At 56.9% G+C, this 57,671-nt stretch carries 46 protein-coding genes and 1 tRNA gene (2 of these 47 running past the window's edge); 12 read left to right on the plus strand and 35 right to left on the minus strand.

All coding sequences use genetic code 11. The features are described 5' to 3' along the window. From rfbA to trxA, 8 genes are all read right to left on the minus strand, one after another. On the minus strand, positions 1 to 20 hold the 5' portion of the coding sequence (gene rfbA / locus C1Y41_RS16100; protein WP_039381718.1) for a glucose-1-phosphate thymidylyltransferase RfbA. Its footprint begins 862 nt before the window's first position; 20 of the gene's 882 nt are visible here — the first part of the coding sequence; it begins with the start codon at positions 18 to 20; its stop codon lies off the left edge, out of view. Between the two features lie 22 nt (positions 21 to 42). Further along, entirely contained in the window at positions 43 to 1,119 is a 1,077-nt protein-coding gene (rfbB, locus tag C1Y41_RS16105; RefSeq protein WP_104085860.1) for a dTDP-glucose 4,6-dehydratase, read from the minus strand. Then, positions 1,116 to 2,375, minus strand: a complete 1,260-nt coding sequence (gene wecC, locus C1Y41_RS16110) for a UDP-N-acetyl-D-mannosamine dehydrogenase (protein WP_071668218.1) — start codon at positions 2,373 to 2,375, stop codon at positions 1,116 to 1,118. Before wecC ends, rfbB begins: the two co-directional genes overlap by 4 nt. Positions 2,376 to 2,377: 2 nt before the next feature. Further along, positions 2,378 to 3,502: a non-hydrolyzing UDP-N-acetylglucosamine 2-epimerase gene (gene wecB / locus C1Y41_RS16115; protein ID WP_039385676.1), complete on the minus strand. Its 1,125-nt coding sequence runs from the start codon at positions 3,500 to 3,502 to the stop codon at positions 2,378 to 2,380. 10 nt (positions 3,503 to 3,512) lie between these two features. Continuing rightward, positions 3,513 to 4,559 (minus strand): ECA polysaccharide chain length modulation protein, encoded by a 1,047-nt coding sequence (gene wzzE / locus C1Y41_RS16120; protein WP_071668219.1) that lies wholly within the window; start codon positions 4,557 to 4,559, stop codon positions 3,513 to 3,515. A 33-nt stretch (positions 4,560 to 4,592) separates the two neighbouring features. After that, positions 4,593 to 5,669: a UDP-N-acetylglucosamine--undecaprenyl-phosphate N-acetylglucosaminephosphotransferase gene (wecA, locus tag C1Y41_RS16125; protein WP_071668220.1), complete on the minus strand. Its 1,077-nt coding sequence runs from the start codon at positions 5,667 to 5,669 to the stop codon at positions 4,593 to 4,595. 274 nt (positions 5,670 to 5,943) lie between these two features. Next, a complete protein-coding gene (rho, locus tag C1Y41_RS16130) occupies positions 5,944 to 7,203 on the minus strand; it encodes a transcription termination factor Rho (RefSeq protein ID WP_039381703.1) in 1,260 nt (419 codons plus the stop codon). 344 nt (positions 7,204 to 7,547) lie between these two features. After that, complete coding sequence (trxA, locus tag C1Y41_RS16135) at positions 7,548 to 7,880, minus strand: thioredoxin TrxA (protein ID WP_039381699.1); 333 nt, start codon at positions 7,878 to 7,880, stop codon at positions 7,548 to 7,550. Between the two features lie 116 nt (positions 7,881 to 7,996). Here trxA and rhlB point away from each other — a divergent pair, with 116 nt between their 5' ends. Continuing rightward, the gene (rhlB, locus tag C1Y41_RS16140) at positions 7,997 to 9,292 is read left to right on the plus strand and encodes an ATP-dependent RNA helicase RhlB (RefSeq protein WP_094111166.1); all 1,296 of its coding nucleotides are present in this window, start codon (positions 7,997 to 7,999) and stop codon (positions 9,290 to 9,292) included. Between the two features lie 6 nt (positions 9,293 to 9,298). Then, positions 9,299 to 10,783 carry an exopolyphosphatase gene (gene ppx, locus C1Y41_RS16145; RefSeq protein WP_039381693.1) on the plus strand — a complete coding sequence of 495 codons (1,485 nt, stop codon included), beginning with the start codon at positions 9,299 to 9,301 and terminating at the stop codon, positions 10,781 to 10,783. A 17-nt stretch (positions 10,784 to 10,800) separates the two neighbouring features. Here the strand turns inward: ppx and rep are convergent, their stop codons facing one another. Next, positions 10,801 to 12,819, minus strand: a complete 2,019-nt coding sequence (gene rep, locus C1Y41_RS16150; protein ID WP_039385675.1) for a DNA helicase Rep — start codon at positions 12,817 to 12,819, stop codon at positions 10,801 to 10,803. Between the two features lie 151 nt (positions 12,820 to 12,970). Between rep and ppiC the strand changes: the two genes are divergently transcribed. After that, positions 12,971 to 13,252, plus strand: a complete 282-nt coding sequence (gene ppiC, locus C1Y41_RS16155; RefSeq protein ID WP_039381691.1) for a peptidylprolyl isomerase PpiC — start codon at positions 12,971 to 12,973, stop codon at positions 13,250 to 13,252. Here ppiC and C1Y41_RS16160 read toward each other — a convergent pair whose 3' ends face one another. After that, entirely contained in the window at positions 13,253 to 15,313 is a 2,061-nt protein-coding gene (locus tag C1Y41_RS16160; protein WP_104085861.1) for an AsmA family protein, read from the minus strand. A gap of 59 nt (positions 15,314 to 15,372) precedes the next feature. Next, complete coding sequence (gene pdeH / locus C1Y41_RS16165; protein ID WP_104085862.1) at positions 15,373 to 16,143, minus strand: cyclic-guanylate-specific phosphodiesterase; 771 nt, start codon at positions 16,141 to 16,143, stop codon at positions 15,373 to 15,375. Between the two features lie 575 nt (positions 16,144 to 16,718). Here pdeH and C1Y41_RS16170 point away from each other — a divergent pair. Then, positions 16,719 to 17,591: an alpha/beta hydrolase gene (locus C1Y41_RS16170; protein WP_039381681.1), complete on the plus strand. Its 873-nt coding sequence runs from the start codon at positions 16,719 to 16,721 to the stop codon at positions 17,589 to 17,591. Between the two features lie 41 nt (positions 17,592 to 17,632). Here C1Y41_RS16170 and C1Y41_RS16175 read toward each other — a convergent pair whose 3' ends face one another. The 19 genes from C1Y41_RS16175 to C1Y41_RS16265 all read right to left on the minus strand — a co-directional run bounded on the left by C1Y41_RS16175 (position 17,633) and on the right by C1Y41_RS16265 (position 44,554). Then, complete coding sequence (locus tag C1Y41_RS16175) at positions 17,633 to 19,123, minus strand: pitrilysin family protein (protein WP_039381678.1); 1,491 nt, start codon at positions 19,121 to 19,123, stop codon at positions 17,633 to 17,635. A 245-nt stretch (positions 19,124 to 19,368) separates the two neighbouring features. After that, entirely contained in the window at positions 19,369 to 20,649 is a 1,281-nt protein-coding gene (locus C1Y41_RS16180) for a dicarboxylate/amino acid:cation symporter (RefSeq protein WP_104085902.1), read from the minus strand. Positions 20,650 to 20,882: 233 nt separating this feature from the next. Then, complete coding sequence (gene hmsP, locus C1Y41_RS16185; protein WP_175540445.1) at positions 20,883 to 22,892, minus strand: biofilm formation regulator HmsP; 2,010 nt, start codon at positions 22,890 to 22,892, stop codon at positions 20,883 to 20,885. Between the two features lie 205 nt (positions 22,893 to 23,097). Then, positions 23,098 to 24,102: a glycosyl hydrolase family 8 gene (locus C1Y41_RS16190; RefSeq protein WP_039381672.1), complete on the minus strand. Its 1,005-nt coding sequence runs from the start codon at positions 24,100 to 24,102 to the stop codon at positions 23,098 to 23,100. Between the two features lie 9 nt (positions 24,103 to 24,111). Next, positions 24,112 to 24,558 carry a cellulose biosynthesis protein BcsD gene (gene bcsD, locus C1Y41_RS16195; protein WP_039381668.1) on the minus strand — a complete coding sequence of 149 codons (447 nt, stop codon included), beginning with the start codon at positions 24,556 to 24,558 and terminating at the stop codon, positions 24,112 to 24,114. Continuing rightward, on the minus strand, positions 24,558 to 28,358 hold the full coding sequence (locus tag C1Y41_RS16200; protein ID WP_104085863.1) for a cellulose biosynthesis protein BcsC: 3,801 nt from the start codon (positions 28,356 to 28,358) through the stop codon (positions 24,558 to 24,560). Before C1Y41_RS16200 ends, bcsD begins: the two co-directional genes overlap by 1 nt. A gap of 9 nt (positions 28,359 to 28,367) precedes the next feature. Further along, entirely contained in the window at positions 28,368 to 30,818 is a 2,451-nt protein-coding gene (gene bcsB, locus C1Y41_RS16205) for a cellulose biosynthesis cyclic di-GMP-binding regulatory protein BcsB (RefSeq protein WP_104085864.1), read from the minus strand. Further along, on the minus strand, positions 30,815 to 32,920 hold the full coding sequence (bcsA, locus tag C1Y41_RS16210) for a UDP-forming cellulose synthase catalytic subunit (protein ID WP_104085865.1): 2,106 nt from the start codon (positions 32,918 to 32,920) through the stop codon (positions 30,815 to 30,817). Before bcsA ends, bcsB begins: the two co-directional genes overlap by 4 nt. A 54-nt stretch (positions 32,921 to 32,974) precedes the next feature. Further along, positions 32,975 to 33,775 (minus strand): cellulose biosynthesis protein BcsQ, encoded by an 801-nt coding sequence (bcsQ, locus tag C1Y41_RS16215; protein WP_071668229.1) that lies wholly within the window; start codon positions 33,773 to 33,775, stop codon positions 32,975 to 32,977. Beyond that, positions 33,766 to 34,380, minus strand: coding sequence for a cellulose biosynthesis protein BcsO (gene bcsO, locus C1Y41_RS16220; protein WP_104085866.1), 615 nt, complete (start codon positions 34,378 to 34,380; stop codon positions 33,766 to 33,768). The genes bcsQ and bcsO overlap by 10 nt, the downstream gene beginning before the upstream one ends. A gap of 474 nt (positions 34,381 to 34,854) precedes the next feature. Further along, positions 34,855 to 35,865, minus strand: a complete 1,011-nt coding sequence (gene dppF, locus C1Y41_RS16225; protein WP_039381655.1) for a dipeptide ABC transporter ATP-binding subunit DppF — start codon at positions 35,863 to 35,865, stop codon at positions 34,855 to 34,857. Continuing rightward, positions 35,855 to 36,841, minus strand: a complete 987-nt coding sequence (gene dppD / locus C1Y41_RS16230; RefSeq protein WP_039381653.1) for a dipeptide ABC transporter ATP-binding protein — start codon at positions 36,839 to 36,841, stop codon at positions 35,855 to 35,857. Before dppD ends, dppF begins: the two co-directional genes overlap by 11 nt. Positions 36,842 to 36,853: 12 nt before the next feature. Beyond that, entirely contained in the window at positions 36,854 to 37,756 is a 903-nt protein-coding gene (dppC, locus tag C1Y41_RS16235; protein WP_039381650.1) for a dipeptide ABC transporter permease DppC, read from the minus strand. Between the two features lie 9 nt (positions 37,757 to 37,765). After that, entirely contained in the window at positions 37,766 to 38,785 is a 1,020-nt protein-coding gene (dppB, locus tag C1Y41_RS16240) for a dipeptide ABC transporter permease DppB (RefSeq protein ID WP_039381648.1), read from the minus strand. A gap of 200 nt (positions 38,786 to 38,985) precedes the next feature. Next, the gene (gene dppA / locus C1Y41_RS16245; protein WP_039381644.1) at positions 38,986 to 40,596 is read right to left on the minus strand and encodes a dipeptide ABC transporter periplasmic-binding protein DppA; all 1,611 of its coding nucleotides are present in this window, start codon (positions 40,594 to 40,596) and stop codon (positions 38,986 to 38,988) included. A gap of 841 nt (positions 40,597 to 41,437) precedes the next feature. Beyond that, positions 41,438 to 41,514: transfer RNA gene (locus C1Y41_RS16250), tRNA-Pro, on the minus strand. A gap of 121 nt (positions 41,515 to 41,635) precedes the next feature. After that, positions 41,636 to 43,327, minus strand: coding sequence for a kdo(2)-lipid A phosphoethanolamine 7''-transferase (gene eptB, locus C1Y41_RS16255; protein WP_104085867.1), 1,692 nt, complete (start codon positions 43,325 to 43,327; stop codon positions 41,636 to 41,638). Between the two features lie 260 nt (positions 43,328 to 43,587). After that, complete coding sequence (locus tag C1Y41_RS16260) at positions 43,588 to 44,016, minus strand: organic hydroperoxide resistance protein (RefSeq protein ID WP_039381640.1); 429 nt, start codon at positions 44,014 to 44,016, stop codon at positions 43,588 to 43,590. A 73-nt stretch (positions 44,017 to 44,089) separates the two neighbouring features. Continuing rightward, positions 44,090 to 44,554, minus strand: a complete 465-nt coding sequence (locus tag C1Y41_RS16265; RefSeq protein ID WP_104085868.1) for a MarR family winged helix-turn-helix transcriptional regulator — start codon at positions 44,552 to 44,554, stop codon at positions 44,090 to 44,092. A gap of 60 nt (positions 44,555 to 44,614) precedes the next feature. Here C1Y41_RS16265 and C1Y41_RS16270 point away from each other — a divergent pair, with 60 nt between their 5' ends. After that, positions 44,615 to 45,208 (plus strand): HD domain-containing protein, encoded by a 594-nt coding sequence (locus C1Y41_RS16270; RefSeq protein WP_104085869.1) that lies wholly within the window; start codon positions 44,615 to 44,617, stop codon positions 45,206 to 45,208. A 41-nt stretch (positions 45,209 to 45,249) separates the two neighbouring features. Here C1Y41_RS16270 and C1Y41_RS16275 read toward each other — a convergent pair whose 3' ends face one another. Then, positions 45,250 to 45,546 carry an HTH-type transcriptional regulator gene (locus tag C1Y41_RS16275; protein ID WP_104085870.1) on the minus strand — a complete coding sequence of 99 codons (297 nt, stop codon included), beginning with the start codon at positions 45,544 to 45,546 and terminating at the stop codon, positions 45,250 to 45,252. Positions 45,547 to 46,245: 699 nt separating this feature from the next. Here C1Y41_RS16275 and C1Y41_RS16280 point away from each other — a divergent pair. The 5 genes from C1Y41_RS16280 to C1Y41_RS16300 all read left to right on the plus strand — a co-directional run bounded on the left by C1Y41_RS16280 (position 46,246) and on the right by C1Y41_RS16300 (position 51,631). Further along, the gene (locus C1Y41_RS16280) at positions 46,246 to 46,962 is read left to right on the plus strand and encodes a DUF3053 domain-containing protein (RefSeq protein ID WP_071668231.1); all 717 of its coding nucleotides are present in this window, start codon (positions 46,246 to 46,248) and stop codon (positions 46,960 to 46,962) included. A gap of 431 nt (positions 46,963 to 47,393) precedes the next feature. Then, positions 47,394 to 49,328 (plus strand): PTS mannitol transporter subunit IICBA, encoded by a 1,935-nt coding sequence (locus tag C1Y41_RS16285; RefSeq protein ID WP_039381628.1) that lies wholly within the window; start codon positions 47,394 to 47,396, stop codon positions 49,326 to 49,328. A gap of 93 nt (positions 49,329 to 49,421) precedes the next feature. Continuing rightward, on the plus strand, positions 49,422 to 50,570 hold the full coding sequence (gene mtlD, locus C1Y41_RS16290) for a mannitol-1-phosphate 5-dehydrogenase (protein WP_039381626.1): 1,149 nt from the start codon (positions 49,422 to 49,424) through the stop codon (positions 50,568 to 50,570). A 63-nt stretch (positions 50,571 to 50,633) separates the two neighbouring features. Continuing rightward, positions 50,634 to 51,179, plus strand: coding sequence for a mannitol operon repressor MtlR (mtlR, locus tag C1Y41_RS16295; protein WP_175540444.1), 546 nt, complete (start codon positions 50,634 to 50,636; stop codon positions 51,177 to 51,179). An 89-nt stretch (positions 51,180 to 51,268) separates the two neighbouring features. Then, positions 51,269 to 51,631 (plus strand): YibL family ribosome-associated protein, encoded by a 363-nt coding sequence (locus C1Y41_RS16300; RefSeq protein WP_065647847.1) that lies wholly within the window; start codon positions 51,269 to 51,271, stop codon positions 51,629 to 51,631. A gap of 6 nt (positions 51,632 to 51,637) precedes the next feature. Here C1Y41_RS16300 and C1Y41_RS16305 read toward each other — a convergent pair whose 3' ends face one another. From C1Y41_RS16305 to fdhD, 3 genes are all read right to left on the minus strand, one after another. Beyond that, complete coding sequence (locus tag C1Y41_RS16305; protein WP_071668232.1) at positions 51,638 to 52,600, minus strand: VirK/YbjX family protein; 963 nt, start codon at positions 52,598 to 52,600, stop codon at positions 51,638 to 51,640. 184 nt (positions 52,601 to 52,784) lie between these two features. Then, a complete protein-coding gene (gene sodA / locus C1Y41_RS16310) occupies positions 52,785 to 53,402 on the minus strand; it encodes a superoxide dismutase [Mn] (protein WP_039381619.1) in 618 nt (205 codons plus the stop codon). Between the two features lie 149 nt (positions 53,403 to 53,551). Next, a complete protein-coding gene (gene fdhD / locus C1Y41_RS16315) occupies positions 53,552 to 54,343 on the minus strand; it encodes a formate dehydrogenase accessory sulfurtransferase FdhD (RefSeq protein ID WP_039381616.1) in 792 nt (263 codons plus the stop codon). A 332-nt stretch (positions 54,344 to 54,675) separates the two neighbouring features. On the opposite strand from fdhD, the gene fdhE reads away from it, so the two are divergent. After that, positions 54,676 to 55,602, plus strand: coding sequence for a formate dehydrogenase accessory protein FdhE (gene fdhE / locus C1Y41_RS16320; protein ID WP_104085871.1), 927 nt, complete (start codon positions 54,676 to 54,678; stop codon positions 55,600 to 55,602). A gap of 48 nt (positions 55,603 to 55,650) precedes the next feature. Next, entirely contained in the window at positions 55,651 to 56,262 is a 612-nt protein-coding gene (locus C1Y41_RS16325) for a glutathione S-transferase (RefSeq protein WP_071668235.1), read from the plus strand. 57 nt (positions 56,263 to 56,319) lie between these two features. On the opposite strand, the gene glyS is transcribed toward C1Y41_RS16325, so the two are convergent. Continuing rightward, a protein-coding gene (glyS, locus tag C1Y41_RS16330) for a glycine--tRNA ligase subunit beta (protein ID WP_104085872.1) crosses the window boundary here: on the minus strand, positions 56,320 to 57,671 show its 3' portion. Its footprint extends 718 nt past the window's final position; only the last 1,352 of its 2,070 coding nucleotides appear in the window; its start codon lies off the right edge, out of view; it ends in the stop codon at positions 56,320 to 56,322.

Below are 57,671 nucleotides of genomic sequence, written 5' to 3' on the forward strand. Positions count from 1 at the left end.
GCCAGAATAATACCTTTCATCATTGCTCCTTCTGGCTCTGCTTCAGCGCGATGCGGTTAAGCCGAGGCGTTCAGCGCGATAGCTGCCGTTGAGAATAGCCTGCCACCACTGCGGGTTGGCCAGATACCACTCCACCGTTTTACGTATGCCGCTCTCAAAGGTTTCCTGTGGCGTCCAGCCCAGCTCGCGGGCAATTTTGCTGGCATCGATGGCGTAACGCAGATCGTGTCCGGGACGGTCGCTAACAAAGGCGATCAGCTCGCGGTAGCTGTTAATCGCCGCAGGACGCTGCCCGGCGGCAAGCTCATCGAGCAGATCGCACAGAGCGTGCACTACCTCAAGATTACGTCGCTCATTATGCCCGCCAATATTGTAGGTCTCTCCTGCTTTGCCGTGACTGACAACGGTATAGAGCGCGCGCGCATGATCTTCCACATAGAGCCAGTCGCGGATCTGGCTGCCGTTGCCGTAGACCGGCAGCGCCTTGCCCGCCAGCGCATTGATGATAGTCAGCGGGATCAGCTTCTCCGGAAAATGGCACGGGCCATAATTATTGGAGCAGTTGGTGACGATCACCGGCAGTCCATACGTTCGCATCCAGGCACGCATCAGATGATCGCTGCTGGCTTTTGATGCGGAGTAGGGGCTGCTCGGCGCATAAGGCGTGGTTTCGGTGAAAAAATCATCCGTACCGTGCAGATCGCCAAAGACTTCGTCTGTGGAAATATGGTGCAGCAGGAAGCCAGCTTTGCGCGTGCTCTCCATCGCCTGCCAGTAGTGGCGTACCGCTTCCAGCAGATGATAAGTGCCGACAATATTGGTTTCGATAAAGGCAAATGGCCCATCAATCGAGCGGTCGACGTGGCTTTCTGCTGCCAGATGCATTACGCAGTCGGGCTGATACTGCGCCAGCACCCGATCAAGCTCCGGCCGGTTACAGATATCAACCTGTTCAAAGGCAAAACGCGGATGCTGCTGCACGCCCGCCAGCGACGCCAGATTGCCGGCGTAGCTTAGCTTATCCACCACCACGACCTGATGCTCCGTGCTTTCAATCAGAAAGCGCACCAGCGCTGAGCCTATAAATCCCGCGCCGCCGGTGATCAGAAAGCGTTTCATCGCCATACCCCTTTGGTATCGACAATCCACGGCTGGGCAATCTGCGCAGCGTCAATGGCCCGGAACTGTGCATGATCAACCAGCATCACCAGAATGTCAGCCTGCTGTAGCGCCTGCTCCACGGATACCAGCGAGGCGTCCTGCCCCAGCCGGTCAGGAATCGACGTAACGTGCGGCTCGACAACCCAGGTCTCTCCGCTGTGCCACGCCGCAATGCGCTGCGCGACCGCCATCGCCGGGCTCTCACGCAGATCGTCGATATCGGGCTTAAACGCCAGCCCGAAACAGGCAATAGCGATCTCGCTGGCGCGCTTATCGCTCTGCGTCGCGCACTCCGCCAGCGCCTGTTTTACCTGCTCCAGTACCCAGCCAGGTTTGGCATCATTCACTTCACGCGCGGTGCGAATCAGCCGCGCCTGCTGCGGGTTCTGCGCCACAATAAACCACGGGTCGACGGCAATACAGTGTCCGCCCACGCCCGGTCCGGGCTGCAGAATATTGACGCGCGGATGCCGGTTCGCCAGCGCAATCAGCTCCCAGACGTTGATCTTCTGATCGGCGCAGATCAGCGACAGCTCATTAGCAAAAGCGATATTGACATCGCGGAAGCTGTTTTCCGTCAGCTTGCACATCTCCGCCGTACGCGCGTTGGTTTCAACGCAGGCTCCGCGCAGGAAAATACGGTACAGCTCGCTGGCACGCGCCGAACAGGCGGGCGTCATGCCGCCAATCACGCGATCGTTCTCCAGCAGTTCGGTCATCACCTTGCCAGGCAGCACCCGCTCCGGACAGTAGGCGATAAAGATATCGCTCTCGCCCTCATGCTGAGGAAAACGCAGATCGGGACGCGCCTCGGCCAGCCATTCCGCCATCTGCTCTGTGGCGCCGACCGGCGAAGTCGACTCCAGAATCACCAGATCGCCTGTTTTCAGTACCGGTGCCAGCGACAGCGCGGCCGCGCGGACAAAGCTCAGGTCTGGCTGATGATCGTTCATAAAGGGCGTGGGGACAGCGATCAGAAACGCATCTGCCGGTTCTGCCGTCGTGGTGGCGCGCAGCAGCCCCTGCTGCACCGCCTGCCGGACCACCTCGCCGAGATCGGGCTCCACGATGTGGATTTCCCCCCGGTTAATGGTTTCAACGGCGCGCAGATTGACATCCACGCCCACGACCTGCTTTCCCCTTGAAGCGAAAACGGCTGCCGTTGGCAGCCCGATGTAACCCAGTCCGATCACGGAAATGGTATTAAAAGACATAATTAAACTCTGTTGTTGTTCAGCGCCTGCAGAATGCGTGCGCAGGCGTGGCCGTCGCCATAAGGGTTGTGTGCCCGGCTCATACTCTGCCACGCCTCTTCGTCCTGCAGCAGCAGGGTGACTTCAGCGACAATGGTATCGACATCGGTGCCAACCAGTTTTACCGTCCCTGCCGCGACCGCTTCCGGCCGCTCCGTGGTATCGCGCATCACCAGCACCGGTTTCCCCAGCGACGGCGCCTCTTCCTGAATTCCGCCGGAATCGGTGAGGATCAGCCAGGCACGGTTCATCAACCAGACAAACGGCAGATACTCCTGCGGTTCGATCAGAATAATATTGTCGATACCGCTAAGTATCCGGTTAACCGGCTCGCTGACGTTGGGATTGAGATGCACCGGATAGACGATCTGTGCCTGCGGATGAAGGCGCGCAATCTGCGCCAGCGCACTGCAGATACGCTCAAAGCCCTTACCAAAACTTTCGCGCCGGTGACCGGTAACCAGGATCAGCTTTTTGTCCGATTCCAGAAACGGATAGTGCGCCGCCAGGCGGGCATTGAGATCGGCGTTGGTCAGCACGCGATCGCGCACCCACAGCAGCGCGTCGATTACCGTATTGCCGGTGACAAAGATACGCGCATCAGGCAGGTTTTCCCGCAGCAGGTTCTGCCGCGATGTGGTGGTCGGCGTGAAGTGATAGCTTGCCAGATGGCCTGTGAGCGTGCGGTTAGCCTCCTCCGGCCAGGGCGACATCAGATTACCGGTGCGTAAACCAGCCTCGACGTGTCCCACCGGGATCTGCTGATAAAAAGCCGCCAGGCTGGCCGCCAGCGTGGTGGTGGTATCACCGTGCACCAGCACCACATCAGGTTTAAAATCGGCTAAAACGGTTTTCATGCCCTGCAGAATACGGCAGGTAATCTCGGTCAGCCCCTGCTCCGGGCGCATGATATTTAAATCGTAATCGGGCTGCAGCTGAAACAGATGCAGCACCTGATCGAGCATTTCACGGTGCTGTGCGGTGACGCACAGGCGGGATTCAAACGCAGCATCCTGCGCCAGTGCCTGCACCAGCGGCGCCATTTTGATGGCTTCAGGACGGGTGCCAAATACAGTCAGTACTTTCACGCTGATTCTCTTATTGGCGAATAGCTGATAACGCGCGCGGCCGACGCACCAGCGCCACACCCGCTCCGACCAGCGCCCCGATCGCTCCCCACATCACCATCATAAACAGACGGCGCGGGCTGTCGCGTGAAACGGGCTCTTCCGGCGTACGCAGGTAGCGGTAAGTCTGGAACTGTTTATCAAGGCGTGGGCCAGCCTGTAACGTGCTCAGCATCGCCCTGTTTTGATCATAGCTCAAATCGTAGGCGGGGCCGCTGGCCTGCAGCATATCGAGCTGCGCCTGTAGCCGCTGCTGGCCCAGTAAAAAGCGATCGCTCTCTGGCAGGCTCTCACCTGCAGCAGGCGCACGGTTATCGGTAATACCCTGCTGACTGGCGAGCTTCAGCGCCTGCTCAATGCGCTGACGCTGGCGATCGTACACCGCCTGCGCCACCGCCTGCTGCCGGTCAACCTGCGACTGCAGCTGCACGTTACGCGCCTGCCATGCGCCTTTCAGCTCTTCATTCAGATGGCGTGCCGCACGCTCGCTGGCGTAAGCAATATACTGACGCAGAAGATTGTTAGCATCACCGGCGGTTTCTGCCACCAGCCGCACCGTATCAAGCGTGTTGTGCGCACTATCTGCCGGCATAAACTGGATGTTGGTGATCATATCGTCCAGCAAGGCCGCATCATTATGCGCATTACCACTTTTACGGCTTTTAAAATAGTCGGTCTGCTGCCAGAAATCGCGCCGCGTATCCCATGAAGCGAGCTGCATGGTGAACTCCTGATAGACCTCATCCATTACGGTAGGGGCCGGATTATTCAGGCTCAGCGTATTGCTGTGGATATCGAGGTTGTTCAGAAACTGCTGCTGTACATAGTAGTCGCCCAGCATGTTAACCGTAGGCCTGTCGGTGACTGCCGTGGTGCTCCACGCCTGCTTCATCAGCATTGAAGCGAGCCAGGCCAGCAGGGCAAACAGAACAGCGCAGCCCGCTATCCAGCGTTTACCGCGCCACAGCGTGCAGCCCAGGCCGCGAATATCCAGTTCGTTCTCCACAACAGAGTTCATAACAGCGGTGTCCTTATCTGATGCTTATCCAGGTCATGTTTTATTGATATGCGCTTGATTCCATCTGCGCTTGAGACGGCGAATCATTCGTGCCATACGCCACGCGTGTTTAATGCAGTAGCCATAGAGCAGAAATGCTACCAGGAAGAGCACCAGCATGACCCACTCAGGTATGAACGCCAGATATTCGCCGAGCACGCCGATGCCTGCCAGCAGCGCCGCCGCCAGCGTGATCAGTAAAAAAGCCTGACGTGACGAGAAACCGGCACGCATGATGAGATGGTGAATATGTTGCCTGTCGGCTGAGAATGGACTCATGCCCTTGCGCAGCCGGCGATACATGATAGCCACCATATCCATCAGCGGGATGGCGATCAGCCACAGCGCTGTTACCGGCGTAATAGGATGGCTCAGGCCCTGTGTCGTTTCCAGCAGGATCCAGATAATGGTGAAACCGATCATGGTGCTGCCGGCATCACCCATAAACACTTTATAGCGTTTGCCCAGAAAACCGAGGTTCAGCAAAATATAGGGAATAGTGGCGGCGATCATGGCAAAACACCACATTGCCAGGCTGGTCATGCCGTCAAAATAGAGAATGATCCCCATTGCACCGAACGTTACGCAGGAGAGTCCGCCCAGCAGACCATCGATACCGTCGACCATGTTAAACGCATTAATTGCCGCCCAGACGGCGAACAGCGTTAATACGTAGCCAAAGGGACCGACGACAATCTCCACCGGACCCACAATAAAACCGAGACTCAGCAAATAGAGCTTGGCGCCATACATCATGACAACGGCGATAATCGCCTGCATACAGGCGCGAAACTTTACGCTGATATCAAAGCGATCGTCGAGTGCGCCGACCAGCACCAGCACGCCGGCACAGAAGAGATAGAGCAGGCCGTTCGGCATATAGGACTGCGTAATAAGGAAAGCGAAGCAAACGCCAGCGTAAACGGAAATACCGCCAACGAGAGGGATAACGCCCTGATGCTTTTTCCTTGCATTAGGCTTATCAACTAATCCGATTTTTTTTGCGACCTTACGGGCCATAAAAAGGAATGCCAGAGAGAAGAGAAAAGTTAAACCCAGCTCTGCACCCATAGTGAGTAAATTCACATTAACGCTCTCAGCTAAAATCGTGGACAACAATAAGCAAAATCCCGGTTATTGCTGTATATCCCTGTCTGACCAGGCCGCAGCGCGCGCGGTTGCTGAAAAAATCGCCGCCTTTCTGCTTGCGTCATTCTAAAACTTTTCTGACTCGCCTAATCCTAATGCGCACAAATAAAAAACGCCACGATAAGCCGTGGCGTTTAACAGAAATAATGCCGATTTATTACCTGCGTAACAATATCATTGTTTCGCTTTTAACCGCTTATGAACGCTTCATCATGTCGAAGAATTCATCGTTGGTTTTGGTCATCGCCAGCTTGTTGATGAGGAACTCCATCGCGTCAATCTCGCCCATCGGGTGAATAATTTTGCGCAGGATCCACATCTTCTGCAGCTCTTCCTGAGAGGTGAGCAGCTCTTCTTTACGGGTACCGGAACGGTTGTAGTCAATTGCCGGGAAGACGCGTTTTTCCGCAATCTTACGCGACAGGTGCAGTTCCATGTTACCTGTACCTTTAAACTCTTCGTAAATGACTTCATCCATTTTCGAACCGGTATCAACCAGCGCTGTGGCGATGATAGTCAGGCTACCGCCCTCTTCCACGTTACGTGCTGCACCGAAGAAACGCTTCGGACGATGCAGGGCGTTGGCATCAACACCACCGGTCAGGACTTTACCTGAGGCAGGAACCACGGTGTTATACGCACGCGCCAGACGGGTGATTGAGTCGAGCAGGATGATGACATCTTTTTTATGCTCAACCAGGCGCTTGGCCTTTTCGATGACCATTTCAGCAACCTGCACGTGGCGGGATGCAGGCTCATCGAAGGTAGAGGCGATAACTTCACCTTTAACCAGACGCTGCATCTCGGTCACTTCTTCCGGGCGCTCGTCAATCAGCAGCACCATCAGGACGCAATCCGGATGATTATACGCAATGCTCTGCGCAATGTTCTGCAGCAGCATGGTTTTACCCGCTTTTGGCGGTGCCACAATCAGGCCACGCTGGCCGCGGCCAATTGGCGACGCCAGATCCAGCACGCGAGCGGTTAAGTCTTCAGTTGAGCCATTACCCCGCTCCATACGCAGACGACTGTTAGCATGCAGCGGCGTGAGGTTTTCGAACAGAATCTTACTGCGGGCGTTTTCCGGCTTGTCGTAGTTAACTTCGTTAACTTTCAGCAGGGCAAAATAGCGCTCGCCCTCTTTTGGCGGACGGATTTTACCGGAAATGGTGTCGCCGGTACGCAGGTTAAAACGACGAATCTGGCTGGGGGAAACATAGATATCGTCAGGACCGGCGAGGTAGGAGCTGTCTCCGGAACGGAGGAATCCAAATCCGTCCTGCAATATCTCCAGCACGCCATCACCAAAGATGTCTTCGCCGCTCTTCGCATGTTGTTTGAGGATGGCGAAAATAATGTCCTGTTTGCGCATGCGCGCCAGGTTTTCCAGCCCCATATTTTCGCCGAGAGTAATCAGCTCAGAAACCGGCGTATTCTTTAATTCGGTAAGATTCATAGTGATGGGTTCTTAAACTCGGGGTAATTCTCGAAATGATTGTCGTGAATGGTATGGCAAAAATTCCATGCCTGTTAATGGCTCTTTTTCAACACTGCTCGGCGGGTATCGTCTGATAGAGCGATAGGAAGCGAGAGACGGTCGAAAGATGATGCCGGGTATGCTAGCCGTCAGATTGCCAAACCACAAAAACGTTCAACTCGAGCGGGGTCTGACAAGAGAAATCTTTAGATGCAAACTACAAAGGTAAGTGCGTAATGCAGTATCGTCAAATTAGCACGCCTGACCAGCGGCGTCCAGCAGTGGCGAAAAAATTCACCACTGCGGAACAGAGCGCGTTGCGCTTACGCCAGATTGGCGTTCAGGAACTCTTTCAGCTGGCCTTTAGACAGCGCACCCACTTTAGTTGCCGCCACTTCGCCGTTTTTAAACAGCAGCAGGGTCGGAATACCACGGATGCCATATTTTGGCGCGGTACCTGGGTTCTCATCAATGTTCAGCTTGGCGATGGTAAGCTTACCGTCGTACTCTTCAGCAACTTCATCGAGGATCGGGGCGATCATTTTGCAAGGACCACACCATTCAGCCCAGAAGTCAACCAGGGTAACACCCTCGGCTTTCAGCACGTCAGTATCGAAACTGTCATCGGTGAGGTGAACGATTTTATCGCTGCTCATGTTTAACTCCAAAGATTATGCCTGGCGAATTGGCGTAAAATATACCAACGTTGGTTAACTTTATTTCATCGGATACGCTTTCGTAAAGCGATAGTAAGCTGATATTCTACCACACTATGAGCAAAACACACTTAACCGAACAGAAGTTTTCCGACTTCGCCCTGCACCCTCAGGTCGTGGAAGCCCTTGATACTAAAGGCTTTCAGCATTGCACGCCTATTCAGGCGCTCGCACTGCCTTTTGCGCTTTCAGGGCGTGATGTTGCGGGTCAGGCGCAAACCGGTACCGGCAAAACGATGGCGTTTCTGACGTCAACGTTTCATTATCTTCTTTCTCACCCTGCAGCTGAAGGGCGCCAGGTTAATCAGCCACGTGCGCTGATCATGGCCCCTACGCGCGAGCTGGCCGTACAGATTCACGCCGATGCGGAGCCGCTGGCTAAAGCGACCGGCCTGAAAATGGGTCTGGCTTACGGCGGCGACGGCTATGACAAGCAGCTTAAAGTGCTCGCTGACGGTGTCGACATCCTGGTGGGCACTACCGGACGTCTGATTGATTACGCAAAACAGAACCATGTGAATCTGGGCGCTATTCAGGTTGTGGTGCTGGACGAAGCCGATCGCATGTTCGATCTCGGCTTTATTAAAGATATTCGCTGGCTATTCCGCCGCATGCCGCCTGCCACGCAGCGTCTGAGCATGCTGTTTTCCGCAACGCTCTCTTACCGCGTCCGGGAACTGGCGTTTGAGCATATGAACAACGCGGAATATGTCGAAGTGGAACCGGAACAGAAAACCGGCCACCGCATCAAAGAAGAGCTCTTCTATCCATCCAATGAAGAGAAGATGCGTCTGCTGCAGACGCTGATCGAAGAAGAGTGGCCCGATCGCGCCATCATCTTTGCTAACACCAAGTATCGCTGTGAAGATATCTGGGGCCATCTGGCCGCCGACGGTCATCGCGTCGGTCTGCTGACCGGTGATGTCCCGCAGAAAAAGCGCCTGCGCATTCTCGATGATTTCACCAAAGGCGACGTGGATATTCTGGTAGCAACGGATGTTGCGGCGCGCGGTCTGCATATTCCGGCCGTAACGCACGTCTTTAACTACGATCTGCCGGACGATCGCGAAGATTACGTTCACCGTATTGGTCGTACCGGCCGTGCCGGCGCCAGCGGACACTCTATCAGCCTCGCGTGTGAAGAGTATGCGCTGAATCTGCCCGCGATTGAGGAGTATATCGGTCACGGCATTCCGGTCAGCAAATACAACAGCGATGCGCTGCTCAGCGATCTGCCACCGGCAAAACGTCTGCAGCGCAACCGCACCGGCAACGGTCAGCGTCGCGGCGGCAATAACAGTAATCGCCGGAGCAGCGCGCCCCGTAACCATAACCGTAAACGCCCAGGTTAATCCCACATGCTAAGCGCATCATCACTCTATGCAGCGATCGACCTCGGGTCTAACAGCTTTCATATGCTGGTGGTGCGTGAAGTTTCCGGCACTATTCAGACCGTGGCGCGCATCAAGCGCAAAGTCCGGCTGGCAGCAGGACTTAATGCTGACAGCGAACTCTCTGCTGAGGCGATGCAGCGCGGCTGGCAGTGCCTGAAGCTGTTTTCGGAACAGCTGCAGGATATCCCGCCAGAGCAGATCCGCGTGGTGGCGACCGCCACGCTGCGCATCGCACGCAACGCGCCAGACTTTCTGACCACCGCTGAAGCGATCCTGGGCTGTCCGGTCAATGTTATCAGCGGTGAGGAAGAAGCGCGCCTGATCTATCAGGGCGTGGCCCATACGACCGGCGGCTCCGACCAGCGTCTGGTGGTCGATATTGGCGGCGGCAGCACCGAACTGGTTACCGGTGAAGGTTCGCACGCAACCACGCTGTTCAGCCTTTCAATGGGCTGCGTCACCTGGCTGGAGCGTTTTTTCAGCAATCGCCATCTGACGCAGGACAATTTTGACCGGGCAGAACAGGCGGCGCGCGACATGCTGCAACCCGTGGTAGCGGCGCTGCGTGAGAAAGGATGGCAGGTCTGCGTCGGTGCATCCGGTACGGTTCAGGCTCTGCAGGAGATCATGGTGGCGCAGGGGATGGATGAGCGTATCACCCTGAGTAAACTGCAGCAGCTGAAGCAGCGCGCTATTCAGTGCGGCAAGCTGGAAGAGCTGGAAATTGAAGGGCTGACGCTGGAGCGTGCGCTGGTCTTTCCCAGCGGTTTGTCGATTCTCATCGCCATTTTCAACGAACTGAATATTGATAGCATGACGCTGGCAGGCGGCGCGCTGCGCGAAGGTCTGGTGTATGGCATGCTCCATCTGCCGGTCAATCGCGATATCCGCAGCCGTACGCTGCATAATGTGCAGCGCCGTTTTTCTATCGATGTGGAACAGGCTGACCGGGTGCAGCAGCTGGCTGAACGTTTTTTTCGTCAGGTCAGCCAGAGCTGGAAGCTTGACCAGCGCTGTCGCGATCTGCTGTTAAGCGCCTGTGCCGTACACGAAATTGGCCTGAGCGTCGATTTTCGTCAGGCTCCCCGGCACGCCGCCTATCTGATCCGCCATCTCGATCTGCCTGGCTTTACGCCCGCGCAGAAAAAAGTGCTCGCCTGTTTGCTGCAGAACCAGAGCGGCAGTATCGATCTGGCTCTGCTGGCCCAGCAAAATGCCGTGCCGCCGCGTACGGCAGAACGTCTGAGCCGCCTGCTGCGCCTGGCGATTATCTTCTCCACGCGTCGCCGTGACGATACGCTTCCGGCGGTACGCTTACTGGCAGAAGAGGATACGCTGCACCTTACGCTGCCGGCGGGCTGGCTGGAGGCGCATCCGCTGCGCGCCGAGCTGCTGGAGCAGGAGAGCCACTTTCAGTCCTACGTTCACTGGCTCCTGACCTTCTCCTGATGACGTGACGGCTGCCACTACTTTTTTGCATTCGCCAGCATTGCCCGCAACCCGGCCACCCGGGTTTGCCCGGTTTTAACGCGCTCTTCTGCGCTTACCACTTTTTTCTCACGCTCCCACTCGACGTCATCCTGCGGCAGTTCCAGCAAAAAACGGCTGGGTTCAGGACGAATCAGCTCACCATACTGGCGACGCTCCCGGCAGAGCGTAAAGGTCAGCTCTTTCTGTGCGCGCGTAATGCCCACATAGGCGAGACGCCGCTCCTCTTCGATGTTGTTCTCATCAATGCTGCTCTGATGCGGCAACAGACCCTCTTCCATGCCGACCAGGTAGACATAGGGAAATTCCAGCCCTTTTGATGCGTGCAGCGTCATCAGCTGAACCTGGTCGAGATCTTCATCACTCTCTCCCCGCTCCATCATATCGCGCAGGGTAAAGCGCGTGACAACCTGTGCCAGCGTCATGGGCTCATTCAGCTCATCACCTTCAAGCATTTCCGTCATCCACTGGAACAGCGTATTGACGTTTTTCATCCGCATCTCTGCGGCTTTCGGACTGCCGGAGGTCTCAAACAGCCAGCTCTGATAGTCGATACCGCGGATCAGATCGCGCACCGCGCTGATCGGCTCCCGTTCAGTCAGCTGCACAATCTCATTCAGCCAGTGGGTAAAACGCTGCAGATGCTCCAGACCGCGCCCGCTTAGCGTCTGAGCCAGCCCCATGTCAAAACTGGCATTAAACAGGCTCTTATTACGCAGCGTGGCCCACTCACCCAGCTTCTGCAGCGTGGCCGGGCCGATTTCGCGACGCGGCGTATTTACGATGCGCAGAAACGCGCTGTCGTCATCCTGATTAGTCAGCACGCGCAGATAGGCCAGCAGATCCTTGATCTCCGGGCGTGAAAAGAACGAAGTGCCGCCGGAAATACGGTAGGGAATGCGGTTCTGCATCAGCAGCTTTTCAAACACGCGCGACTGATGATTGCCGCGATAGAGAATGGCGTAATCTTTATACTGGGTGCGGTTGATAAAGTGATGTGCGATCAGCTCGCCGGTTACGCGCTCCGCTTCGTGGTCTTCATTATTCGCGCTCAGCACCTTCAGCGATTCGCCTGACCCCAGTTCAGAAAAGAGACGCTTTTCAAACACGTGCGGGTTATTGGCGATCAATATATTAGCCGCTTTGAGAATACGCTGCGTGGAGCGATAGTTCTGCTCCAGCTTCACGACCTCCAGCGCCGGAAAGTCCTCTTTCAGCAGCACCAGGTTTTGCGGACGCGCCCCGCGCCAGGAGTAGATAGACTGGTCGTCATCGCCCACCACGGTAAATCGCGCGCGCGCGCCGACCAGCAGTTTTACCAGCTCATACTGGCTGGTGTTGGTATCCTGATACTCATCCACCAGCAGATAGCGAATACGCTGCTGCCAGCGTTCGCGTACCGCCTCATTACGCTGCAGCAGCAGCGTGGGCAGCAGGATGAGATCGTCAAAATCGAGCACGTTGCACGATTTGAGATGCCGATCATAGAGCTGATAGCAGTGCGCAAATATCTGGTCACGCTGGGATTTTGCTATTGCTGCCGCACCCTGCGGATCGATCAGATCGTTTTTCCAGTTAGAGATCGTGGCAATCAGCTGCTGCAGCTGTGTTTTATCCTCTTCCAGCCACTGGCTGGTCAGCTCTTTCAGCAGCGCCAGCTGATCCTGGTCGTCAAACAGCGAAAAGCTCGATTTCATCCCCAGCGCGGCATATTCACGCTTGATAATCTCCAGCCCCAGCGTATGAAAGGTTGAAATCATCAGGCCGCGCGCCTCTTTGCGTCCCAGCGTTTGCGCCACGCGCTCTTTCATTTCGCGCGACGCCTTATTGGTAAACGTCACCGCAGCAATGTGGCGCGCCTGATAGCCGCATTCGCGGATCAGGTGAGCGATTTTATTGGTAATGACGCGGGTTTTACCGGACCCCGCCCCCGCCAGCACCAGGCAGGGGCCGGTGACAAATTCGACAGCACGTTGTTGGCCGGGGTTTAAACGCATAAAAAACATCACTCGATTGAATCAGACAGGAAGAATTACATCGCGTCGCAGGGTGCGTACCTGAACGCAAAGGTCGCCATCAATGGCGCCCCTGCAACTGACGCGCACTACGCTATAATGCGCCGCACATTATACATAACAGGAGAGCACCATGGCGAAAACCGCAGCAGCTTTACATATCCTTGTGAAAGAGGAAGCACAGGCGAAAGCCCTGCTGGCGCAGCTGGAGAAAGGAGGCAACTTTCAGCAGCTGGCAAAAAAACATTCAACCTGCCCGTCCGGACGCAACGGCGGTGATTTGGGCGAGTTTCGTCAGGGACAGATGGTGCCGGCTTTTGATAAAGCGGTTTTTACCTGCCCGCTGCTGAAGCCTTACGGACCGGTAAAAACCGCGTTTGGTTACCACATCATTAAGGTGCTATGGCGCAGTTAATCACTTCTGGCTCTTCATCTGCTGCAGCACATTGCTGCACTGATTATCGTCGGTGTCGCTGGGTGAAATCAGCGCCAGCAGCGCGGCAGCCGGTGCCACAACCGCCCCCAGCGCTACGGCCGCCGCACCGCGTGCAATAAGCGGCCCGGTTTTAACCCCGGCATCCGGATTTTTAAAGGTTCCGCGCACGTAGAGCGGAGAACGCAGCGTAATAATGCGAATGCCTTTGCTCTCCGGATTTACCGACAGATCGAGTCGCTCGCTGGCAAAGTTAACGTTGCCGGTGACGTTGATTACCGCATTTTCGGTATCAAACACGAACAGGCGCGGCGTTGCAACGCCCTGGCGCAGCGTAAGATCGGTGGCGGCACAGTTGATGCGCACTTCATCATCACCAAACAGTTTACCCACCACGTAGTTTCCGACGTTAAGCCCGGCAATTTCCATCAGGCTGCGGCTGATAAGGCCATTGTTCATCAGCAGGCGCAGCTGACCGTTGCTGCTGCCCAGCAGTGCGGCAACCGAATTGCCAGTACCGCTTAGCGTTGCGTCTCCGTTGAGCTGGCCCAGGCTGCGCTGCATGGCGGTTACATCAGGGAACAGCTGGCGCAGCTGCAGTTTGCGCGCGTGCAGATCGGCGCGGCCGCGCATCGGTGAACGGCTGCCCTCAAGCCGGATAGTGGTATTGATATTGCCGCCGGCCATGCCGAAGCGCAGCGGATCAAGCAGCAGATCGCCTTTTTCCAGCGTCAGATGCGTATAGAGGTCGCTGAGCGGCAGCTTGCTGCTGTGCTCAATGCGCTTGCCGCTAAACTTCACGTCGGCATCCATCGCATCCCAGCTTTTGGTTTCAAACTTATCGTAAGGCAGCACGCGATCGGCAGGCTGCGTGGCGGCTTCACCACGCTGCGCCTTCGCCCGCGCCGTTTTCTCACTCCCTTTACCGGAATCAACGCCAATCAGCGGGCCGAGATCGGCCATGCGCAGTTGACGGGAAGTGAGTTCGCCGCTCAGCTTCGGCCGGGGTTTGCCCTGACGATAGGTGAGCGATCCATGGATATCACTGTCACCGATATGGCCATTAAACTTTTCATAGCGGAACAGCGCGCCTTTGGCGTCATTAAAGCGGGCAGTCAGATGACCGTCAGTTTCATAAGGGGGGGTATCAGGCAGCAGCACGCCGGTTAAGCCATAGAGATTGGCCAGCGTATCGCCGGAAAATCGCAGGCGCACATCCAGCCCGCCCAGGTTCAGCGGATCCTGCAGCGTGCCTTCCAGCCTTACCCGCGTGGTGCCGTTACGCAGATCGGCCTGCAGCGGAAATGGCGTGGTTTTGCTGCGCAGTGAGAGCATGCCGCCAATTCTGCCGTCGCCGGAAAGCGGCTGCTGGTTATAGGTGCCTTTCGCCTGCCAGCCAAAAACAAAATCGCCGGCGCCTTTCTGCTTATCATCGCCGCCGGTAACCTGAGCATAAGGCACGGGTTTACCGAGTGAGTTGATATTCACCGTTACATCCGCTTTGTTGATCGCATCGCGGTAGCGCAGCTGCCCCTGATCAAACAGAATATTATCCATGCGGAATGACCAGGCTGAGGGAGCGGCGTCAGCCTCGCTGTTTTCGCTGCTGGCGAGCGTAAATGTCCAGTTATTCTTCTTGCTGGCGAGCTGTATCAGACGCGCGTCGGGCTGCTGCAGCTTGATCCAGGGCAGGTAGATCTCTTTGTGCAGCAGCGCCAGGGGGGCCAGCGTCGCATCAACGCGCTGCAGGTGTACCATCGTCACGTCAGGAATGTCGGGCGGATTGCCCAGCATGATATCTTCAGCGTGTACCTGCGGCCAGGGGATCCAGCTGCGCCAGCCCGGCTCAGCGCGGTTACGCGCCCAGTGTACGCCAAGGTCGCCGCGTATCGCGAAAGGACGGTTCAGCTCTGCTGACACTTTCTGATTAATGGTTGGTTTCAGGCGGTTCCAGTCAAAGGTGGCAATCACCACAACCAGTACCACGATCAGTAACAGCAGAATGCCCGCCACCCAGCTGGCAGCTTTTCCCGTGCGAGTCATGCTTTTTCCTCCTTGTTCTCACGTCTCATTAAAGATAGTCGAGACGCGGCGCAACAACATCAGAGAAGCATCAACGGCAGCGATCTCAGCTCACTAAAAGGAAGCGGACGGGAAAAAAAGTATCCCTGAGCTGCAATAGCGGGTGAGGATTGTACCTGGCGCCACTCCTCTTCGGTTTCCACGCCCTCAACTATTACGCCATTGCAGTAGCGATTAATAAGCGTCAGCAGCGTTGAGAAAAGGACTCGCCCCTCTTCTGACGCGCGCAGCAGCATAAAGAGTTCACGCGATAATTTGATGTAGTCATAGCGCAGTTCGGTCAGCGCGGAAAAATTTGCCATGCCGGAGCCAAAATCATCCAGCCATAGCGGCCCCAGCTCCGGCATCTGCGCCACCATCTCCTCCTGCGGCAGCGCATGATGCTCAGTGAGTTCAAAGCGCACCCACGGCAGCTGGCCAATCAGCCGTCGGAGGGCCGGATGCTGCTGTATCGCCAGCAGCGTCGGCCCGTCAATATTGACCGATGCCACCAGCTGATGGCGGATAAAAAAGCGGGACCACGTCAACAGCAGAGTAAGTTGTTCATGCACCACATCCAGCCGCTGCTCTGTCGATAGCGCAGCAAAGTAGCTTTCCGGTGAAAGACGCTTTTCCGGCATAGCCGCGTGCGTAACGGCGGTCAGCAGCTCAATCGCCAGCAGGCGGCCAGATATCTGATAAATAGGCTGAAAAGTATAAGTACGCTGGCACTGCTGCCGGAAAAATGCGATATCCGGTTGCGCATGTTTGAGAGAAACAGGCAGCCGGTGTCCGGAATTCTTCATCACCATGGTTTTTTCCTGGTCGGTGGTGAGTGCCTGCAGAAAGCAACCCGGCGGCAAGTATCGGCTGGTCCCTGGATAACTTTATCGCTTTGTGCAGCCATATAGGGCGTCGAGTCTAACAGCGCGCCTTTGCCTTAATCGCAGAAACAGAGGATGCTTTGTCTGCTAAATCGTCGCCGGAGGGCGATTTAAAGACTTAAGGCAAACTGACGCGCCAGAAAACCGGCCGCCGGAAGGGTTCGGAAAAAGGCGCAGCCGGAGGGATTTCTCCGCTGAAATTTCCCGTGACTGGTTTGACTTACTACTCTGTTTTATCCTGTTCATTACGCTTAGTACGCCTCTTCCATCTTTCGCACTTTATCTGAAGTGTGCACTTATTATCTTCGCTAAACATAACTGTTTAAATTCAGTCTCTTGAAAGAGAATGCCCGCCTGCCAGGTATAGTCTGATTCTCGCTGGTTATCGTTTTTTCGGCTGGACGACAACGCAAAAGAAGACCATCTTTTAATCAATAACAGCAGGACGCTGTTCCTTCGGCCGCAGAAAAACAACGACTATACGCCCTGCTCAGGACAGATTTATGCACACAGAAATTATCAATATCTGGCCATCCGGTGATGCGCCAGGCGCCAGTGACTCCCGCGCTCAGCCGCAGATTGTTGACCTGGCTAAAGAGTATGAGCCTTACGATCGCGCAGCCACCGGCGTGCGCTGCCCGGAAATGGCTATCTGGTATCCGGAAACCTCCAACGGGATCACCCTGCTGGTGGCACCGGGCGGCGGTTATCAGCGGGTGCTAATCGATCGTGAAGGCAGCGCGCTGGCCACGTTTTTTACCTCAATGGGCTATACGCTGGCCGTAATGACATATCGCCTGCCCTATGACGGGCATCATGAAGGCGCGGATGCACCGCTGGCCGATGCCCAGCGGGCGGTCCGCGTGCTGCGCGAACGGGCGCAGCAGGGCAAAAACGGTAAGTACATTGTGATGATGGGCTTTTCCGCAGGCGGCCACGTTGCGGCCTCGCTGGGAACGCGGTTTAACGAGAAGCTCTATCCGGTCCAGGATCGTATCGATGCGCTCTCACCGCGCCCCGACGCTATGGTGCTGATCTACCCGATTATCAGTATGCGTGACGGCCTGGCACACGAAAGTTCACGCACGCGCCTGCTGGGCGCCTGGCCTGATCAGAAAAGTATCGATGCCTATTCGCTGGAGACGCGCGTGCACGCGCAAACACCGCCAGCCCTGCTGATCCATGCGGCTGACGATGAAGCGGTTTCCGTTAACCACAGCATGCTGTTCTTCAGCGCGCTGCGTGAACATAAAATTCCGGCCGAGATCCATTTTTATCAGAAAGGCGGGCACGGTTTCGGTATCCGCGGCGTAGCCGATCTGCCACTGGCAAGCTGGCCGATGCTGGTCACCGAATGGCTGCGGGCGAAAACCTGACGTTGTTACGCCCTGCGCGGAATTCATCACAGGGGGCGCATTTATGCGCCCCGATCGGTGCTGTTTTCTGCTTTACTGCTTTCGTCCGGGGCCGGTGCGGCGGGCGCATCAGGCACTGCCATCACCTTGTTCCAGCTCTCCTGCAACATCTTCACATTGGTCTCTGCTTCGCCCTGTGGCTGGATCAGTACCATAGTCAGCTCCTGCGTCAGCTGCTGGCGCAGTTCCTGGTTGAGCTGCTCACGCGTTAACTCACTCAGGAAAGACTGGCGCAGTTTCTGATACTGCTCGGGAGCAATATCCACTACCGCATTCTGCTGCGAGCGCAGGCGCTGCCCCATCAGAATGTCAGTATCCGTACGGGCGTAGGTGGTAAACAGCTTATTCAGCTCCAGCAGCTTCTGCGCCATAAGCGCATCAAATTCATCCTGCGGCAGCCCTTTATCGCGAACCACGGCCAGCGCTTTAGCGATCTGATTCATGTTTTGCGGCAGTGACGCGTTGGGACTCTCCATATTGATGGAGCACTGCGCGCGCTGATAAAGCACGCGGCAGTCAAAGCCGACCTGCACATTTTGCGCTTTATTATCTGCCAGCGCGCGCTGCACGTGCCAGAACAGCGCTTCCCGCGCCAGATCGCTCTGCCAGTAACGTTGCAGATACTGCGATTCGCGAATCGGTTGCCACGACGTATCCCATACCAGCGACAGCCGATCCTGTGCCAGAGAGCCATCAACCAGATTGACCGGCTGATGCGGCAGCGGCGACAGCGTGGGCAGTGGTGCCGGCGTATCGCGTTTTCCTTTCAGCGTTGCGAAAGTCTTGCCAATCTGCTCCATGATAGTGCGGCTGTCGACATTGCCAACCACATAGAGCGTCATATTATCTGGCGTGTACCACTGCTCATAAAAACTGTTCAGCTGCGCGGGATCGACCGGCGCGCGCGGTGGCTCACCGGGGTCGTGCGCCAGCATGGTTGAGCCTTTCAGACGGTAGCGCCACCAGACATCCTGCGTGTCAGATGGCCAGGTGGCGATGGGATCGGTCGCGCTTAATGCCGTCGCGACCACCTGCTCATTAATGCTCATCTTACCCGCGGTCGCCGCCAGCCAGTTTAACGCTTCTTTAAGCAGTTCTGGCCGGTTGTTGGGCAGACTGAGGTTGTACTGAGTGTAGTCGTATGACGAGATCGCTGGCGGCAGCGGACGCTGCGGATCCATCGCCTGCTGCCACAGTGCACGCTGCTGATTGGTATCCAGCGCGGTGTTATGCACCATCGCCAGGCGCGGTAACAGATGACTGAAGCCGGTCTGCTGAGCGCTCTCCGCCAGCGAGCCGGTATTAACCACCAGGCGAAGCTCAATGCGATCGCTGGGACGTTGTGGTGTGGTCAGCAGCTGCCAACTGAACCCGTTGTCCAGTTTGCCCTCCTGCCAGGCGGGATCGGGCTGAAGTGTTTCGGCGTGCGCGCCGAAACCGGTTGCTGCAAGCAGCAAGCCGCCAACCAAAAGCCGAATTCTGGTGCCCTGCATGTGAACCCCTAATCAAACAGATAAACGCTTGTTAGCACGGACTGACTGGCCACCGGGAAAGCGGCCCGCGCGGCGTATTGCCGCCGCGTTTATTTAATGACAGTTCCTTTGACCACAGGATGGCCAGGAAGTCGCGCAACAAGGAAAAAAATCGGGAAAAAAATCAACGGGGTTTATTATGCAAATGCCCGCTGTCAGGGCAAGTGACAGCGGGCATTTAATCGGAAATTAACGCAAATTGCGGATTATGCGCCGGTATGAGAGACGTAATTGACCTTTTTCGCTGAAGAAAGCGTCTCTTTCATCTGGTTTTCATCCAGCTGACCCACCCACTTAGCCACCACCACCGTGGCTACGCCGTTACCGACCAGATTAGTCAGCGCACGCGCTTCGGACATAAAGCGGTCGATGCCCAGAATCAATGCCAGGCCCGCGACCGGCAGATGCCCTACCGCAGAGAGCGTCGCGGCGAGAACAATAAAGCCGCTTCCGGTAACGCCCGCCGCGCCTTTCGAGGAGAGCAGCAGGACCACCAGCAGGGTGATCTGATGGAAGATATCCATATGAGCGTTGGTCGCCTGCGCAATAAACACGGCGGCCATGGTCAGATAGATTGAGGTGCCATCCAGATTAAACGAGTAGCCCGTTGGAATAACCAGCCCCACCACCGATTTTTTGCAGCCGAGGCGCTCCATCTTATCCAGCATGCGCGGCAGCGCTGATTCAGACGATGACGTACCCAGCACAATCAGCAGCTCTTCTTTTATATAACCGATAAATTTGAAGATGTTAAAGCCAGCCCAGCGCGCAATTGCGCCCAGCACGATCACGACAAACAGGATACAGGTAATATAGAAACAGATGATCAGCTGGCCAAGCTGCACCAGCGAGCCGACACCATACTTACCGATGGTGAAGGCCATGGCACCAAACGCCCCGATAGGTGCCAGGCGCATAATCATGTTGATCACGCCAAAGATCACTTTTGAGAAGCTTTCGATAACGTTGAACATCACGGTACCGGCGCTGCCGAGGCGATGCAGTGCGAAACCAAACAGAATAGCGAACAGCAGCACCTGCAGAATGTTGCCGCTGGCAAAGGCACCAATGACGCTGCCCGGGATGATATCAAGCAGGAACGCGATCACACCCTGCTGTTCTGCCTGCTGTGCATAAACGGCTACCGCTTTCGCATCCAGGGTGGCGGGATCCACGTTCATTCCTGCGCCAGGCTGAACCACGTTCACCACCACCAGTCCGATGATCAGCGCGATAGTACTGACGATTTCAAAATAGAGCAGCGCTACGGCGCCGGTGCGTCCGACGGCTTTCATGCTCTCCATGCCGGCGATACCGGTCACCACCGTACAGAAGATTACGGGGGCGATGATCATCTTGATCAGCTTTACAAAACCATCACCAAGCGGCTTCATCTGCGCGCCTAATTCGGGATAGTAATGGCCTAACAGAACGCCGATGCCGATGGCAACCAGCACCTGAAAGTAGAGGCTTTTAAACAGTTTCATAACAGGTGTCCAGGTAGAGACGGCATTCACCGCCTGTGTCAGGGAGAAACGCATGCGGCAAGCCGCCTGAGAGCGTAAAACCTTACCGATAAACTGAAAATAACACCCTGTTAACAGGATGAGTATCCCCTGACATTCCTTACAAAAGTTACAAAACTCTAACTATGAACTGAAACGCTTCAGCTGGCGCTGTGGCGCGGTTTCTGCAGAACAATCAATTGATAAGGTCACTATCACGTGCGTGAACAGCGCTGCAGCCAGCCCTGTTCAAAGGTGGTAAGCGGCAGGGCTTCGGCATACAGATAGCCCTGACCAATAGTAATGCCACGCGCCAGCAGCCAGTCGCGCTGCTCCGCCGTTTCCACCCCTTCAGCCACAACGTCAGCATCCACAATCTTTGCCACGGCGGCCACAATGCGCACCATAGTGTCATCGTCCGGCAGCGCGGCAACAAAGCTGCGGTCCATCTTCAGCTTATTAACCGGTAACGCTTTAAACTGATGCAGATAATTGAGATTGCAGTAGCCCATACCAAAATCGTCCAGCGCAACGGCAACTCCGGTCTGCTGCAGCGCGAGCAGCAGCGCCATCGCCTGTTCGGCATCACCTATTCCGGCGGTTTCGGTGACTTCCAGCACTAAAGAACCCGGCCGGATGCGATGCCGTTCCAGCAGGCTCTGCAGATGCGTCACCATGCCGCTGTCGCGCAGCTGGACGGCCGAAATATTTACGCTCAGCGGCAGCGTAATCCCCCGTCGCTGCCAGCCGGCCAGAATGCGGCACGCCTCTTCAAATACCCAGCGACCGATGGCGGAAATCACGCCGATCTCTTCCGCGCTGGCGATGAACTCTTCCGGCAGCCCGAAGCTGCCATCCGCCATCCGCATACGCAGCAGCGCTTCAGCCCCCGTCAGCTCACCGGTTGCCATGTTAAGCTGGGGCTGCAGATAAAGCGCAAACTCACCCTCCTGCAGCCCCTGCAGAATGTCATGCTCCTGCGTCAGCCGCTTCTGCGCCCGTTCGGTCAGTACCGGATCAAAAAACAGGATCTGATTTTTCCCCTGATGCCGCGCTGACATCATGGCTGACGTCGCCCGATCCAGCTGCTCGCGGGCAGAGCAGAGGCTCTCGTCAGAGAGCGACAGCCCGATACTGGCATTCGGTCGCAGCTGCAGCTGATACAGATTGACCGGCTGATTGATACGCAGCATCAGGTTGCGCGCCAGGCGCATCGCGCGGAATGGATTGTGCGCCCGCTTCAGCAGCAGCGCAAAATCGCTGGGCCCCGTCTGCGCCAGCAGCGTGTGATCATCAATCGTGCTGCGGATTTTCTCGACCAGCGTCAGCATCAGCGCATCACGCTGCTCATCGCTCAGCACGCCGTTGGCTTCCTGCAGCGTTTCGATACGGATAACCATGACGCTCCAGGGCTGCTGCCGGTGACGCTGCTGCAGATGCTGGTCGAGCAGCGCCAGGAACAGCGTGCGGTTAGGCAGATCCGTCACGGCAAAATGGGTGGTCAGCCGGCTCATCTCATCGTGAACGGACTCCAGCACCTGCTGATTGCGGTTATAGCTGCGGATCAGCATGCCTATCTCATCATCGCGGTGATTGCCGGGCAGCGTAAGCTTATGTGTCAGGATGGCTTGCGGCGGCAGTTCCTGCAGCTCGCGTGAAATATCGCGCAGCGGGTGCACAACCAGACGGTTAATACACCAGCTAATAGCGACTGAGAGGATCAGCGCCATCAGCAGCCAGGTGGTGATCATGGTTGAGAGCGTACTGAGCAGAAACTGGTAAACGCGCGAGGAGTCCGCCTGAAGCACCAGATAGGCGATGGGCTTTGGCATGCCGCCCCGCTCTATCGCATACAGCGGCAGCGTGATCTGCACCGGCAGTTCAAACAGCCGGGCGACCAGACGCGGAACCGGCTTTTCCGGTGCAAAATCGGCGTGCAGCGCCTGAAACGCATTGGGCAGCACCACATCGGCCCGCGACAGGATACCGGCGGGTTTCAGTGTATTAAGAATATGCTCCGCCTGAGGGATGTCCGCTTTCAGCACCGCCTCTGAGAGCGGCTGGCGTACCGTGTGCGCCACATTCTCCATCTGCTGGGCGTAATCAACCCTGCGCTGCTGCACAAAATGAAAAAGCTGGATAACGATAAAAATCGTGATCGTCACCAGCACAACCGCAGACACGGCTGCCATTTGCTTGATGGTTAACGAGCGACTGACGCGCAACAAAATTTCTCCCGGCCGCAATGCCGCCATAATCCGCAGTGATAGTAGCCTGAATGCGCAGCAAGTATATCCCAGGTCTCAGACGTTGTACGCCGCGATAAGGGTGAAAATCATCGGTCGGAAGGAAGAGAGGCGCGTTTTCAGCGTTTTACCCGTTGCCGGGAGCGTAGAAAGCGAGCGCGCACCGCGCGCTCGCAGGAGAGCATTAACCTTTTTCCTGCCAGGCAAGCCACACTAATAGCTGCAGGCTGGCAGAGAAGTAATTCTGTTCCGGCTGAATGCGGTCGCTGAGATGACCGGTCTGGTTCAGCGTCAAATCGCGTACCGCTGTCAGGCCGCCTTCCATATTATAAGGCGCCGGGCTGTTAGCCAGTACGTCGAACCAGGCCGGCGTAGTCTGACGCGGATAGCCCTGCCAGACGTGCTGAAAAGGCACCAGCCGCAGGCTCTGCGGATCGTACCACCAGATATTCAGCGGCACGCGAATCGCATCATAACTGAACCGATTAGAGTACCCCACCGCCGGTGCGACAGAGCCATCCGCGTTCAGCGCGACCCAGTCCAGTGGCAGCGCGGTTTTACCAAACTGCATCTCACCCAGCAGCGTCATGCCATCGTCAATGAGCGTATTCCAGACGCGCAGATGGCTCTGCTGAGCAAACGCCTGCCAGGCAGCAAACAGAAAATAGGAGGGGTTCAGCACGACGTAGCTCGACTTATTAAAGCCGTTTGCGCCAGGCAGCATAACTTTGTGTCCGGCGTAATCGATCACGTTCAGCTTAATAATTGCCCGCTGAATGCGATCGGAATCCTGCTGATAATCTCCTCCCCACTTTTGGGCCGCGCGCTGCAGCGCCCAGGCAATGAGCACATTACCGTCGCTGGCGTCGTTTTTGTCTGCCACCGGATCGGCCGCATCAGGCACATAGCGCCAGTAGAACAGGTCATTTTGCGGATTATGCAGATGCGCACGCGTCCACTGCCACAGCAGATCAAAGGTAGCGCGATCGTTATTCGCTACCGCCAGCAGCATGCCATAGCCCTGACCCTCTGTATGGCTGACGCCTTTGTTGCCGGTATCGATAATCCGGCCGTCGCTGTTCAGAAAGCGGCTTTTATAACTGCTCCAGCCGTCTGCCATCGCCTGCGCGCTAAAAAATATCATCATTAAACAGAGCATCCACCGACGCCCGTGCCGCATTACATTCATTACCGCTTCCTATTGATATCGATACAGCAGCGTTGAGCCATTGTCGTTTTCCAGCGTCAGCGGTACTGCGGCGCTGCCGCCCTGACCGCGCAGCCACTGCGCATACAGCCCGCCCAGCACGGCCCCCATTGCCAGCCGCCAGCGTTCAGCCGGCAGCGTGTCGTGACCGGCCGGCAGCGCATGATGCTCAATCTGAATCGCATTTTCTGCCGGATGAATCTGCACAAAGCCCCAGTTGAAGCGGGCCAGCTGCAGATTCATCTCCCGTTCCAGATCCTGCACGGTACGTGAAGCCGGCAGCGGATAGCGCATCGCCAGCGTCTCCCCGGTGCTGGCCAGAAAAGCCGTGGCTTCATCACCGCCGTTCTCCAGCACGCTCTCTGTCATCACGCAGACCAGGTCAAACCAGCCAGGCTGATGCGACCAGGTCACGCGTGCGGTGGGTTGCTCGCTCATCAGTTATCTCCAAACATATAGCGGAAGTAGAGGTTGGCAGTGCTTTCGTTGTAGTCGCCAAAGGTGTCATACCCCAGCTGCCCGCCAATCGTGACATCTTTATTAATTTTATAATCCGCACCGGCGTGCAGGTTGTAACCTATGCCGTTTTTACTTTCACCGCTGTAGTAAGCACTTCTGACAAAGCCGCGATCGGCCAGACTCTGCAGCTGCGACTGCAGCGCAGCATCGTCCGGGAAGTAGGCGCTCTTATCCTGGCTGTAAGACTGATACCCTACCGATCCCCCGACGTTGACTTTCAGATCGTCAAACTGACGGCTGAAATCCACCGGGAATGAAACGGATGCATAGTTCTGTGGGCTGAAATAGCCGCCCTGGCCATAACTGAAATAGCTGAGGTTTTTGGAGAAATCCATCCAGGAGAGGTTCATTCCCACCTTCAGCTCGCGATCGTCGTAGTGGAAAGGCCGTACATAAACGCCAGCGGTTGCCTGAACGCTCTGGTTACTCGCCACATTTTCGCCAATGTAGCTATAAGCGCCGCCGCCGGCATAAAGTCCGGCATCGCCGTTGTCATAGCTCAGCAGGGCATTCGCGCCATTTTTCGTTACGCGTCCCCAGCGTTTGCCGCTGGTTTTATCTTCTGCTCCCACATACGAAAGCAGGCTGTCGGTCATGGCACGGCGTTCACCGGTCAGGATCAGCGTCAGGAAATCAGTCAGCTTCGGTGACCACTGGATCCCGCCCACCAGCGTGCTGAGATCCTGGCCCAGCGGCGTGCTGCCGAGATCGATTTTATAGCTGTCGCCCTTCAGCGCCATGTTCAGCTCAACGCCGGAAGCGGACTGCGAATCGGTGGCTGAAGCGGGAACGTCCGTGATTTTCGCATCCCCGGCTGCCACGACATTGCCCTGCACCAGCGCATTGCTGCCAAAGCGGCGCCATGCATCTCCGCCAGCGCTGCCCGCGGTCAGTGAAACCGGCGTAACGGTAAAATCAAACCGCGACTCGCCAAACGGCACCGTGGAAAAGGTCAGCGGCGCTTTCGCTTCGGTCAGCTTACTCAAGCCTGACTCGCCATCGCGTCCGCGCACCTGCATCTGTCCCTGTACCCAGGTCCCGGTTTTCTCCTGCAGCGCGTCCATCATCGTGTCAATCTGATGCAGCGTCTGGTTCTGCTGCAGCACAGGCGTATTGGCTGCCAGCGCAGTGTCTGCTGTGCGGCTTACTGTTGGTGCGTTCTGCCACGGCATGACCGCGCCATAGCTGGAAGAGGAACGGCCAACCGGCGAGGTGCTGCGGTTAATAAAGGGATTGTCTGCCAGCGCCAGTCCGCCAACCACAGGTACGCTGCCGCTTTGCGCGCCCTGCAGACCAATCATTTTACCGCGTGCGGTACGCAGATAACGCATCGCTTCGCCGTGCTCGCCGTTGGCTTCCGCTACGCGCGCCAGCAGCAGCAGCCGCTCCGGCGTCTCTTCATTGCGCAGTCCGCGCGTCAGCGTATTCGCCCTGCTGATATCATTCTCTGCCAGCGCCACGTTAATGGCCCCGGTGCGCGCATCCTGTTGCGGCGTATCCTGCGTGATCAGATAGTCATAGACCACGCCCGCCTCTTTGTTCATTTTGCCGGACTGATAGAGACGCGCCATGGCAAACATCAGATCGCGGTTTTGCGGATCCTGCTGCAGCGCACCCACCAGTTTGTCATAGGCCGCCGCATACTGTTTCTGCTCACGCAGGCGATCTACTTCATTGATCAGATAGCCGTTGCGCACATCAGCCAGCTGCGCTGGCGTACTGCGCGCCTGCAGTTCAGGCGAGCTGAGAAAACGCTGCGCTTCACCGCTCAACCCGGCCTGGTTGAGCACCGTGACCTGCGTGGCATAGTCCCCGGCGTTACCCTGCACGCCGCGCTGCATGTTGCTGCGTACCACCGCCACGGCGCTGGTGAGATCGCCCGCTTTCGCCAGTTTCTCCGCCAGATTGCCGGCGTCAACCGGATTAGCCGGCGGGGCAGCAGCCAGCGCGCGCAGCGTATTCGCCGCCGCCGCATCCGAGCCCTGTGCCAGATACTGATCGGCCGTTGCCATTTGCAGATTAAAGTTAACGCGCTGCGCCAGTTCACGCATTGCGCCGGTTTTACTGCGATCGGGAATACGTGCCAGCAGCTGGCTCGCCTGCTGCCACGCGCCGCTTTCGCTGGCGTTGAGCGCACCGGCATAGAGTTCGCTGCTGGTCGCGCCATTGCGCATCACCGGCTGCATCACATTGGCTGCCATCAGCGTATTACCCTGCGCGCGGTAGAGCCGCGCCAGATCCAGACGCAGCCAGCCATCGGTGGGATAGCGCTGTACGCCGCTGGTCAGCGTGGCGATCGCGGCGGCGCTGTTGCCTGCGGCCTGCTCGCGTTTCGCCTGTGCCCGGATGGGATCGCTGTTATTACCGCGTGGCGCCACGCTCTGCCGCACGCTGTCGGGCAGTGAGGCGAGCAGGCTGTTAGCTTCAGCGCTGCGGTTCTGCTGGCGCAGCACATAGAACAGTCCCTCTTTGGCGCTGCGGTTATCCGCATCGCTTTGCAGGATCGCACGGTAGGTCTGCTCCGCCTGCTGCAACTGATTGGTGCGGCGCTGCACATCGGCACGGAACAGTTTTGCCGCCACGCCTTTTTCGCCTTCAGCCTGGGTCAGCGGCTCGCTCAGCGCCAGCGCCTGCGCACTGTCGCCGCTTTTCAGCGCCTGCTGAGCGGCGGCAAGCTGCGCGTAAAAGCGGGCATCCGCCGCCTGCTTCTGCCGCGCATCGCTCTGATCGCCACCCAGCTGTGCCGCCCGGTTCAGGTAGTCTGCGGCTTCAGCGTAGCGCCCGGCGCGCTGCGCAACATAGCCCATGCCCGCCAGCGCATCCGCATCCTGCGGGTTCGCCTGCAGCACTTTTTCAAAGCTGGACTGCGCACCGCTGACATCGCCGCTGTTCAGGGCCGTAAAGCCGGCGCCCTTTTCCGCGCCGCCCACGTTTTTACGGTAGTAATCCACTACCGCGTTATCCTGAGGATGACGCTGTTGCCAGGTCTGATAGAGCGCAGCGTCCTGAGCCTGCGGTGCCAGCCAGAGCAGCGCCTGACGCAGCGAGCGGTCAGCCTCTTTATTGCCGTCAGCCATACCGGCCAGCAGCTCAATCCCCTGGCGACGGGTCGGCTCCTGATAGGTCATCGCCTTGCCCAGCGCCAGCTGCGCACCGGTATCCTGCGGATGATCGGCGGCAAACTGCCGCAGCGCTTCAACCGCCTGCGGCAGCAGCGTGCGATCGCCGGCCATGGTCAGATAATATTCAGCGGCGACGCTCGGCGGTGGCTCGTTACCGCTGAAGGTGTTGCGCCACGTCTGCAGCGCAGCGGCGATGTTGCCGCTGCGTGCCTGCTGACGCGCCAGCGATAGCTGCGCCTGCGGAATACTCTGCAGCTGACGGGCGTTATCCAGTTCGGCCAGATGCGCATCGTTGGGCGAAACGGCACTCAGCCGCGCACGCCACTGCGCTGCCTCGGCGGTACTTCCGGTCTGCTGGGAGTAGAGCGCCAGCAGATAGAGCGCCTGGGTATTATTCGGCTCCGCCTGCAGGATTTTCTGCAGCGACGCCTTTGCCAGATCGTCATGCGCTTTCTGATGCCAGTAGGCAGCCTGGTCAAACAGCGCCTGCAGCGCAGGATTGTTGCTCTCTGCCGCCAGCAGCGGCTGAGAGAGCGTCAGCGCCCCGCCCAGCAGCAGGGCGTGGCGGATGCCGGCACTCAGTATATTTTTATGCATTTTTTATCCTTACTTCCTGCCGGACTGACTGTCTGCTTTGGGGTTAAGACGCCGCCATGCGTGACGCTTCAGCATGAGCCAGGCGCTGCTGCCGATCAGCACGGCAACCAGCAGCGCGGCCAGCGCCATCAGCACCGAGTGCTGGTTGGCGTACCAGACCACCATCATGTACCACGGCATTTCACCGCTCGGAAACTGCGGACCAACCCGGAAGCTGCGGATCCCATTTTCATCGGTAATGATGGCGGTATCGCCGCGAATACCGGCGTTGATACGCGCTGAATTGAGATCGTCATGCAGGCGCAGCAGCTGCTGATCGCTGGTTGCCACCGTCATGACCACCAGCCGGTCGGCGCTCCACGGCGAGCGATAGCTGACAAATCCGCGCCACGCCTCATTTGAGGAAAAGTAGCGATCGGCATCCAGCTCCTGGCGATACCAGTCGCCGGTCAGCCAGCCGTGCAGTTTTTCCATCAGGCCAGGCTCGTTAACGCTCAGCGTATTGCCGCTGGTCTGCCACGGCGTGCCGTGCAGCATCTGCTGCGTAAAGGCGCTGTGCTGCATGGTACTGACCGCCAGCACATCACTCTGCTGCAGCCGGCTCAGATTGGTGCCGCCTTCAGGCAGGCCAAACAGTACCTGATTTTGTACCAGCGCCACCCCGGTTGCGTTACCCGCGCGCGCCGCCATATCGAGCAGCGTGGCGATCTCCGCATCACCCGGTTTTTCCGGCAGCAGCAGCGTGGTCTGCGAAAAATCCGCCAGGCGCGTGAACGGGAACGCGGCCCCGACAAAGTAAGAGAGATTCGGCAGCATGGTGAAGTGACGGGTGTGGCTCAGATCGATCCACGAATCCTCTTCGATGCGGCTTTTGATATTGTTGTTAAGCAGTACGCCGCACGGCGCATCCGCTTTGGGCTTGATATTAAAGTAGAGCGCCAGCTGGTTATCACCGTAAATCAGATAGGGCTCCAGCTTCAGGGTGTATTGCTCCTGGCGCGCGTCACCCCCCAGCCGGTGCCAGGCGCTCTCCAGCAGGCCAACTTTGTTAACCGTCAGATTACGCAGGAAAGTCCCGTTGAGGGCGACATTCAGGAACGAATTGTTTTCGTCGATCCAGCTTTCAGTGGGAAAACGGTAGTTCAGGTTTACCGGGATCGTATCGCCATCCCACAAAAACAGATCGGGTGCCGCGCGGAAGTTAACGCGCAGCGCATCGTGCCAGATACCGGTCGTGGTCAGGCTCTGATCTTTGCGCAGCAGTTCACTCAGGCGTACCGGGCGTGAGGTGTTGATCCAGCGCGGGGCATCGTAAGGCTTACGCTGGGCCAGCGGCTGCGGCTGCACAGCAAGCTGGCTGGCATCGGTAGTCAGCGGTTTGGTTGTCAGACGATTCGCCGCCTGACGCAGCTGTGCGTCATCGCTGCCCACAATCAGCAGCAGTTTATAGACCGGATTATCCGGGTTATCGATCACCTGCAGCAGCGGGCCATTGCTGGCCGGCAGCGTCACGATGCCGATTTTGTCGCCCGGATGCCCGACCAGAATACCGTTGCGCTCTGGCAGCGCGCCGCGACTCACCGGAAAGCGAATGCCGCGGTAGTCAGACTGAATACCCATCCACGACGCCACCAGCGCGGCAGCGCTCACCGCATCCGGCGTCACGCTGCTGGCAAAACCAAAGGTGACGCTGGCCGGCGTCATACGCTGCGCATCAATAAACGGGCGCGGGAAGTTACGCAGGCTGGTGCCGATATTCAGCTGCTGGCCCTCCAGGCTCAGCGTGGTTTGCGGCAGAATCGTTACCTGATACTGCTGCGCACTCTCTTTCTCGCACAGCAGCTTATCCGCATCGTTGATTTTAAAGCTGAGATTGTTATCTGACACCACCATGGCAGCCGGGATATCCAGCTGATAGTCGCTGACGTCGCTGTCGCTGGAGCCGAGCGGCAGCGTGCCGAGCGGCTGTCCGTTCAGCATCAGCTGCAGCGACGTATTGCGCGCGGCCAGCGCTGATGAGACGCGCAGCGACAGGTTGAGCCGTGCGTTGGTAACCACCTCATCACCGGGCAGGGTAAAGACAATGCCCGACTGCAGCTGCCCGCCGGTCAGGGTGATACCCTGCTTCTGCCCCATCTGCGACACCGAAATGGTGCTGCTTACCGGCTGGTTGAGGACAGTGCTTCCGGTATCAGCCGCAGGCAACAGAATTGCCGGCGCCTCAGCCTCAGCCGGCGTGGCGGCACTGCTTTCCGGCGCGTCACTACCGCTTTCCGGTGCATAAGGGGCGGCCCCGGCGGCCTGCTGCAGCTGCTGATCGGCCGTGAGCCCTTCCGGCGGCGGCACAGCTGACAGCGCACTGCTGTCCTGCGTGACCGCAGGCTCCTCAGCCTGAACCGGGGTAAGCAGCAGTGCCGTCGCCAGCGAACTGGCGAGCAGCGTTTGCGTTAATCTTTTCATACTGCGCTGTCCTCTTTGGCCACAGGCTGGTCATCACGCTTGCGCTTCTCGCGGCGATCTTTCCAGGTCAGCCAGAACAGCTCAAAAACGGTACGAATAATAGTGCCGATCGACACCAGCGGATTATCCTGCTTGTACTCCGGCTGGATCCACGCATCCGCTCGCGCCAGCACGACGCGCACCAGCTCGCGGCGACGCGCCAGCGGCATCGCGCCAAAGCGCAGACGGATTGTCTCTGCATCGCCGGAAATTTTACTGACCGGGATAGTGATAGTGCCGGACTTCAGCAGCAGATCGATCTCTTCAATCTCATCCATTTCATGCCGGTTGTCAGGCGCATCCAGCTGCGCGCCGCCCATCGAGAGATCGCTGGTGCGGGTACGCGACGAAATCCCGCTGGCGTAGTGGATCACAGCCGGGATCTGCACCTCAATACGAATGGTTTTACGCACCTGCTTGGTTTCGCGCGCCACGGCGATGGCCGCCATCAGAATAATCAGACTGAAAATAGCCCAGCCAACGTTGAGCGCGATAACCCAGGGATCGACCCCGAAATAGTCATGCGCCGTCGCGCGGACCACGCCGGCGACAATACCGATGGAGAGCAGCGTCGCGACAATGACGTGCGGCCGTACGATATGGAAATCAAAGAAGCCCTGATCGAGCAGACCGCCTTTATCCGTTACGTTGAACTTGCCATGTTTCGGCGACAGTAGCGTCAGCAGGGTCGGGATGACCAGATGGAAGCACATCACCGTTTCGTAAATCTCTCCCCAGAAGGTATAGCGGAAGCGGCCATTCATACGGGAGTTAACGTAGAGCGACATCACCAGATGCGGCAGCACATAGGCGAAGATCAGCGACGCCGAAGAGTGGATGATATTCAGGTTAAACAGCAGATAAGCCAGCGGCGCGGTAAGAAACGCCACGCGCGGCAGGCCAAACTGAAAGTGCAGCATGGCGTTGAGGTAGCAGAGGCGCTGCTGCCACTTCAGACCACGGCCAAACAGCGGATTATCCACGCGGAAAATCTGCGTCATGCCGCGCGCCCAGCGGGTACGCTGAATAACGTGCAGGCCGAGGCGCTCGGTTGCCAGACCGGCCGCCAGCGGGATCGCCAGAAACGCTGAGCCCCAGCCGCGACGCTGCATTTTCAGCGCGGTGTGCGCGTCTTCCGTCACGGTCTCAACGGCAAAGCCGCCAATCTCTTCCAGCGCGCTGCGCCGGATAACGGCACAGGAGCCACAGAAAAAGGTCGCATTCCAGTTGTCATTGCCCTGCTGTACCGGACCATAAAACAGCGATCCCTCGTTAGGAATAGAGCGGGCGGCACGCAGGTTGCGCTCGAACGGATCGGGAGAGTAGAAATAGTGCGGCGTCTGCAGCAGGGCCAGCTTCGGATCTTTCAGGAAGGGGCCGACCGTTGCCTGCAGGAACGCGCGCGTGGCGACGTGATCGCAGTCGAATACGCAGATCAGCTCGCCTTTGGTAATGGTCATCGCGTGATTAAGATTGCCCGCTTTGGCGTGCCGGTTGTCATCACGCGTGATATAGCCCACGCCCACGTCAGCGGCGAATACCGCAAACTCGCTGCGCTTGCCGTCATCCAGCAGATAGACTTTGATTTTATCGCGCGGGTAATCGATACACTGCGCCGCCAGCACGGTATCGCGCACCACGTCCAGACTTTCGTTATAGGTCGGTACGTATACATCCACCGTGGGCCACAGACGGGTATCATCCGGCAGCGGTTCAATCGTACGCTTTAAAGGCCAGGTGGTCTGCAGGAACCCGAGAATTAAGATCAGCCAGACGTAAAGTTCAGCCAGATATAAGCCAATGCCGAGAATAGCTTCGATCTCGGAATTAAACTCCAGCGTTTCGGTAGTGCGCCACCAGATATATCGGGTCGACATCAGCGCGGAAAGAATAACCATTACCACGGTTATTTTACGGCTTTTGCTGAAGCCCAGTAAAAACATCATCCCGATGCTGATTAAACCAAAAATATATTGTTTCTGGCTGTCCATAGGCGTGATGATGATTACCGCCGCCACCGGCGCGAGCACCAGCAGCAGCAGGTAAAACCCGAGTTTACTCATGAGTCACCCTGAAAAAGCGTTATAAATTATCTGAGCCGGGCCTGAGCCCGGCTATTAATACTGGCTGCGGATCGGCGCCTGAACTTCACCGTTGCCGACCTGAATACTGAGCAAATTAGCCACGCGCTTTGCCACCAGTTCAATATCGAACGCGGCCGCCGAAGCGGGGCTGAAGTCGTACACTGACTGCTGTGATGCATTCGCTTCCGCCACGCTTTCATCGCGGTGGACAACGCCGAGCAGGCTATCGCCCAGACGCTGCTGCATAAATGATGTGACTTCACGGCTGATATTGCGGCGATTGTCGCTTTGGTTCAGCACAAAATAGTGGCCATGTTTATTATTCAGCGGCTGACCAATCATGCGGTTATTTTCAATTTGCGGCAGCAGAGAGACGGATGCCGTATCCGCAAGCATGACTACTAAATGCATATCGGCAAGTTGCTGCATCGCTTTAAGCGCCGGCCCCGGACCGGGAGGAAAATCGGCCACAATTACCAGGCCGGGATAATTCAGCACGGTATCGAGACCGCGCCGCAAAAAATGGGTGTCGCTGGCAAGCTTGTGCTCAAAGCGTTCACGCTGCTCCTCTGTGACGTCGCCGTAGGGCAGCACAAAAATATTGCCGCCGGTGGTCAGAATCGACTGGCTCCAGTCAGCCTGCTCTTCAGAGCGCGCAACAAAGCCGCGGCCATCCTGCAGCGGGACGCCAAAATGCAGACGCAGCGCATTCTGCACATCAAAATCGATTGCCAGCACCTTGCTGCCGGCGCGCGCCAGACTCCATGCAAGGTTGGCCGCCATGGTGGTCTTCCCTACTCCCCCTTTTGGCGAGCACACACAAACTAACGGCATAACGCAATCTTCTCCAGTAGCGGTTTGAGGAGTGTTTCTTTAGACAATGCAGCGGGTTCAGCCGGACGCGAGCGAAACAGCGTGCTGAAGCGGGCAGAGGCGGGCGGAGCAACAGGCGCTGCTGCGGCCGGCACCGCGCTGGCAGGCGGCTGCGGGGCCGCGGGGCGGGTCACGACCGGCTCAGAAAGCGGAGGCGGAAACAGTGAGCCGGCGCGCTGCCGCTCCACAAGCGCCGCCGCGGGCATCGCTGCCGGCGCGCGCTTCGGCGGCGGCGGCGGAAACAGCGCACTGCTGCCCGGCGCGGCCTCGCGGACCGGCGCGGTGGCCGCCAGGCTGCTGAGCAGCGAGGCGCCCTCCTCTGCCGGAGCACGCGGAGCGGCAGGTATAGCTGGCGCGACAAATGCCTCAGGGCCGGCCGGCTGTGGCTGCGGCAGATCGATACGCTGCCCCTGGCCCAGCTCCGGCGCATCATCTGTGCTCAGCTGGCGCAGAATGGCCCACTGATGATGATCGGCGCTCTGCGCCTGACCCGACATATCTTTGAAATCGATATCAAGCGTCTGCGTTTTTTCTTTGAAACGCTGCAGATCGTCATAATTCTTCATGATCAGTGCCTGTGAAAGCAGAGGGAATTTTTTGGCGAATATAGCACACACATTAAAAGACGGTGAGAAAATTCTGATTATTAAAACCGCATATCTGATAAAGCTGCTTTATCTGTGTTTATAAAAAACCGGATGCTTTACCGGCGGGAGATGCGCGGCGAAAAGAGAGTAATGCATTGCCGTTAACCGAAACGAAAATGCCGCCGAAAAGAAATTAAATATCTGTAAAATAAGGATATTGATGATTTTAGCGTTGCGTAAGCCCAGCGGTTAAGCCGGCAACGCCTGCGCGGTGATTTAAGAATTTGTCTTAGCGCGCTGCGCGGGGAGCCCTGTCGCTGACGGTCAGATAACGTAATGTGATAGATTTCCGGTCCTGTGCCCGGTTAACCTGATAAAGGTTAGCATTGCTGAACTGTTTTCGCTAAAAAAAAGAAAGGCTCCCGCGGGAGCCTTTTTTATCAGTGGCGTTAATCAGGGTGTTTCCAGCGGCTGGTTTTCATCCTGATCGACGGCAAAGCAGGCAACCTGCTGATCGCCATAGCGTTTGAGTTTTGGCTGCAGCTGCACGCAGGTGCCAAAACGGCGCCGGCAGCGCGCGTTGAACGCACAGCCCGGCGGCGGATTGAGCGGGCTGGGCAGCTCACCGGTCAGTTTGATACGCTCGCGCCGCTCATCCGGATTAAGACGCGGCGTGGCGGAAAGCAGCGCCTGCGTATAAGGATGGCGCGGATTGCTGAAGATCGCCTCTTTACTGCCTTTCTCCACGCAGCGCCCGAGGTACATCACCATAACTTCATCGGCGATGTGCTCGACCACTGAGAGGTCGTGCGAAATAAAGACGTAGGAGAGGCCCAGGTCCTGCTGCAGATCCATCATCAGGTTCAGCACCTGCGCGCGTACCGAAACATCGAGCGCTGAAACCGGCTCATCCGCGATCAGGACATCCGGATCCAGCATCAGTCCGCGCGCAATGGCAATACGCTGACGCTGACCGCCGGAGAACATGTGCGGGTAGCGATCGTAATGTTCGGTCTTGAGACCCACTTTCGCCATCATCTCCAGCGTTTTTTCGCGCCGCTCCGCTTTGCTCAGCGCGGTGTTGATAATCAGCGGCTCCTCAAGGATCTGGCTGATTTTTTTACGCGGGTTGAGCGAGCCATAGGGGTTCTGAAAGATGATCTGAATTTTCTGCCGGCGCAGTTTTTGCGCCTGCGGATCGTGCTTCAGCAAATCCTGTCCGTGCCAGTAAAGCTCGCCTTCGGTCGGGGTTTCGATCATGGTCAGCAGACGGCCAAGCGTGGATTTTCCGCAGCCCGACTCACCGACTACCGCCAGCGTTTTACCCCGTTCGAGGTTGAAGGAGACGCCATCCAGCGCCTTCACCAGGCGCTCCTGACCAAACAGGCCTTTCTTCACCGGGTAGTGTTTTTTCAGGTCAATCGCCTGCAGCAGATAATCCTGCTTCGTGTTATCAGGACTCATAGGTCGGTCTCCCGGCATCATCCAGTGGGAAGTGGCATTTAGACTGGCGGCCCGGAATGTCGCGCAGCGCAGGTTCTTCGGTACGGCAGCGATCGGTCACATAGGGGCAGCGCGGATTCAGCAGGCAGCCAGAGGGCCGGTCATATTTGCCCGGCACCACGCCCGGCAGCGATGCCAGCCGCGCCTTGTCTGCCGCAAACTCCGGCAGCGCCCGCAGCAGCGCCTGCGTATAGGGATGACGCGGCGCCCTGAAGATATCCACGGCTTTGCCGCTCTCCACCACCTGGCCGGCATACATCACAATAATGTGCTGCGCCGCTTCGGCAACCAGCGCCAGATCGTGGGTGATGAGGATCAGTGCCATGTTCTCCTGCTTCTGCAGCGCCAGCAGCAGTTCGATGATCTGCGCCTGAATGGTGACATCCAGCGCCGTGGTTGGCTCATCGGCAATCAGCAGCTTAGGCTTGCAGGCAATCGCCATGGCGATCATCACGCGCTGGCTCATGCCGCCCGACAGCTGGTGCGGATAGACATCAAGCCGCGAAGCCGGATCGGGAATACCCACCTGCTCCAGCAGATCGATAGCGCGCTGGCGGCGGGTGCGTTTACTGCCGCCCTGGTGCACCTTGAGCGCTTCCATAATCTGGAAACCCACGGTATAGCAGGGATTGAGGCTGGTCATCGGATCCTGAAAAATCATCGCCACTTCTGCGCCAACCAGCTGCCGGCGCTCTTTTTCAGAAATCTTCTGCAAATCGCGCTGGTTAAACTCCAGCTTCTCAGCCATGACGCGGCCAGGAAAATCGATCAGACCCATAATCGCCAGCGAACTGACTGATTTACCGGAGCCCGACTCACCGACAATCCCTACGACCTGGCCCTGCTCGACCTGATAACTGATGCGGTCAACCGCACGGAACGGTGTTTTTTCGTCGCCGAAATGCACCGATAACTTCTCTACATTTAATAACGCCATCTCGGTGCCTCTTTACTGCTTGAGTTTCGGGTCGAGTGCATCACGCAAACCATCGCCCATGAGGTTGAATGCCAGAACCGTCAGCAGGATGACCACTCCGGGGAAGGTCACTACCCACCAGGCACTTTGCGCATACTGCAGAACGTCAGAGAGCATGGTGCCCCACTCCGGCGTCGGCGGCTGCGCCCCCATTCCGAGAAAGCCCAGCGCCGCCATGTCGAGGATGGCGTTGGAGAAACCGAGCGATGCCTGCACAATCAGCGGAGCCAGGCAGTTTGGCAGAATATTGATGAACATCTGACGCAGCGTTCCCGCACCTGCCACGCCGGAAGCGGTGACATAATCGCGGTTAACCTCCACCAGTACCGCCGCGCGCGTCAGGCGAATGTAGTGCGGCAGCGCCACAAACGTCAGCGCCAGCGAAGCGTTGACGATGGAGGGGCCAAAGATGGCTACCAGCACCAGCGCCAGCAGCAGGCTGGGCAGCGCCAGCATGATATCGACCAGACGCATAATAGTGGCATCCACCACGCCACCGAGGTAGCCCGCCATCAGGCCAAAAATCACGCCAAAAATCAGTGACAGTACCACGACCAGGCAGCCTACCAGCAGCGACAGGCGCGCCCCGAACATCAGGCGTGACAAAATATCGCGGCCCACATCATCGGTGCCGAGGATATAACTCCAGCTGCCGCCCTCCTGCCATACCGGCGGATGCAGCAGCGCATCGCGGAACTGCTCTGCCGGACCGTGCGGTGCCAGAAAATCGGCAAAAATTGCAATCAGCAGCATCAGCGTGATGTAGACCAGGCCGATGACTGCGCCCTTATTACGTTTAAAATAGTGCCAGAATTCCTGAAACGGGGTCATCGGCTTTGGTGCGGCAGTTACGCGCGCGGGTTCAACAGCAGACATAGCTCCCCCTTATTTCTTATGTCGGATGCGCGGGTTAACCACGCCATACAGCAGATCAACCAGCAGGTTGACCAGAATGATCAGGATGGCAACCAGCAGCACGCCGCCCTGCACTACCGGATAGTCGCGGCGCTGCAGCGCTTCAATCAGCCAGCGGCCCAGACCCGGCCATGAGAAGATAGTCTCGGTCAGAATCGCACCGGCCAGCAGCGTACCGACCTGCAGACCGATAACGGTAACCACCGGCAGCATCGCATTACGCAGCGCATGCACGACAATAACCCGCATGCGCGTCAGCCCTTTGGCGCGGGCGGTGCGGATATAATCCTCGCCCAGCACCTCCAGCATGGAGGAGCGCGTCATACGCACAATCACCGCCAGCGGAATGGTGCCCAGCACAATCGCCGGCAGGATCATATGCATGACCGCATCTTTGAAGTCGCCCTCTTCCCCCCACAGGAGCGTATCGATCAGCATAAAGCCGGTCAGGGGATGGCTGTCGTCAAGGAAGATGGTATCGCTGACCCGGCCAGAGACCGGCGTCAGGTTGAGCTGCACCGATACCAGCATAATCAGCATGATCCCCCACCAGAAGATCGGCATGGAGTAGCCGGTCAGGGAGATCCCCACGGCGGTATGATCGAAAACCGATCCGCGCTTTACGGCGGCCAGTACGCCCACCGGAATACCCACGGCGATAGCAAACAGCATGGCACAGATGCCCAGCTCCAGCGTCGCCTGGAAGCGCGGGACAAACTCATCCCACACCGGAATGCGGCTCTTCAGAGAGATACCGAGATCGCCGTGCAGCACCCCGTTGATATAGGTGATGTACTGCTTCCACATCGGCTGGTCGAGGCCAAACTGCGCCATCAGCTGTGCGTGACGCTCCGGGGAGATACCGCGTTCGCCCGCCATGATCAGCACCGGGTCGCCGGGGATCAGATGAACAAACGCAAAGGTCAGTAGGGTAATACCGATAAACGTCGGGATGACAAGGCCCAGACGTCGGAGTATGAATTGCAGCATAAGCCGGATTCTCAGTCATTCTCCCGCAGCGGAAAGTCGTCGCGGGACTACATTGCTCATAACGCGCGGTCGGCAAAGCCGGACGCGATGCAGGCAGCGCTTCAGTAAAAGTATTTGCCGGAAAAAAGTACGGGACACGGATGGCGAAGAGCGCATCCGAGGGCCAGCAGGCTGGCCCTCACCGTGATAATCCGAAAGGGTTATTCCTGAATATCGACGTTTTCGAAGTGATGCTTACCTAACGGATCAACCACATAGCCGCTCACTTTCTTGCTGACAGGCTCATAGACGGTCGAGTGTGCAATGATCAGTGCCGGAGCCTGATCGTGCATAACAACCTGCGCCTGCTTGTAGAGCGCAATACGTTTATTGTGATCGGCTTCCGCACGGGCCGGCTGGATCAGATCTTCAAACGGCTTGTAGCACCAGCGGGAGTAGTTGGAGCCATCTTTTGCCGCTGCACAGCTGAACAGGGTGGCAAAGAAGTTATCCGGATCGCCATTGTCGCCGGTCCAGCCCATCATCACCGTCTGGTGTTCACCTGCTTTGGCGCGCTTGAGATATTCGCCCCACTCATAGGTAACAATTTTGGCTTTTACGCCAATTTTCGCCCAGTCCGCCTGAACCATCTCCGCCATGCGGCGCGCGTTCGGGTTGTATGGACGCTGCACCGGCATTGCCCAGAGATCGATAGAGAAGCCATCCGCCATGCCTGCTTCTTTCAGCAGCGCTTTGGCTTTTTCCGGATCGTAGGCGTAATCTTTGATCTCGTCGTTATAGCCCCACATGGTTGGCGGGATCAGGTTTTTCGCTGCCTGCCCTGCTCCCTGATAGACCGCATCGATGATCGCCTGCTTGTTGACCGCCATGGTCAGTGCCTGACGCACTTTGGCGTTATCCAGCGGCTTTTTCTCTGTGTTAAATGAGAGATAACCCACGTTCAGGCCAGGCTGCTCCATCAGATTGATTTTGCTGTCTTTCTTCATGCTGGCGATGTCAGCCGGGTTTGGATAAGGCATCACCTGGCACTCGCCCTTCTGCAGCTTGGCGTAGCGCACTGACGCATCTGGCGTAATAGAGAAGACCAGACGATCGATTTTTGGTTTAGTGCCCCAGAAGTCCGGGTTCGCTTTGTAGAGAATGCGTGAATCTTTCTGATACTGCTGCAGTACAAACGGGCCGGTGCCGACCGGATTCAGATCGAGTTTTTCCGGCGTGCCTGCTTTCAGCATGTTATCCGCATACTCTTTAGAAAGAATAGAGGCGAAGTCCATACCGAGGTCAGCGAGGAAAGGCGCTTCAGGACGGGTCAGGGTAAAACGCACGGTGTGATCGTCAACTTTTTCAATTTTGCCGATCAGCTTCGGCATATCCATGCCTTCAAAATATTCGTAACTGCCGCCAGAGACGCCGTGGAATTTATTGTTTTTATCGAGCTGGCGCTCAAATGAAAACACCACGTCATCGGCGTTAAATTCACGCGTTGGTTTGAAATCTTTCGTGCTCTGCCACTTCACGCCCTGGCGCAGGTGGAAAGTGTAGGTTTTGCCATCTTCGCTGACATCCCACTTTTCAGCCAGGCCTGGCTGCAGTTCAGTGGTGCCGGTTTTAAACTCAACCAGACGGTTATAAATCGGGACCGAGCTGGCGTCATAGGTGGTGCCAGAGGTAAAGAGCTGCGGGTTGAAACCTTCCGGCGAGCCTTCTGAACAGTAGACAAGGGTCTTCGCCTGAACACCGGCAGCGACGGTCATCGCAATCAGGCTGAGACCGGCCTTCAGCATCCTGGATTTAGCCCGGGAGTTCATCATGTTTTGCTCCATTGTGATGTGATGTTGTGTGCATCGCCCGTCCTCTGATTTTTTTATGCGGTACGGGCAGGTCTGACAGCGACCAGAATGTGAGCGGTTATTGTTATTGCCCTGGCGGGATACACCAGCCAGATGCGTCCGTCTCTACATCTTACTGAGGCATCAATTTGTCAACAGTTGCAACGAACGTCAATACAACGTGGGGTTATTTACACAGAGTGTGAGTAAGTGCAAGCAACGATAAAAAAGAGCACTGGAGAGAGAAACCGATATATAAGGCGGTGAAAAAGCGTTCGATACCGCTGGATTATCTGGCGCTTGCGTCAAATAACAGTGATTATCACCGCTAAAAAACATTTTAAAATTGTCGATAAACGTCGAATATCTGAACGATTCCCCGTGCGTTATGACGTTCGGGTAGCGAAATATGCTGGCGTAATGGCATAAGAAATCAGCAAAAAGCAAAAGCCGGTCATAAGCAGAATGTGTCGCGAATTAAGAGAGGTGCTTTGATGCAGCAAGTGATGAAGAGCGGTGTTGAGGAATAATAAGGTTTATCCCGGTGATGATTAATGGAACGCGTAAATTGATGACTTTGCTTGATCGCTGCCAGGATGTGAGTCTGGTTCAGGGAAGGCCAGTAAATCCTCAGTCATCACCGAAGCCGGATAAAGGGTGAAATGCGGGGCCGTGGAGTAAAGCGTCACACGCCATGGATGGCGTGTGACGGGCGATCAGGGACGGACCTCGTCTTTACGGAGCGGTCGCGGATTTCACCCTGAGAGTGCAAATACGACAGACGAAAAAAACCTGCTTTTTGCAAAGCAGGTTTCTTAAATGATGGTCGGCGAGAGAGGATTCGAACCTCCGACCCACTGGTCCCAAACCAGTTGCGCTACCAAGCTGCGCTACTCGCCGATGGGGGCGAATATTACTGCTGCGCCTTTACAGCGTCAATCCCTTTTCCCTTTAAAGCTGCCTGATTGCCTGAAAAGCAGGCAACCGCGCCGGGAAGGCGATCTCAGCGCGGGCATACCGGTCAGAGATTGCTCGGTGCTTTAGCGGCGGGAGCCTGACACCAGTTGTTTGCCGGATTGATACCGCCATTGGGTGAGGTGTAGCCCAGACAGCCCAGTATGGTATCAAACAGCTCAACGTGACGATGCGTTTTACCGACACGCTGCTGCGCCTGCAGTCGCTCAAAGTTGCTGCGGTTCACCGGATCGTCCAGATATTTATCGGACGCCCAGACCATCATCGGCACGCGGAACTGCTCAGGCGGCGCCATCTCACGTGGGGTGCCGTGCAGGTGCATATTTTCGCTGATCGACTCGCCGTGGTCCGCCGCATAGAACACCAGCGCTTTTTTATCACGCAGCTGATCCAGTACGCTGTCGAGCATCGAGTCCACATACAAAACAGAGTTGTCATAAGCGTTGATCAACTGCGCCTTGCTGCAGGTGTCATCCACGCCCATGCACTCAGGCTGATAACGCGCGAAGCTGCGGGGATAGCGCTGCGAGTAAAGATAGTGTGAGCCTTTGGTATGCAGCACCACCAGATGTTTGCCTTTCGGGAAACGCTGCAGGGAAGCCTGCAGTTCCGGCACCAGCAGCATGTCGTCTACCGCTTTACCCTGATTACGCTTTTCAGAGCCGATCTGCTCGCGGAAAGAGAAGTTATTCACATCGGCATTGTCATAGAACCAGACCTCGCTCTGCATGGCGAACAGCTCAGAGGTAAAACCCAGCTCTTTCATGACGGCAAATATGTTCTGCTCTTTCAGAGTACGGCCCGGATTATCCATGGTGCCGCCTTCGCGAACAAACATGCAGCGCAGCGAGAGCTTGGTTGCGGTGTCGCAGGACTCACCGCGGAACGCCACCAGGTTTTTCTCTTTGGAGAGCTTTGGTGTGGTATCGCGATCGTAGCCCAGCATCCCCATATGATCCCAGCGCGTGGTTTCACCGATAACAAACACGACGTAAGTGTCATCAATGCCTGCCGGTGCCACATAGGTAAAGTTTTTCGCCGGATCGAACAGCGCTTCGCTGTCCAGCTTTTCATCCACTTTAGTCCAGGTAAACAGCCCCAGAGCAGCAATCCAGTTAGAAGGCAGATAAGAGTGTGCCACTACCCCGCCATAGCTGGGCAGATCGATATTCGTGATCTCTTCCTGCGTTTTCTGCAGTTTGTCAAAATAGCGGATCGGCAGCCATACCAGCGCCACGCTCAGCAGCATAATGGCTACCGGTTTCAGGCGCTGTCCCGGTGTTTTTAGCTGCTCAATCAGCGTCATACGCAGCCGGTTGCGCCAGATCAGCAGCAGCGGCAGTGCGCTGACCAGCACCATCCAGACAATAAAATGCAGGCCGATCACTTCTTTAGAGAGATCGATGTCGGTTGTCATAACCGAAGCCACAATGCCGTAGCCAATCACGACATTAAAGAAGGTCATGTAATATGCCGCGGCCACGGAAATCACTACCAGCAGACTGGCCAGCACGCGGTAAGCCCATTTTCCACCCAGCGAGAGCAGGCGCATCAGGAAAAAGGTAAGTAAAACAGCGGCCGTGACTTCAGCAACAGCAGAAAGCCAGTCGGACGGGGTTGATTTGGTTAAGAAGCCGTCAAAGCGGCGGTAAAAAATTGGCAGGTTTAGCAGGATGCCAAGATAAAGTGCGAGCAGCAGAGAAAGCTTCTGCTGAGTTAAACTTTTGATATAATTCATTTAAATTTTCTGTTCCCGACCCGGTGTCGATTTATCACCGTTCCTGTGACTCTGTTCAGACAGCAAGGTTCGCTTTGAGAATGGAAAAGCGTGACGTATCGAGCAGGATCGGGACGAATCTGAACCGAAAATAACTGCGATGCCGTGTTAAGCGCAGCAGTAGAACATTTAACCAATGGTAAGACCAGATTTTTTTGTGCGGGCTAAAAGCGGGTGAATAAAAAAGGCTCCCGCAGGAGCCCGGTTAACCGCGTGCGTGCTTAATTAATGATATTCAGCGTCACGTCGATATTGCCGCGGGTGGCATTAGAGTAAGGGCACACGATGTGTGCAGCATCGACCAGCTTTTGGGCTTCTGCAGCATCCATCTCCGGCAGGTGGATATTCAGCGTAGCTTCAATACCAAAACCGGTCGGAATCGGGCCGATGCCAACTTCACCTTCAATCCACGCCTCTTTTGGCATCGCGATTTTGTCGCGACCGGCAACAAATTTCATGGCGCCGAGGAAACAGGCTGAATAGCCTGCAGCAAACAGCTGCTCCGGATTAGTCGCCTCGCCACCGGCTCCGCCCATCTCTTTTGGCACGCCCAGCTTAACGTCCAGGACGTTGTCAGAAGAGGTTGCACGTCCGTCACGGCCACCGGTTGCTTTTGCTTTAGCTGTATAAACCACTTTGTCTAAAGACATACTTTATCTCCGTTCGCTATATAATAACGCGCTACTTATCCGCGCCGATGTAAATGCTTTTTTATCCGCGCAGTCAGCCTGCGCGGTTCAGATTGGTGCGCAGCATATCAAGCTGCTCTTTCAGCGCTGCCATCGTCCCGGTGTCACAGGCCGTCGCACACTGCACCGCTTCCGGAATCGCAGCGGCGCGCGCCTGTAGCTCGCGCCCCTCATCGGTCAGCGTCACCACGACCTGCCGTTCATCCTGGCGTGAACGCTGCCGGCGCACCAGCCCGGCTGTTTCCAGCCGCTTAAGCAGCGGCGTCAGCGTCGCGGAGTCAAGAAACAGCTGTTCGCCAATCTCTGACACCGTGACATCATCCTGCACCCAGAGCACCAGCATCACCAGGTATTGCGGATAGGTGATATTGAGTGCCGCCAGCTGCTGACGATAGACCTTATGCATGGCCAGATTCGCCGAGTAGAGCGCGAAACAGAGATGCTGATCAACCTGGAGTGGCGGCCGCTTCACTTTTTTGCCATCTTGATTACTCTTCATGCAAATTAATATAGATAGCGCGCTAGATAATTGCAAGCTACTTTTCACGGGAGAGTGAAGATGCAGGATTCACTGGAGGAGCAGGCGCGTCGTTTTGCTACTGAACTTCATGCAGCCACAGGCCAGCGACGTAAATACACCGATGAGCCCTATATCGTTCACCCGCAGGCAGTGGCTGAACTGGTGCGCAGCGTAACCGATGATGAAGAGATGCTGGCAGCTGCCTGGCTGCACGATACGGTAGAAGACACATCCAGCACGCTACAGGATATTGAACAGCAGTTTGGCCAGCGCGTAGCCGGCCTGGTCGCGATGCTGACTGATAGCGCCCAGCCGCAGGCCAGAAACCGCGCGGCGCGCAAACTGGCACACTTCCGGCATACGGCGGACGCCTCACCCGAAGCGCAGACGATCAAGCTGGCAGATATTATCGATAATACCCGCGCGATAGTGCAGTTTGACCCGGATTTTGCGCGCGTTTATCTGATTGAGAAGCAGGTGCAGATTCAGCTACTGCTGCAGGGCGATAAACAGCTCTGGCAGCAGGCGCATCAGAATATCAAACAGGGATTGCAGCAACTGTCGCAGCCCCCCTATAACGTTCCGGAAAGCTGGTTCGCCCGTCAGGCGGCTAAATTTGAAGCGCTGAAATAAAAAACCCGCCGTGCAGGCGGGTTCGGAGAACCGATAATTGGTTACTCAAGCAGCTGCCGTCCCAGATAGGGATTCGCCTGCAGCAGCTTCATCAATTTGCGTGCCGTAGCGGAGGGGCGCGTGCGCTGCGCTTCCCAGCTTTTTACTGATGAGACGCTCACCCCCATCACGCGGGCGAACTCATCCACCTGCATGCCGGTCATCTCACGTAAACGCTGTGGCTCGGGAACTGACACCGTGTTGAGTGCAATATCTGATACGGAAGGCTTAGCATCACGTGTCAAAACAATTTGCTCAAGACTGCTGAGTAATTCAATCATTGGATCTTTTAATTCCATAGAGAACTCCTTAAAACTCACTATGAAGCACGTGAAAGTAGAGAGGTAAGCATCAAATGATGCTGAAACCAGGCTTTATCAGGCTGCATCCCGCAGCGGTTTGGACGTTAGAGTTATAAAACCGTTACGGGACACAGCCTGCTGGGCACTGCGAACATGTCAGCGCAATGCAACAATTGCCGGGTTTCTTAGTATGGGTCAGAATCCAGGAATTGCTGTCTGTTTTTTGATTATTTTTTCATCTTGCTTATGGCTAAAACCTGCAGTAACGCTTAAGTGCCTGTCAGGTAAAAAGTTGCTGTCTGTCACACTCTGCCTCCTGTCCTGAATGAAGCAAAAATAGCGCCAGATCCGCATTTCGCATCCTGCGGACGTTTCGCACCGCCGCTGCGGCATTTTTGTTCGCATTGTGCTCAATAATAGAGCGGAGATGCACCAGTCTGATGCATATTAAAGGAAAGGTTATGAGTTATGCCGCCTCTGCTGCGTGCACTCCTTCGCCTGCTACGCTGGTCAGGGGCTGAAATGGGGCAGCGGTCTGCCACATCGTTGACTATTGCTGTGCCACACGGGCGCGCTGACCGGAGAGCATCACACTGCACGCCTTCGGTCATTGTGCACGCCAGGCCATTGCACTATTCTTTAGGACCATTCTCAGCGATTCACATATTGCCATTTTGTCACGACAGGAGTTGAAACATGGCGTCAGGAACTTCCCGCATCTGGATGCGTACCGGCATGCTGCTCGCCAGCGCGCTGGTCATATTGCAACTCACCGCCTGCGGTGACAAAGAGGGCGATCAGCGTAAGGCGTTTAACGATTTTCTGCAAAATACCGTGATGCGCAGCGGTGAACATCTGCCGGCACTGAGTGAAAACCAGAAGCAGACCTTCGGTAACTACGCCAGTGACTATGCCATTCTGTATGGCTTTTCTCAGCAGGTGAGTCAGGCCACGGAACAGGGTATGCGTCCGGTCGTGGATGAGCTGGCAGCGATTCGCGTTCCGCAGGATTATCTGACCCGCCGCGATACCCTGCGTCAGGTGAGCGGCAATCTCAGCGTTCTGACGCAGCAGATCCAGAGCGCGAAAATGCAGGCTGACAGCAGCAAGGCGACGCTTAAACAGCCCGACGACCTGAAAAAGTCGTATGACGCAGCCTATGCAAAAGTGGTTACACAGCCGGCAGGCACGCTGATCCCGCTGCTGCCTAAGCTGCAGGCGCTGAGCCAGAGCGCTGTACAGACCGGAGACTATCTGCAATCGCAGGGAACACGCGTCACTTTTAATGATGGTGGCGTACAGTTCCCGACGCAGGATCAGGCGACCCGGTACAATGCGCTGATGAGTGAGCTGTCTGCAAATGCGCAGGCGCTGACGCAGGCGCAAAATGCAGTACAGGGTTCCTGGCAATAACGCCGGTTACGGGCAGTATTACCACTGCCCGGTTCTCGCTGCGCTTCGCTTTATAACGGCCTGCCGCTTTACCTACCCGCCTGTGATCTGGCGCAATTATGACCAGAAATTCTTTGTGACGCTAATCACACTTCCGCAATAAACCCGCACTACCAAAGAGTGAGGCTTATCACATAAAACCCGCTTTTTTGCTGAATTTTTCGGCGCCGCTGCTTTTTTATCCTGTCTTTGTGTGACAAGAGTCACATTAACCCCCCCTGTTCACCCCGATTTTGCGTGATATGGATCACACTAATTCCGGACGCTACGCACGCTCCTGAACAAGTGCTAGAGTCCGCCTGCATACAGTAATGCCACGGCCCCCGCCGTAACGTCTCAACAAAAACAAATGCGCGCTCTTATTGCAGCGCGTCTCAATAAGGGGTGGGTTTATGTCCTCATCAGTCAAGGTCAGAGTGCAGAGCTTTGGTCGCTTTCTGAGTAATATGGTGATGCCTAACATCGGTGCGTTTATCGCATGGGGTATCATCACCGCGCTGTTTATTCCAACCGGATGGATCCCGAACGAAACGCTGGCGAAACTCGTCGGTCCGATGATCACCTATCTGCTGCCGCTGCTGATTGGCTTCACCGGTGGCCGTCTGGTCGGCGGCGATCGCGGTGGCGTGGTCGGTGCCATTACGACAATGGGCGTCATTGTCGGTGCCGATATGCCGATGTTCCTCGGTGCGATGCTTGCCGGACCGCTGGGCGGCTGGGCAATCCGCGCGTTTGACCGGGCCGTTGACGGCAAGATCAAAAGCGGTTTCGAGATGCTGGTGAATAACTTCTCCGCCGGCATCATCGGTATGCTGCTGGCGCTGCTGGCGTTCCTGGCTATTGGTCCGCTGGTGCAGGGGCTGTCGCACATTCTCGCCGCCGGGGTTAACCTGATGGTGCAGAACAACCTGCTGCCGCTGACCTCTATTTTCGTTGAGCCGGCGAAAATCCTGTTCCTTAACAACGCCATCAACCACGGCATTTTCTCGCCGCTGGGTATTCAGCAGGCGAGCGAAGCGGGTAAATCGATCTTCTTCCTGATCGAAGCTAACCCGGGCCCGGGCATGGGCGTGCTGGTCGCTTATATGATCTTTGGTCGCGGCAGCGCCAAACAGTCAGCGGGCGGCGCCGCCATTATCCACTTCCTCGGCGGCATCCATGAGATTTACTTCCCGTATGTGCTGATGGCGCCGCGCCTGCTGCTGGCGGTGATCCTGGGCGGTATGACCGGCGTATTTACGCTGACGCTGCTGAATGGCGGTCTGGTCTCTCCGGCGTCACCGGGTTCTATCCTGGCCGTGCTGGCAATGACGCCAAAAGGCGCCTATTTTGCTAACGTTGCCGCTATCGTAGCCGCTTTTGCCGTCTCTTTTGTTGTCTCTTCTATCCTGCTGAAAACCAGCAAAGTGAAAGAAGACGAAGATATTGAAGCGGCGACCCAGCGTATGCGCGACATGAAAGCGCAGTCTAAAGGCCAGCCGGCGGCAGGCGCGCCGGTAGTAGCTGACGCTCACAGCGTAGACGTGAGCCACGTGCGTAAAATCATCGTTGCCTGTGACGCCGGTATGGGTTCCAGCGCCATGGGTGCCGGCGTGCTGCGCAAAAAAGTGCAGGATGCGGGCCTCACGAATGTGTCGGTGACGAACAGCGCTATTAATGCGCTGCCGGGTGACGTTGACCTGGTGATCACACACCGCGATCTTACGGAACGGGCGATGCGTCAGGCACCGCAGGCGCAGCATATCTCGCTGAATAATTTCCTTGATAGCGCGCTCTACACCAACCTGACCGAGCGACTGGTCACGGTAAACCGCAGCGTGGCGCATCGCGAAACGGTGCAGTCAACGCTGGCAGACAGCTTTGATAACGAGAATACGCACCTGTTTAAGCTCGGGACGGATAACGTATTCCTCGATCTGAGCGCCAGCAACAAAGAACAGGCGATCCGCTTTGCCGGTGAGCAGCTGGTAAAAGGTGGCTATGTCCAGCCAGAGTACGTTGAGGCGATGCTGGCCCGTGAAAAGCTGACGCCAACCTATCTGGGTGAGTCGATTGCGGTTCCGCACGGAACGGTAGAAGCGAAAGATCGCGTGCTGAAAACAGGCGTGGTGTTCTGTCAGTATCCGGCAGGCGTACAGTTTGGCGATGAGCCGGATGAGGTGGCGCGCCTGGTGATCGGGATTGCGGCCCGCAACAATGAGCACATTCAGGTGATCACCAGCCTGACCAACGCGCTGGATGATGATAGCGTGATTGAACGACTGGCGCAGACCCGCAGCGTGCAGGAAGTGCTGGATCTGCTCTCAGGCAGCAGCGTCAAAGCGTAATCAGTCAGCAGTTTTTTCCCCGGGGCGGGCAGGCCCGCCCTGTGTCCGGGGCGGAAATGCCCGCCCTTTCGCTATTTGAGATGGGTCAATTTTATGAAAGCGTTACATTTTGGAGCAGGCAATATTGGTCGCGGATTTATCGGCAAGCTGCTGGCCGATGCCGGCATCGAGCTGGTCTTTGCTGACGTCAATCAGGTTGTGCTGGATGCCCTTAACGCCCGTCACACTTATCCGGTTCATGTTGTTGGCGAACAGGCAAAAACGGAGACGGTCACCGGCGTCAGCGCCGTTAACAGCACCAGCGATGACATCATTGCGCTGATCGCTGAAGTCGATCTGGTCACGACTGCCGTCGGACCGCAGATCCTCGAACGTATTGCCGGCAGCGTGGCGCAGGGTCTGATCGCCCGTCACGATCGGGGTAATACGGCACCGCTTAACATCATCGCCTGCGAAAATATGGTGCGCGGCACCAGTCAGCTGAAGCAGCATGTGCTGAAGGCGCTGCCGGCGCAGCATCACGCCTGGGCAGAAGCGCACGTCGGCTTTGTCGATTCCGCCGTGGATCGTATTGTCCCGCCTTCTGAAGCGGGCAGCAGCGATCCGCTGGAAGTGACCGTTGAGACCTTCAGCGAATGGATTGTTGATAAAACGCAGTTTAAAGGGGCGCTGCCGGCGATCCCTGGCATGGAACTGACCGACAATCTGATGGCGTTTGTTGAACGCAAGCTCTTTACCCTTAATACCGGCCACGCTATTACCGCTTATCTGGGCAAACTGGCGGGTCATGTAACCATTCGCGATGCGATCCTGGATAGCCGCATTCGCGCCGTGGTTGAGGGGGCCATGCAGGAGAGCGGCGCCGTTCTGATCAGGCGCTACGATTTTGATGCAGAGAAACATGCGGCTTACATCAGCAAAATCCTTACCCGCTTTGAGAACCCTTACCTGAAAGATGACGTCGAGCGCGTAGGCCGCCAGCCGCTGCGCAAGCTGAGCGCAGGCGATCGCCTGATTAAACCGCTGCTCGGCACGCTGGAGTACCAGCTACCGCACGATAATCTGGTGCAGGGGATCGCAGCCGCGATGCACTACCGCAGCGATGCCGATCCGCAGGCGCAGGAGCTGGCCACGCTGATCGCGGAACAGGGCGTTGCAGAGACGCTGGTAAAAATTTCCGGCCTGGAGCCGGAGAGTCAGGCAGTAGAGGCTGTGGTGAGCGCTTACAGCGCTATGGCATAATGCGCGCCCCCGGGTGAGCAAACCGGGCGCAACAGGGTTGCGCCCGCAGACGGTAGCTGAACGATGCAGGCAATGATGGAAGAGAAGCAGGCTTTTGAAAACCAGGTGCTTGAGCGCCTGAACGCCGGTCGTTCGGTGAGAAGCTTTCTGATTGCTGCGGTTGAACTGCTGGCAGAAGCGGTTAATCTGCTGGTGCTGCAGGTTTTTCGCAAAGATGATTATGCGGTAAGGTACGCCGTCGAACCACTGCTGCTGGGAGACGGGCCGCTGGGCGAGCTGTCGGTACGTCTTAAGCTTGTTTACGGACTGGGCGTGATTACGCGGCAGGAGTATGAGGATTGCGAACTACTGCTGACGCTGCGCGAAGAGCTGAACCACGACGCCAGCGACTATCGCTTTACCGATGACGAGGTGCTGGGGCCGTTCAGTGAACTGCACTGTGTGGTCGCCTGGCCGCCGCAGCCCGACTTCACCCGCGATGATGAGGCGCTGCGCATTATGCAGCAGCAGCGTTATCTGCAGATGGTGCGATCCACCATGGTGCTCTCTTTGACCGAACTGATTTCCCGAATTTCGCACAAGCAGGCATTCAAAAAGCCCGCTGTCTGACCTCAGGCAGCGGTACATCGAACAGTCATACTGCCCGCCCGGCCTAAATTAATGTATCCTTTCCCTGTTTTCCTTAATGAGTTTTTCCAATGAAAGAACAAGTCAAAGCCGAGATCAAACGCCTCAGCGATCAGCTGGACGCACTGAACCGCAAAGAGCCCCAGCTGCTGGAAGCGGGTGACGCTGAAAAGCTGGGTGCGCTGCTGAAAGAGAAAGAGACGCTGGTGCAGGAGATTGAACGTCTGCGCGGCGTACGTGATGAAAAGCTGAGCAAAGAGGCGCAGCAGCTGCAGCAGCTGCCGTTCAGCCGTGAAATCACGAAAAAAGAGCAGGCCAACATGGGTGCGCTGAAGAAAAGCGTGCGCGGCCTGGTTGTGGTGCATCCGATGACCGCGCTGGGACGAGAAATGGGTCTGAAAGTCATGACCGGCTACGCAAAACAGCCGTTCTGAGGCTGTTCAGGCTGCACGGTCTGCGCGGTGAGCGCAGCCGGCGGCCTGCTGAACCTGCTCTTTCAGGCTGTCGAGCAGCGTGTAGCGCCGGCGATATTCGGCGCGCTTTTTACTGGCTATCTCCTCCAGCGCTTTGCGCTCCATCTGCAGCGGCAGCGTAAAGCAGCCGTCGGCCCGCTCCTCGCCGCCCAGCGACAGCCAGAACTCACTGTAGCTGGCAAAAAACTTATCCCCTTTACTGTGTCGATAGCGCAGGCTGCGAAACACATGCGTGGTGTCGCCGACGGCGGCTATCGCTTCTGCTCCACACGCCTCCGCCAGCAGAAACAGTGCTTCCATCAGCACGCGCTTGGGAAACAGACCGTGCGCCGCTTTAGTCGCTTCGCGGATCGCCTCCGACGGAATATGCTTGCGCGGCCCCTGCAGTCCGCCAATAAACAGCGTACACCGCTGCGGCCCGCCAATCAGCGAGAATGAGAGGGAGGCCAGCAGCATATCCTGATAGTGCAGCGTCAGCGTCAGCTCACCTTCGCGATCGTAATAGCCGGAGCTGCAGGCAATCGTAAACTGCTCTTCATTTTTGCCGCTGAGCTGTGCAACAGGCGTCCCGGCCGGATTCAGCATTAGCTGACGCAGGGCGGGATTATCAAGCTGTGCAACATGCTGGTAGTGCTGCACGATAGCGCGTGCGCGCTGCGCCACGCTAAACCGCGAACAGAGATAGGGACGATGCGGTTTAGCGGGCAGCAGACCCTGGCTGGCCATCAGCTGTGGCAAAAAGGGCAGCTGCGCCAGCTGCTGCAGATAGGTCAGCGTGGTAAACGGATAGAGCGCCGTTCGCAACGCAAACTTGGTACGAAAGCGGCCGCTGTGCCAGAGATTATCAGGTCGAAGTTTGCCGCTGATCAGCGGAAAAAACAGCGCTGAAGAAGAGAGATCGCCCGATTCAGTGTGGGTAATTGTTGTCATAAGGAGCTTAACGTCTCGAAAAAACCTGCTGCAATGTTAAGCACAGCCGCTTCAACGATTCGTTAATGACCCTACCCCGCCGGCACTAAACGGTTTGCTGTTTAGCCGGGGTTTAGATTGCCGTGACGCAGATAAAAAAAACCGGCGACATCGCACCGGTTTTTTACGCAGAAATAAGCGCTGATTATTTTGCTGAAGCAAAACGCGCTGCTGCTTCGTCCCAGTTCACTACGTTCCAGAACGCTTTGATGTAGTCAGGGCGCTTGTTCTGATACTTCAGATAGTAAGCGTGCTCCCACACATCCAGACCAATGATTGGGAAGCCAGACGCACCGGCGATCGCGTCACCCATCAGCGGGTTATCCTGGTTAGCGGTTGAAACCACAGCCAGTTTGTCGCCTTTTTTCACCAGCCACGCCCAGCCAGAGCCAAAACGGGTAGCTGCTGCTTTTTCAAACTCTTCCTGGAATTTCTCAACGCTACCGAAATCTTTTTCGATAGCCGCTTTCAGGTCGCCCTGCAGCGTGGTGCCGGTTTTCAGGCCTTTCCAGAACAGGCTATGGTTAGCGTGGCCGCCAGCGTTGTTACGCAGCGGGCCTTTTTTGTCTGCTGGCAGCTGATCCAGTTTGGTAATCAGCTCATCAACCGGCAGATCGGCGAATTCGGTACCTTCCAGCGCTGCGTTAGCGTTGTTTACGTAGGTCTGGTGGTGTTTGGTGTGATGGATTTCCATCGTCTGCTTGTCGAAGTGCGGTTCCAGTGCGTCGTAGGCGTACGGCAGGGATGGCAGTGAATAACTCATGTTCTTCCTCTCCATTTAATGTTTTGCAGCATCACCTTACCAGTGTGCCGCGTAAGCAGTGGGATCATTATAGTTAAAATCATGATCCATAAAAGGGTTATCAATGCCGTAGAAATGATAAGGATTTGCGGTTCAGCGGCCTGAACCGGCTAGCGCAGCCGCTGCGGGTGGGTATAGATCGTTGCCCGCCCTGGCTTACTGAAGCCTACCAGCGTCAGATTACTGCGCTGCGCAACCTCTACCGCCAGCTGGGTGGCGGCCGAGACCGCAAACAGGATCTCCACGCCGCACATGGCGGACTTCTGCACCATCTCATAGCTGGCGCGGCTGGAAACCAGTACTGCGCCCTGCTGCCATCCCTGCTGACTGCGCAGCCCCAGCAGCTTATCCAGCGCAACGTGCCGCCCGACATCTTCACAGCCGCCCGGCAGCAATCCCTCGGGTGAGAGCCATGCCGCCGCGTGCGTACAGCCGGTAAGATTGCCCACCGGCTGATAGTCACGCAGCCGCGCCAGCCCGCTGTCCAGCTGAGCCAGGTCAAACGTCTGGGTAAAAGGCAGCGGCTTCAGCGGCTTACCAATCTGATCCAGCTGCTCAACGCCGCAGACGCCGCAGCCGGTTCGCCCCGCCATCGCCCGGCGCTGCGCTTTTAACGCCATAAACCGGCGGCTGGCGAGCTCAATCTGTACTTCAATGCCGTTGCAGCCCGGCACCACATCGATGCCATAGATCTCAGCCGGTTGTTCAATAATCCCTTCTGAAAGCGAGAAACCCAGCGCAAACGCCTCAAGGTTGTCAGGCGTCGCCATCATGACCACATGCGAGATGCCGTTATAGACCAGCGCTACCGGCACCTCCTGTGCCAGCCAGTCAGTTTCGGCCGTTTCCGGTGTCCGGCGCTGCCACACTTCAGCCTGGCTTACGCCAGCGATCGTTTTCACAGGTTGCTCACCTGCCTGCTGTTTTGCTGTCACGTTATCTGTCTCTTATTGCACTCATCAAAAGCGGCGGGCCTCACGGCCTGTACGCTATACCGGCTGCCGGTTCAGATGCTGAGCATGAACGTCGGCCAAAAATTTTTCTTCAACTTATGTGCTGGCACTCTGGCTGCGCGGCCCGCGGCGGTCACAGAATCGTCCCTCCCTCCGGCTGCCGTCACCGGCAGTTAATCGTCCGTCAGCCAGCCGCCTGAGCGTCAGGCTGCTATCATCAGCGTAGTCGTGCTGCTTTCATTGTTGGCAGCGTTATCGCCAGAAAATAGAGGTGTTCCCTGATGAGTATTCGCATTATTCCGCAGAATCAGCCGGAAACACGCGAACCGCAGACCGCGGAACAGATCCCGCCGCTGCTGTTTCCCCGGCTGAAAAATCTCTATAGCCGTCGCGCTGCACGCCTGCGCCATCTGGCGGCAAAAAATCCGCTGGGTGACTATCTGCGCTTTGCTGCAGTGATCGCTCAGGCGCAGGAGATTGTGCTGTATGACCATCCGCTGCGGCTCGATCTGCGTCCGCGCCTTGCAGAAAGCGCGCAGCGCAATGAGCCGCCGCTTGATATTCGCCACTATCCGCGCGATCGTCACTGGCAGCAGCTGCTGCATTCACTGATTGCAGAACTCAAACCGGAGATGAGTGGCCAGGCGCTGGCGGTGCTGGAGAACCTGGAAAAATCGTCCGCCAGCGAGCTGGAGACGCTTGCCGGCGCGCTGCTGGCCGGGGAATTTAGCCGGGTCAGCAGCGATAAGTCGCCTTTTGTCTGGGCTGCGCTGTCGCTGTACTGGGCGCAGATGGCCGCTATGATACCCGGCAAGGTGCGGACGGAACAGGGCGATCACCGGCAGTTCTGCCCGGTCTGCGGCAGCGTTCCGGTTACCGGCCTGGTGCATATGGATGTGGCGCAGGAGGGATTACGCTATCTGCACTGCAACCTGTGCGAAAGTGAGTGGCACGTCGCCAGTGACCGATGCTGCAACTGTGAGCAGACGCGCGATCTGCACTTCTGGTCGCTCGATAATCACCAGGCTGCCGTTCATGCAGAGAGCTGCGGCGACTGCGGCACCTATATGAAACTGCTCTGCCAGGAGCGGGATCCGGCGGTAGAGCCTGTTGCCGACGACCTGGCGTCGCTGGTGCTGGATGCGCGCATGGAGCAGGAAGGGTTTGCCCGCAGTAGCCTGAATCCATTTATGTTTCCCGGCGAATAGCTGGCCCGGGCGTTACCGCTACGTACCGCGTTTTATACGGAGGCTTTGATGAAACTGATAGGCAGTTATACCAGCCCGTTCGTGCGCAAAATTTCAGTTATTCTGCTGGAAAAGGGCATCGTGTTTGAGTTTATAAACCATACACCCTGGGCGGAAGATAGCCAGGTGCCCCACTATAATCCGCTGGGAAAAGTACCGGCTCTGATCGACGAGCGCGGATTAACCTGGTACGACTCTTCTGTCATTGCTCAGGTTATTGAGCTGCGTGATGAAGCACCCGCCCTGCTGCCTGATGATGCGCTGCGCGCGCTGCAGGTACGCCAGCTGGCAAAGCTGGCTGATGGTATTAACGACGCGGCGGTGACCATTGTGCGGGAACAGATGCGGCCTGGCGCGCAGCAGTCTGAAGAGGTGCTGCTGCGCAACCGCGAAAAAATCCAGCGCGGTCTGGATGCGCTGGAGGCGGCCGCGGCGAAAGCGGAGTTGATCAACACCGGCACACTGAATCTGGCGGATATTGCGACCGGCTGCATGATTGGCTATCTGAATTTCCGTCGCGTGCTGCCGAACTGGTGTGTAAACCGCCCGGCGCTGGTCAAACTGGCGGAAACCCTGTTTCAGCGCGAGAGCTTCGCGCGTACCGTGCCGCCGGCAGGTTAGACGGCAATAAAAAAGGGACGATTGCTCGTCCCTTTCGCTACCGCATCCTGCTGCCGTTTACTGCAGCAGGGAAATATCTGCCACCTGCAGGAACAGCTGACGCAGCTGTGCCAGCAGCGTCAGACGATTCACGCGCACGGCATCATCTTCTGCGTTAACCATAACGTTGTCGAAGAAGTTATCTACCGCTTCACGCAGCTGTGCCAGCTCCACCAGCGCATCCTGATAGCGGCCTTCAGTAAACCAGGGCTGCAGCTTGTCGCTCAGCGCGGTGACGAAAGTCGCCAGCTGGATCTCCGCGTTCTCTTTCAGCAGCGATGCCTGTACGCTGTCGTTCAGCGGATCGCTGGCTTTTGCCAGAATGTTCGACACGCGCTTGTTGGCCGCTGCCAGCGCTGAGGCTGCCTCCAGCGTGCGGAAATGCGATACCGCTTTCATGCGCGCATCGAAATCTGCCGGACGGGTAGGACGACGCGCCAGTACCGCCTGAATGGTATCAACGCTGTGACCCTCTTCCTGATACCAGGTACGGAAGCGACCCAGCATGAAGTCGATCACCTCATCAACCACTTTCGCGTTGCTCAGCTTGCTGCCGTAGAGGCGCACGGCCTCTTCGGTCAGACTCTGCAGATCGAGCGGCAGATTCTTCTCGACGATAATACGCAGTACGCCCAGCGCGGCGCGGCGCAGTGCAAAGGGATCTTTGTCGCCTTTCGGATGCTGACCGATACCAAAAATGCCCGCCAGCGTATCCATTTTATCTGCAATCGCGACGGCACAGGCCACCGGGTTAGAAGGCAGCGCATCGCCAGCAAAGCGCGGCTGATACTGCTCATTGAGCGCTACCGCCACATCTTCCGCTTCCCCGTCATGACGGGCGTAGTGCATACCCATGACGCCCTGGGTGTCGGTAAATTCAAACACCATGTTGGTCATCAGGTCGCACTTGGAGAGCAGGCCGGCGCGGGTCGCGTGATTGACATCTGCACCAATCTGCGCGGCGATCCAGCCTGCCAGCGCCTGAATGCGGTCGGTCTTATCACGCAGCGTGCCCAGCTCTTTCTGGAACAGCACCGTCTCCAGACGCGGCAGATTATCTTCCAGACGCTTTTTACGATCGCTGTTAAAGAAGAACTCCGCATCCGCCAGACGGGGACGCACAACTTTTTCATTACCGGCCACGATCTGCTGCGGATCGCCTGACTCGATGTTGGTAACGAAGATGAAGTTCGGCAGCAGTTTTCCTTCCGGGCTGTAGACCGGGAAATATTTCTGATCGCCTTTCATGGTATAGACCAGCGCTTCCGCCGGTACTGCCAGGAACTTCTCTTCAAACGTTGCGGTCAGCACCACCGGCCACTCCACCAGCGAAGCAACCTCTTCCAGCAGGCTGTCGCTGAGATCGGCGA

Origin of the sequence: Pantoea sp. ICBG 1758 (assembly GCF_002928325.1) — a bacterium.
Taxonomy (GTDB): Bacteria; Pseudomonadota; Gammaproteobacteria; order Enterobacterales; family Enterobacteriaceae; genus Pantoea; species Pantoea eucrina.

Coding starts and splice junctions, on each gene's coding strand:
- bcsA (WP_104085865.1), bottom strand. CDS start 32,920: ATGAGTAAACTCGGGTTTTACCTGCTGCTGCTGGTGCTCGCGCCGGTG.
- C1Y41_RS16175 (WP_039381678.1), bottom strand. CDS start 19,123: ATGCAGGGCACCAGAATTCGGCTTTTGGTTGGCGGCTTGCTGCTTGCA.
- C1Y41_RS16300 (WP_065647847.1), top strand. CDS start 51,269: ATGAAAGAACAAGTCAAAGCCGAGATCAAACGCCTCAGCGATCAGCTG.
- rep (WP_039385675.1), bottom strand. CDS start 12,819: ATGCGTTTAAACCCCGGCCAACAACGTGCTGTCGAATTTGTCACCGGC.
- rhlB (WP_094111166.1), top strand. CDS start 7,997: ATGAGCAAAACACACTTAACCGAACAGAAGTTTTCCGACTTCGCCCTG.
- C1Y41_RS16305 (WP_071668232.1), bottom strand. CDS start 52,600: ATGACAACAATTACCCACACTGAATCGGGCGATCTCTCTTCTTCAGCG.
- C1Y41_RS16160 (WP_104085861.1), bottom strand. CDS start 15,313: ATGACTCGCACGGGAAAAGCTGCCAGCTGGGTGGCGGGCATTCTGCTG.
- bcsD (WP_039381668.1), bottom strand. CDS start 24,558: ATGAGCGAGCAACCCACCGCACGCGTGACCTGGTCGCATCAGCCTGGC.
- C1Y41_RS16285 (WP_039381628.1), top strand. CDS start 47,394: ATGTCCTCATCAGTCAAGGTCAGAGTGCAGAGCTTTGGTCGCTTTCTG.
- bcsB (WP_104085864.1), bottom strand. CDS start 30,818: ATGAAAAGATTAACGCAAACGCTGCTCGCCAGTTCGCTGGCGACGGCA.
- trxA (WP_039381699.1), bottom strand. CDS start 7,880: ATGAGCAGCGATAAAATCGTTCACCTCACCGATGACAGTTTCGATACT.
- dppD (WP_039381653.1), bottom strand. CDS start 36,841: ATGGCGTTATTAAATGTAGAGAAGTTATCGGTGCATTTCGGCGACGAA.
- C1Y41_RS16265 (WP_104085868.1), bottom strand. CDS start 44,554: ATGAAGAGTAATCAAGATGGCAAAAAAGTGAAGCGGCCGCCACTCCAG.
- mtlD (WP_039381626.1), top strand. CDS start 49,422: ATGAAAGCGTTACATTTTGGAGCAGGCAATATTGGTCGCGGATTTATC.
- C1Y41_RS16260 (WP_039381640.1), bottom strand. CDS start 44,016: ATGTCTTTAGACAAAGTGGTTTATACAGCTAAAGCAAAAGCAACCGGT.
- dppB (WP_039381648.1), bottom strand. CDS start 38,785: ATGCTGCAATTCATACTCCGACGTCTGGGCCTTGTCATCCCGACGTTT.
- C1Y41_RS16280 (WP_071668231.1), top strand. CDS start 46,246: ATGGCGTCAGGAACTTCCCGCATCTGGATGCGTACCGGCATGCTGCTC.
- bcsO (WP_104085866.1), bottom strand. CDS start 34,380: ATGAAGAATTATGACGATCTGCAGCGTTTCAAAGAAAAAACGCAGACG.
- pdeH (WP_104085862.1), bottom strand. CDS start 16,143: ATGGTGATGAAGAATTCCGGACACCGGCTGCCTGTTTCTCTCAAACAT.
- C1Y41_RS16170 (WP_039381681.1), top strand. CDS start 16,719: ATGCACACAGAAATTATCAATATCTGGCCATCCGGTGATGCGCCAGGC.
- dppA (WP_039381644.1), bottom strand. CDS start 40,596: ATGATGAACTCCCGGGCTAAATCCAGGATGCTGAAGGCCGGTCTCAGC.
- dppF (WP_039381655.1), bottom strand. CDS start 35,865: ATGAGTCCTGATAACACGAAGCAGGATTATCTGCTGCAGGCGATTGAC.
- dppC (WP_039381650.1), bottom strand. CDS start 37,756: ATGTCTGCTGTTGAACCCGCGCGCGTAACTGCCGCACCAAAGCCGATG.
- C1Y41_RS16270 (WP_104085869.1), top strand. CDS start 44,615: ATGCAGGATTCACTGGAGGAGCAGGCGCGTCGTTTTGCTACTGAACTT.
- sodA (WP_039381619.1), bottom strand. CDS start 53,402: ATGAGTTATTCACTGCCATCCCTGCCGTACGCCTACGACGCACTGGAA.
- fdhE (WP_104085871.1), top strand. CDS start 54,676: ATGAGTATTCGCATTATTCCGCAGAATCAGCCGGAAACACGCGAACCG.
- C1Y41_RS16275 (WP_104085870.1), bottom strand. CDS start 45,546: ATGGAATTAAAAGATCCAATGATTGAATTACTCAGCAGTCTTGAGCAA.
- C1Y41_RS16325 (WP_071668235.1), top strand. CDS start 55,651: ATGAAACTGATAGGCAGTTATACCAGCCCGTTCGTGCGCAAAATTTCA.
- rfbB (WP_104085860.1), bottom strand. CDS start 1,119: ATGAAACGCTTTCTGATCACCGGCGGCGCGGGATTTATAGGCTCAGCG.
- rho (WP_039381703.1), bottom strand. CDS start 7,203: ATGAATCTTACCGAATTAAAGAATACGCCGGTTTCTGAGCTGATTACT.
- ppiC (WP_039381691.1), top strand. CDS start 12,971: ATGGCGAAAACCGCAGCAGCTTTACATATCCTTGTGAAAGAGGAAGCA.
- wecC (WP_071668218.1), bottom strand. CDS start 2,375: ATGTCTTTTAATACCATTTCCGTGATCGGACTGGGTTACATCGGGCTG.
- ppx (WP_039381693.1), top strand. CDS start 9,299: ATGCTAAGCGCATCATCACTCTATGCAGCGATCGACCTCGGGTCTAAC.
- C1Y41_RS16190 (WP_039381672.1), bottom strand. CDS start 24,102: ATGAATGTAATGCGGCACGGGCGTCGGTGGATGCTCTGTTTAATGATG.
- wzzE (WP_071668219.1), bottom strand. CDS start 4,559: ATGAACTCTGTTGTGGAGAACGAACTGGATATTCGCGGCCTGGGCTGC.
- C1Y41_RS16180 (WP_104085902.1), bottom strand. CDS start 20,649: ATGAAACTGTTTAAAAGCCTCTACTTTCAGGTGCTGGTTGCCATCGGC.
- wecA (WP_071668220.1), bottom strand. CDS start 5,669: ATGGGTGCAGAGCTGGGTTTAACTTTTCTCTTCTCTCTGGCATTCCTT.
- C1Y41_RS16200 (WP_104085863.1), bottom strand. CDS start 28,358: ATGCATAAAAATATACTGAGTGCCGGCATCCGCCACGCCCTGCTGCTG.
- eptB (WP_104085867.1), bottom strand. CDS start 43,327: ATGAATTATATCAAAAGTTTAACTCAGCAGAAGCTTTCTCTGCTGCTC.
- bcsQ (WP_071668229.1), bottom strand. CDS start 33,775: ATGCCGTTAGTTTGTGTGTGCTCGCCAAAAGGGGGAGTAGGGAAGACC.
- mtlR (WP_175540444.1), top strand. CDS start 50,634: ATGCAGGCAATGATGGAAGAGAAGCAGGCTTTTGAAAACCAGGTGCTT.